Genomic DNA, 57,671 nt, shown 5'->3' on the forward strand with positions numbered 1-57,671 from the left:
TCAAGCGTCTCCACAGCTACAACGGCTATGAAACACCGGTAGCCATGGAGGTAAAGCTCAAGATAGCGGTATGAACTTTAACCGGTGTCCAAAATTACTTTACCAGTTCAATCCAGCTCCCTGGCGGTCAAAGGCGTACCAAGGCGCACCATCGCCTCTTCAAGGTTGGATTGCCAGCGCGGCGCCTGGCGAGGTGCGCTTTCAGGCATCGCTGCCTCGAAAAACATACGCTGGCGCATCAGGCCCACTACCCACGGGCGAATCATCTCCAACAGCGAAACCTGCTCGGGCGTGAACAGGTGCCGGCTTCCCAGTGACAGGCACAGGCTGCGCACTTCATCCAATCGCACGTTGTAGTGCAACTCATCCTGCTTCACATTATGGTTGAAGTAACGCTCGTGATACTCGGTGTCCTTGAAGCGCTCCGGCGCCACGTCCGCCAGGCGGAACAGCCCGGTTGCCGGTTGTTCGCGGTTGGCGATGTAGAAAGGGTCGAGTAGATACATGCCCTTGATGTAGTCGTGGAACAGCGGGTCGGGGCCTTCCCCTTCATACGGGCTTTCAGCGAACGCAAACGGGCAACCGTCGCTGAACAGCAGCACCGCCCAGTTATCAATCGGCACATATTCGCTTATCAAACGGCTTAGGGTTCGCCAGAAATCCGCCTTGTCCAGGTGTTCGATCACGTGGCCGGCAGCGCGATGCCAGGCCATGTCCTGGAGCGTTGGTGTCATGTATCTACCCCCCGGGGTTAACCACTCGACGTGATAGGAAACGGGCTGAAAAAACGCATAATTGCATCGACCTTTTGCAAAAGTCACTTATTTCCTGACCGGGACTTAGCCCGATACCAAGGTCCGAATATGAAGCTCGAACTTGTACAGCTGGCGGGGCGCGATGGCGACACCGCCTACAATCTGCGACGTACGCTGGACGCCATCATCCATTGCGCTCCAGGTGTCGATATCATTGTTTTTCCCGAAGCGCAGATCACCGGTTTCCTGAACCACCAGAACATTGCCGAACAGGCCTTGGCCCTGGACAGCCCCATTATCCTGGCCGTCCAGCAGGCCGCTCGTGAGCGCCAGGTGGCGGTGGTAGTGGGGCTGATCGAGAACGACGGTGGGCATTATTACAACACGACGTTGTTCATCACCCCTGAAGGGGTTCAGCTCAGTTATCGCAAGACCCACCTCTGGGTTTCCGAACCCCGGCTGGTGCTGCCCGGCGACCGTTATGGAACCGTGGAGTGGCGCGGCGTGCGTATCGGCCTGCTGATCTGCTACGACACCGAGTTCCCGGAAACCGCCCGGGCTGTAGCGGCACTGGGCGCCGAGTTGATCCTGGTCACCGATGGCAACATGGAACCCTATGGTCACGTGCATCGAACCTCGGTCACCGCCCGTGCGCAGGAAAACCAGGTGTTCGCCGTGGTCGTGAACCGGGTTGGGGACGGTGAGGACAATACCGTTTTCGCCGGTGGCAGTGCGGTAATCGACCCGTCCGGGCAGATGTTGTTGGAAAGTGGGCGCCAGGAGTGCCGACATGTCATCGAGTTGGACATGACCCAACTGGCCGATGCTCGTGCGCTCTACCACTACCAGGCGGACCAGCGCTTCCAGTTGCCCGGTGAACGCATCGAACACGCCGATGGCCGCCGTGAACTGCTGATTCCCTGAGCAAGGCTTCACGTGCCCACGACCACCGGGCTCGCGCCAGCGATAACAATATTCCAGCGACAGTCTGCGGACTGCACGGTCGCAAGCCGGCACTCCGCCAGGAGTCTTCCATGACGCTTCACCGTTTACTGAAGTTCGGCCTCATCGCGCTGCTCGGTACCAGCTTGAACCCCGCATACGCGGAGCCTGCCCGTGTGCACCTGTATAACTGGTCGGACTTCCTGGCACCGGAAACACCCAAGGAATTCGAAGCAGATACGGGTATCTCGCTGATCTGGGACGCCTTCGACAATGCCGAAGTGATGCAAAGCAAGCTGATGACCGGGCGCACCGGTTATGACGTGGTGATGGTACCCGACGACCTGTTGCCCAGTTTGGCCAAGGCCGGAGTGATACAGGAGCTGGATCGTGAACGGCTGAACAACTGGTCTCACCTAGCCCCGGAAATCCTGGAAAAGCAGCAAGGCAACGACCCGGAAAACCGCTATGCCGTACCTTACATGTGGGGCACTACTGGGATCGGCTATGACCAAGCCAAAGTCGAGCAACTGCTGGGCAAGAACGCGCCGGTGAATTCCTGGGACCTAATATTCAAAGAGGAAAACATCGCGAAGCTCAGTAAATGCGGCGTCGCGATGCTGGATGCACCCGTGGAGATCGTGCCTATTGCGCTGAACTACCTAGGGCTGCCACCCAATAGCAAGAACCCCGAAGACTATCGCAAGGCTGAAGCGTTGCTGCTCAAGATCCGCCCGTATATCCGCTACTTCGATTCCTCGAAGTTCACCACCGACCTGGCCAATGGTGACATCTGTGCCGTGGTCGGCTGGGGCGGCTCGGTCTACAGCGCCAAGGTTACGGCAGACCATGCCAACAATGGCGTCAAACTGGTCTACAGCATCCCGGAAGAAGGCGCGCCGGTCTGGTTTGAAAACATGGTGTTGCTCAAGGATGCACCTCACCCCCAGCAGGGCTATGACTTCATCAACTACATGCTGCGCCCGCAAGTGATTGCCAAAAGCTCCGATTATGTCGGTTATCCCAATGGCAACAAGGACGCCACGGCCCTCATCAATCCGCAGCTGCGCGACAATCCGGCGTTTTACCCCTCGAAGGAGGTAATGGCAACGCTGTACGCGCTCGAAACACTGCCGCTCAAACTGGAGCGTGTGCGTACCCGGATCTGGAGCAAGGTGAAGAGTGGCACTTGATTGTCGCGCCGCAGATCGTCCGCATTATAAAAATCCGCTTGACCGGAGTACGCATGACTATCTCAGCAGACTTGATCATTACCCACGCTGACATCCACACCATCGACCCGAACCTGCCGAGGGCCCAGGCCATCGCCGTGCATTAGGGGCGCATGGTCGCTGTGGGTGCTAATGTCGATATCGAACGCATGGCGGGCATCGAGACCCGCCGAATCAACGCGCAGGTCGGCTGATGGTGCCCGGCCTGCAAGACACCCACTTGCACTTTCAGCTCAGCAGCGCCGACCTCTACCACAATGCTGCGCTATACACAGCTACCACCCTGGATGAACTCGTGGGCCGTGCCCTCGACGTGATCTATCTCACTTGCTGACACGAGGTTTCCGTCAGCCTGCGCCCGACCTTCGGTCGTGGTGACACCACGGGCATTCGATGTTCAGTCCACAGCTTATGCTGGGCAAGTTGTTAATGGGTGAACGTCCGCTATGGTTCCAGGCTGTGTGAAAACACCTGCGATTGTCTAACCTTCTGATCGTCGAGATCGTGGCGGGGACGATCATGAAGCGGTTCATTGAGGGTGAGGCCCGGACGCAAGTCACGCTGCTGCCGGAGTGCCTGGATGATTACATCACCGAAGAAAACCCTGTTCGGGTGGTTGACGTTTTCGTCGATGAACTCGACCTCGGAGTACTCGGGTTCGAGGGCGTCGATCCGGCTGCAACGGGTCGTCCGGCCTACCATCCAGCAGTCCTGCTGAAAATCTACATCTATGGCTACCTCAACCGGATTCAGTCCAGCCGCCGGCTTGAGCGCGAGGCAGAGCGCAATGTCGAGCTGATGTGGTTAACGGGCCGGTTGGCTCCTGACTTCAAAACGATTGCCGACTTTCGCCGAGACAACGGCAAAGCCATTCGCAGCGTCTGCCGACAATTCGTAGTGCTTTGCCGCAACCTCAATCTCTTCTCCCAATCGATCATCGCCATCGACGGCAGCAAATTCAAAGCCGTAAACAACCGCGACCGCAACTTCACCCAGGGCAAGATCAAGGCGCGCATGCAGCAGATCGAGCAGAGCATTGACCGCTATCTTGCGGCGATGGATTCGGCGGATCGGGCAGCGCCCGAGGTCGCCGAGGCCAAGACTGAACGGCTGAGCGAAAAAATAGAAAAGCTGAAACAGCAAATGACGAAGCTCAAGGACATTGAAGCGCAGTTTCACGCCAGCCCGGATCAGCAAATATCCCTTACCGATCCTGATGCACGCTCAATGGCCACGAGTGGCCGAGGTACTGGCACGGTTGGCTACAACGTACAAACAGCAGTCGATGACAAACACCATCGATCATTGCTCATGAAGTCACTAATGTTGGCAATGACCGAACGCAGCTGAGCAATATGGCGAACCAGGCACGCGAAGAGATCGGCGCTGAGTCGCTGACAGTGGTCGCCGATCGGGGCTATTACAAAGGTCCGGAGATCCTTGCTTGCGAGCAGGCCGGGATCACCACTTTTGTTCCGAAGCCGCTGACATCAAGCAGCAAAGCGGAAGGCCGATTCGGCAAGCAGGACTTCAGCTACATCGCTGCATCGGATGAATACCGATGCCCTGCGGATCAACTACTGACCCGCAGGCATTCTTCGGTGGAAGACGGCATGTTGCTGCACTCCTACTGGTTCTCTGGCTGCCAAAGTTGCTCCATGCAGAAGCAGTGTACGACGGGTAAGGAACGCCGGTTGAAGCGCTGGGAGCATGAAACGGTAGTCGAAGCGGTGCAGCTCCGATTGGAGCATGACCCCGGAAAGATGAAGGTTCGCCGGCAGACGGTGGAGCATCCCTTCGGAACGCTCAAATACTGGATGGGAAGCACCCACTTCCTGACCAAAACCCTGCCGAGGGTAAGCACCGAGATGAGCCTTCACGTGCTTGCTTACAATCTCAAACGAATGATGAGCATATTTGGCATCGCTGGGCTGATTGAAGCGATCAGGACATGGGTCCAAGCGTTTTATGCGTCCGTATGGCTATCTGGGCCGCTGCCGCGGCCCAGATAGCACAGGCAGCGCCTGGCGCCCGACTGAGTTAGACCTGCACTTACATCTGCTGAATTTACAGGCTGACCCAGCTTCTTTCGCTACTCGACGTACTTACTTGCGTTTTCACACAGCCTGGGTCGAAAGCGGTCAGTCGCGTCCAGACCGGCTGAACATGCACATCGCGAAAACGCACCTCCGGGCGCCGTACTGTCCTACTCCGACTGCTCCGACTGCATCAGCATGGTCCTGAGGCGACTGAGCAAGAATGCCGGACGATACAGTACACCGCGCATAGTCGTCGGATCTGATAGAGGGCAAGCGCTCGCAGAATGAGTATCTCCAGGTAACTAAACAGGTTGAGCGCCCCCCACAACAAAATCGCTAGCAACTCGGCGATGTACGTCGAGTCAGTCAGTTGGCGGATGATTAGACGGTACCGGGCCTTGAGACTGTCCAACCAGACGTCATGGATTGAACATGGGATTGGGGCTTTCATTCAATTGGCAGATCGCAAGCGCCGCCACAAGGTTGTGCGGCTGATGCCGAGACGGCGGGCGGCTTCGTCGAGGTTGCCGTGGCAGCTTTCCAACGTTTCCTTTACATGGCGCAATTGCGCGATCTTGCCGATGGTGTGCAGGTCCGTTTCGCCTGACGACTTTTTCCGGGCGGGTGAAGGGGGAGGGCCTTCGCACAGTTCAGGTAGCACGCGTGCCAGGTACTGCTCGTTCACGCGGTGTTCCTCAAGCAGTTCGCGTGCGGAGAGCATCGCGCGCTCGATCACATTCTCCAGTTCCCGGACATTGCCCGGCCAGGCATAGCGTTCAAGGTACGGCAGCAGCGCGGCGGGGATGTCTGCAGCTCCCGGTGGTTGCCCCTGAACGAGCAGGCGCTGGCTGATGCCCCGGCAGATCAGGGCAATGTCCTCAGGGCGCTCTCGCAGCGGGGTGGTCTGCAGACGCAGGATGTTGAGCCGGTAATACAGGTCGGTACGGAAATCGCCGTCGTCCATGGCGCTGCGCAGGTCCTGGTGGGTGGCGGCAATGATGCGCACGTCGATGGCAATCGGTTCGGTGCTGCCCAGGCGCAGGACTTCGCGCTCTTGCAGCACGCGCAGCAGGCGTGTTTGCAGCGACACCGGCATGTCGCCGATCTCGTCGAGAAACAGCGTGCCGCGGTGCGCCGCTTCGAACAGGCCTGGCTTGCCACCTTTGCGCGAGCCGCTGAAGGCGCCTTCCTCGTAGCCGAACAATTCACTTTCCAGCAGCGACTCGGGAAACGCCGCGCAGTTGATGGCGACGAAGGGGCCTTGCCGGCGCGGGCTTTCGTTGTGGATGCCTTGGGCCAGCAGCTCCTTGCCAGTGCCGCTTTCGCCGGTGATCAAGATGGTCGAATGGCTGGCGGCGAAGCGCTTGGCCAGTTGCAGCATGTCGCGGTTGGCTTTGCTGTTGCCGTCGAGCTGTTCGAGCCGGTAGCGCGCGTTGAAGACGCCGGGGCGGCGGGTGGAGCGGATGCGTTGGTCTGCGCGCTGCACGGCGGTGATGTCCTGGCAGGTGAGCACCAGGCCGGTGCGCTCGCCATTTTCCAGGATGGGCAACAGGTTGCTGACCACGGCGTGCGAACCCAGCCGGATCACTCGGTTTTCCTCGCCGACGCCTTCCTGCAGCGCTTGCTGCAGGTCCAGTTCCGGGCACAGCTGTTGCAACGGCCGGCCCAGTGCGGCGCTGGCCGGCAACTCAAGTAGTTGGGCAAGGGCCGGGTTGAGCGATTGCACCACGCCCTGGTTGTCGACCGCCGCCACGCCGGCGGGAATATGTTGCAGCACGGCATTCAGATGCCGCCGCTTGGCGATCTCGACGCGCTGGCTGTCGAGAATGCCCAGGGCTTCTTCCAGCGCCTTGCGCGCGGTGTCCTCGCTCAGCGATAAAACGCCATGCAGCCCTGCCTGCTCTGCCAGTTCCACCACCGTCGACGAGCCGATGATGCTGCGACAGCCCAGCCGGACCGCCTGTTCGACGGCCTGGCGAGCCTCTTCCAGAGAGTTGTAGGCGGCCTGGTGGACCTGGACGGTGAAAAGCGCGGCCATGGCGTGCAAGTCGTGGTTGATGTGGTTGTAGCTGAGCACGGCCACCTGGGAGGAGCGCTCGCGGGCCTGCCCCAGCGCCCGCAGCAGGTCGCCGCTGCCAACTCGCATCGCCAGCACCGGGCGCGCGAGGTGTTTACGCAGGTAGGCGGCGGTGGCGCCGGCGCAGACGAACACATCCACCTTGCCAGCCTGTTCCAGTTCGCGGGCGGTCTGCAGTGCCTCGGCCACCGAGGTGTCGAGGACTTCGATGTGGGTGTCGGGGTAATCCGCCGTGAGCCCGCCCACCACGTGGGCGAGCCGGCTGAGTTGCTGGGGGCGCTGCAAGTGGCTGATCAGAACGACGACCTGGGAGGCGAGAGCGTCCATGGGCAGACCTGTTCATGGTTGAAATGTTTCGATACTGAATGAAAAGGTTGCAAATATGCAACGAGATACATGCCCTTTGCCCCTCAAGAAGTTGTCGAAACCCAGGCTACATGCGGCCTGCAGATAATTATTGAACAGTTGGCCCACGCCTTGCTCCTGGAGTTCTGCCACCCCAGAAACCAAAGGCAGGCCCACAGACCCATGAGCAGTTCATCAACGATTTCCCAGGCCAGCGATACGTTCGCGGCCATGACTGACGATCATCGCCTGGCCGAGTTCATCCGGGAGCAGGCCTCGGCAATGCGGGTGGTCATCCAGGCGCGCAAGCGCCTGAGCGGCGGCGCCATCCAGGAGAACTGGCTGCTGGACCTGCTGATCGAAGGCGGCCCGTGGGCTGGCGACCGGCGTTGGGTGCTGCGCAGCGATGCGCTTTCCGCGCTACCCGCCAGCCTCGACCGCGCGCAGGAGTTCGCTGTGTTGCAGGTGGCGCATCAGGCAGGCGTGAAAGTGCCGCGGCCGCTTTGGCTATGTCGCGATACGCAGGTCAACGGGCGGGTGTTCTTCCTGATGGAGTATGTGCCGGGTGTTGCTGCCGGTCGGCGGCTCAGTTCAGCGGCGGGAGCCTTGGGCCAGGCCCGGCTCGCGGAGCAGCTCGGCGCCAACCTGGCGCGCCTGCATCAGATCCGTCCGCCGAGCGCGGCGCTGGCCTTCCTGCCCCTGCCCAAACGCTCGCCGGCCCTGGCTTGCGTCGATGCCTACCGTCGTTACCTCGACACCCTGGACGATGCCTATCCGGTATTGGAGTGGGGCCTGCGCTGGTGCGAGTTGCATGCACCACGCGAAAGCCGTCTGTGCCTGCTGCATCGCGACTACCGTACGGGCAACTACCTGGCCAGCGAGCAGGGACTCGAGGCGGTGCTGGACTGGGAGTTCACTGGCTGGGGCGACCCGTGCGAGGACCTGGGCTGGTTCACCGCCCGCTGCTGGCGTTTCACGCGCCCTGACCTGGAGGCCGGCGGCATCGGCCTGCTGGGGGACTTCCTGCGTGGCTACCACCAGGTATCGCCACTGTGGATCGAGCCCCCACAACTGCACTACTGGCAGGTCATGGCGACGCTGCGCTGGGCGGTGATCGCATTGCAGCAGGGGCAGCGCCACCTGTCAGGCGAAGAGCCTTCCCTTGAGCTGGCACTGACCGCGCGCATGCTGCCGGAGCTTGAACTCGACATCCTGAACATGACCGGAGCCGATGCGCCATGACTCAAACGCACGCCCATGAACTACTCGAAATCGCCCGTCAGACCTTGCTGGAGCAGGTGTTGCCTGTGCTGCCAGGCGAGCTGCGCTACCCGGCCTTGATGATCGCCAATGCCATGGCCATAGCGGCCCGCGAAAGCCGCCTGGGTGCCCATGCCGAGGACCAGGAACAGGCGCGTCTGGCCGCCTTGGTCGACGAGGCGCCCGCGGCCTTGCCCGACCTGCGCCGTCAGCTCGCCTGCGCCATTCGCCAGGGCAGCCATGATGCCGTGCAACCCCGTTGCACGCTGGTCGAGACATTGCGCCAGGTCACCCTCGCCCGATTGGCGATCAGCAACCCCAAGGCCTTGCCCTGAACGGCATTGACCACCCATTCCTCCGATAGACAAGAACACACAAGGACAGCCATGAACTTCACCCTCCCGGACGAACTGCTCGCCCTGCAGGCCAAGACCCGAGACTTCATCGCCGAACAGGTCATCCCGTTCGAGAACGACCCTCGTCAAGACAGCCATGGCCCCAGCGATGCCCTGCGCCAGGATTTGGTGGCCCGCGCCCGCGCCGCCGGCTTGCTGACGCCACACGCCAGCCGCGAAATGGGCGGCCTGGAACTGAGCCACGTGGCCAAGGCGATCGTCTTCGAAGAGGCCGGCTACTCGCCGCTGGGCCCGGTGGCGCTGAACATACATGCCCCGGACGAAGGCAACATCCATCTGATGGACGTGGTCGCCACCGAGGCGCAGAAAGACCGCTGGTTGCGCCCGCTGGTCCAGGGCCATGCCCGTTCCTGCTTCGCCATGACGGAGCCCGCGCCCGGCTCCGGCTCGGACCCCTCAATGCTGCGCACCACCGCCACCCACGATGGCGACGACTACCTGATCAATGGCCGCAAGTGGCTGATTACCGGGTCCGAAGGCGCCGACTTCGGCATCATCATGGCGCGCATGGAGGATGGCACGGCGACCATGTTCCTGACCGACATGAAGCGCGACGGCATCATCCATGAACGTCAGCTGGACTCGCTGGACAGCTGTTTTACCGGCGGTCACGGGCAGCTGCGTTTCGACAACCTGCGTATCCCGGCGAGCGATGTCCTCGGCGAGATCGGCAAGGGCTTCCGTTATGCCCAGGTGCGCCTGGCGCCCGCACGCTTGACTCATTGCATGCGCTGGCTCGGTGCCGCGCGCCGCGCCCACGACATCGCCTGCGAATATGCGCGCACCCGTGACGCCTTCGGCAAGCCGCTGGGCGAGCACCAGGGCGTTGGCTTCATGCTCGCCGACAACATGATGGACCTGCACGTGGTGCGACTGGCGGTCTGGCACTGCGCCTGGGTGCTCGACCAGGGCCGGCGCGCCAATGTCGATTCGAGCATGGCCAAGGTGATCAGCGCCGAGGCGCTTTGGCGGGTGGTCGATCGTTGCGTCCAGGTAATGGGTGGCCGCGGGGTGACCGGGGACACCGTGGTGGAGCGGATCTTCCGCGACATTCGTCCGTTCCGCATCTATGACGGTCCGAGCGAAGTGCACCGCATGAGCCTGGCGAAGAAGCTGCTCGACCAGCGCCTGGAGGTCCACTGATGCAGCCGAACCTTGTCCGACTGTTCGCCCTTGACGGGCGTCGCGCCCTGGTGACCGGGGCCTCCAGCGGCCTGGGCCGTCACTTCGCTATGACCCTGGCCGCTGCAGGCGCCGAGGTGGTGGTGACCTCCAGGCGCCAGGCGCCGCTGCGGGCGTTGGTGGAGGCCATCGAGGTGGCTGGAGGGCGGGCGCGGGCCTTTGCCCTCGATGTGACCAGCCGTGAGGACATCTGCCGGGTGCTCGATGCCGCCGGCCCGCTGGATGTCCTTGTCAACAATGCGGGGGTGAGCGACAGCCAGCCTTTGCTGGCCTGCGATGATCAAACCTGGGACCACGTGCTCGACACCAACCTCAAGGGCGCCTGGGCCGTGGTCCAGGAAAGCGCCCGGCGCATGGTGGTCGCGGGGAAGGGGGGCAGCTTGATTAATGTCACATCGATCCTCGCCTGCCGTGTGGCCGGTGCCGTCGGCCCTTACCTCGCGGCCAAGGCCGGCTTGGCCCACCTGACCCGCGCCATGGCGCTGGAGTTGGCGCGCCATGGCATCCGGGTGAATGCCCTAGCGCCCGGCTACGTGATGACTGATTTGAACGAGGCCTTCCTGGCCAGCGAGGCCGGTGACAAGTTGCGTTCGCGTATCCCCAGCCGACGCTTCAGCGTGCCGTCGGACCTGGACGGCGCCTTGCTGCTGCTCGCCAGCGATGCTGGGCGGGCGATGAGCGGCGCTGAGATCGTGGTCGATGGCGGCCATCTGTGTAGCAGCCTGTAACGCGCCCTGGCGCAATAACAACAAGAACAGGAGGTAGGTATGTGCGTGCAAAACCTGAGCAAAGTGTCGATGAGGTGTCTGCCATGATGGTTCCAACCCTCGAACACGAGCTTGCTCCCAACGAAGCCAACCATGTCCCGCTGTCCCCGCTGTCGTTCCTCAAGCGTGCCGCCCAGGTGTACCCGCAGCGCGATGCGGTGGTTTATGGCGCAAGGCGCTACAGCTACCGTCAATTGCATGAGCGCAGCCGCGCCCTGGCCAGTGCTTTGGAGCGGGTCGGTGTTCAGCCGGGCGAGCGGGTGGCGATATTGGCGCCGAACATCCCGGAAATGCTCGAGGCCCACTACGGCGTGCCCGGTGCCGGGGCGGTGCTGGTGTGCATCAACATCCGCCTGGAGGTGCGCAGCATTGCCTTCATCCTGCGTCACTGCGCGGCCAAGGTATTGATCTGCGATCGCGAGTTCGGTGCCGTGGCCAGTCAGGCGCTGGCCACGCTCTATGCGCCGCCTTTGCTGGTGGGCATCGACGATGATCAGGCCGAGCGCGCCGACCTGGCCCACGACCTGGACTACGAAGCGTTCCTTGCCCAGGGCGACCCCGCGCGACCCTTGAGCGCGCCACAGAACGAATGGCAGTCGATCGCCATCAACTACACCTCCGGCACCACGGGGGACCCCAAGGGCGTGGTTTTGCATCACCGCGGCGCCTACCTCAACGCCTGCGCCGGCGCGCTGATCTTCCAGTTGGGGCCGCGCAGCGTCTACCTGTGGACCTTGCCGATGTTCCACTGCAACGGCTGGAGCCATACCTGGGCGATGACGTTGTCCGGTGGCACCCATGTGTGTCTGCGCAAGGTCCAGCCTGATACGATCAACGCCGCCATCGCCGAGCATGCCGTGACCCACCTGAGCGCCGCCCCGGTGGTGATGTCGATGCTGATCCACGCCGAGCATGCCAGTGTCGGTGATCACTGGCGGTGCTGCCCCGCCCAGTGCGGTCATCGCGGCGATGGAGGCGCGTGGCTTCAACATCACCCATGCCTATGGCATGACCGAAAGCTATGGCCCCAGCACATTGTGCCTGTGGCAGCCGGGGGTCGACGAGTTGCCGCTTGAGGCCCGGGCGCAGTTCATGAGCCGCCAGGGTGTCGCCCACCCGATGCTCGAGGAGGCCACGGTGCTGGATACCGATACCGGCCGCCCGGTTCCAGCCGATGGCCTTACGCTTGGCGAGCTGGTGGTGCGCGGCAACACCGTGATGAAAGGCTACCTGCACAACCCAGAGGCCACCCGGGCCGCATTGGCCAATGGCTGGCTGCACACGGGCGACCTGGCCGTGCTGCACCCGGACGGCTACGTGGAAATCAAGGACCGGGCCAAGGACATCATCATTTCCGGCGGCGAGAACATCAGTTCGCTGGAGATCGAAGAAGTTCTCTACCAGCACCCCGAGGTGGTCGAGGCCGCAGTGGTGGCGCGCCCGGATTCGCGCTGGGGCGAGACGCCCCATGCGTTCGTCTCTCTGCGCGCCGATGCGCGGACCACGGTCACGGAAGGCGACCTGATCCGCTGGTGCCGTGAACGCCTGGCGCATTTCAAGGCGCCGCGGCATGTGTCGCTCATGGAGCTGCCCAAGACCGCCACCGGCAAGATCCAGAAGTTCGTCCTGCGCGAGTGGGCCCGGCAACAGGAGGCGCAGACCGCCGACGCCGAGCATTGATCGAGCTGCAACAGCTGCACACTCCATAACAACAAGTACATTGGGCGAGGTGTTCCATGTCCAGCCTGTTATACGCGCGTGTTCGCGCCAGCGCCCGGTTCCAGCAACTGGTGACGCGCAGAAACCGTTTTACCCTGAGCCTGTTCGTAATGATCCTGGCCACATTCTATGGCTACATCGCATTGGTATCGTTCTGGCCCGAGCTGATCGCCACGCGCCTGGCCGAGGGGTCGAACATGACCTTCGGCGTCGCGGCCGGCGCTTTCCTGTTCGTGTTCTTCTGTGCGCTGTCGGCGTTCTATGTGTACCGGGCCAATGGCGAGTTCGACCGCCTGACGCAGGCGCTGGTTGCCGGACTGGAAGAGGAGCAGGGCGCATGAAGAAACCACTGCTTCTGGCTTTGTTGCTGCACTCCGGCCTGCTGTCGGCATCGCCTGCGCTCGACGCAGGCCAGCGTCAGCCGCTCAACCTGCATGCCATCGGTATGTTCATGGTGTTCGTGCTCTTCACCTTGTGCATCACTTGGTGGGCGGCGCGGCGCACTCGCTCGACGGCGGATTTCTACAGCGCCGGTGGCGGCATCCTGGGCTGGCAGAACGGCCTGGCGCTGGCCGGTGACTACATGTCCGCCTCGACGCTGCTGGGGATTACGGCGCTCATCTACACCTCCGGCATGGATGGCTACATCTACCTAATTGCCTTCTTCGCGGGCTGGCCGGTATTGCTGCTGTTGATGACCGAGCGGTTGCGCAACCTGGGTCGCTTCACCTTTGCCGACATCACCTCGTACCGCCTCGACCAGGGCAAGGTGCGCACCATGGCCGCCATCGGCTCGCTGACAGTGGTGTGTTTCTACCTGGTGGCGCAGATGGTCGGGGCCGGGCAGCTGATCAGGCTCCTGTTCGGCCTGGACTACCACATAGCCCTGGTGATCGTCGGCGCGCTGATGATGCTGTATGTCACCTTCGGCGGCATGGTAGCGACCACCTGGGTGCAGATCATCAAGGCGTTCCTGCTACTGGTAGGCGGTTCGCTGGTGCTGTTCCTGGCGCTGCGCGAGTTCGACTTCAGCTATGACACGCTGGTCACCCAGGCCATGGACACCCATGCCCTGGGCGAGCGCCTGCTGGCGCCCGGCAGCCTGCTGGCCGACCCATTGACCGCGCTGTCGCTGAGCCTGGGGCTTGTGTTCGGCACCGCCGGGCTGCCGCATATCCTGATGCGTTTTTTCACCGTCAGCGATGCCCGCGAGGCACGCAAGTCGGTGCTCTATGCCACCGGATTCATCGGCTATTTCTTCAATGTCATTTTCTTGCTGGGCCTGGCGTCGATCGTGATCGTCAGCCAGCAGCCGCAGTACTTCGAAGGCGGGCAGGTGGGTGGCAAGCTGCTGGGCGGGGGCAACATGGTGGTCATGCACCTGGCCCACGCGGTAGGCGGCAACCTGCTGCTGGGCTTTTTGTCTGCCGTGACCTTCGCCACCATCCTGGCCGTGGTGTCAGGCCTGGCGCTTGCGGGTGCCTCCGCCATCGCCCATGACCTGTATGCGCGGGTGATCATGAAGGGCGCGGCCAGCGAATCGCAGGAGTTGCGGGTGACCAAGCTGGCTACCCTCGGGCTTGGGTTGGTGGCGATAGCTCTGGGCATCGTGTTCGAAAACATCAACGTGGCCTTCATGGTCGCGTTGGCGTTTGGCATCGCTGCGTCGGCCAACTTCCCGGTGCTGTTCCTGTCGATGTTCTGGTCGGGGTTGACCACACGCGGCGCGTTGGCCGGCGGCTACGTGGGGTTGGTCAGCGCCATGGGCTTCGTGGTGTTTTCCAGGCTGGTGTGGGTGGATGTGTTGCACTTTGCCGAGCCGCTGTTCCCCTATACCCAGCCTGCGCTGTTCTCCATGCCGTTGGCGTTTGCAGCGGCGTATGGCGTTTCCCGGCTAGACCGGACTGCGCAAGCCAAGGCGGAAAGGGCGGCGTTCGCCGACCAGTTCATAAGGGGCCAGACCGGCCTTGACGCCAGCGGTGCAGTCGATCATTGAGTCACAAGTGGCCGCCGGCGGATGCTTGCCAGCGGCGCGGTGATACCTCGTTAGTACCCCCTGAAAATCTCCCCGATGCTGGTGATCGGCTGCCCCATATGCTGCGCCGCCGCTCGGTTGACGAGAGAAGGCCTGGGGGCAAGCAGGGCACTCAGGAAAACGGCCACCGTCAACACGGCCAGTAGAAAACCAAATCGGCGCATATGATCCTCCAGCAATTTTTATTGTTGTTGTCTTCAGGTTCGATCCGAAAGGCCAGTATCACCAGGCTATTGCCCGGGCGTTTTGTCGTGGGCGAATAACTGGGTTATGGCTGCGATGTCCTGGTCGCCATGGCCCAGCTTGAACACATAGCCCCTCAACCTGCGACGGCCGGGTTGTCGACTGCATGCGATGAGCCTGCGTGCGGCACCTGTATCGATAAAGGTCGCACGGCAGGCCCATGCACTTACTGGCTCAGCGCTGCCGCGACCGATTCGCCGAAGGCCTGCAGGCCTTGTTCGAGCTGGTCGGTCGGGGTGTTCACCGGTGGCATCAGCTTGATGATTTCGCCGTTCGGGCCGCAGCGGTCGACCAGCACACCCGCCCGCAGCACAAGCTGCTGGGCATCCTTGGCTAACGCGACGTTGCCGCGGCCGAAGTCGATGCCGGCGATCATGCCGCGACAGCGCGCGGATGCGACGCCTGGAATTTCCGCGAAACCTGCGACTGCGCGCTCCATGGCCGTGCAGTTGGTGGCCAGCAACTTCAGGAACGACTCGTCGCGCCAGTAGCCGAGCGCGATCCGGGCCGTCAGGAACGCCAGTTGGTTACCGCGGAAGGTGCCGATATGATCGCCCGGTTGCCACACATCCAGCCCGGCACGAATCAACACGATCGCCATCGGCAGGCCGAAGCCGCCGATCGATTTGGCGCAGGTGATCAGGTCTGGAACCACCCCGGAGCGCTCGAAGCCGAAGAAGTCGCCGGTGCGGCCGCATCCGGCCTGGATCTCGTCGCAGATGAGCAGCACGCCGTGTTCGGTGGTCCACTTGCGCAAGCGTTGCAGCCATTCGTTGGAAGCCGGGTAGACGCCGGCCTGGATCTGCACGGACTCGACGATCACCGCCGCCGGCAGCTCCGAGCCGCTGCCCTGGTCGTTGGCCAGGCGCTCGAGGAAGCCAGTGCTGTCGAATTCGCCGTAGGGGCTGTCTTCGTACGGCACGAACACTACATCGGTCGAAAGCCCAGGGCCGCGGCGGGTGCGGTTACCAGTGACGGCGAGGGCGCCGGCGGTCATGCCATGGTAAGCCCCGTAGAACGATACGACCTTGGTACGCCCCGTCGCCTTGCGCGCCAGCTTCAATGCCGCCTCGACGGCGTCGGCACCGGTCGGGCCGGTGAACTGCACCTTGTAGTCCCAGCCGCGTGGCTTGAACAGGTCGCGCTCTATCGCCTCGAGGAACTGGCGTTTGGTGGTCGTGTGCAGGTCGAGGGCGTGGGTCACGCCGTTGGACGAGAGATACGCGATCAAGGCATCGCGCATGCGCGGGTCGTTGTGGCCATAGTTCAGGGCGCCGGCGCCGGCGAAGAAGTCCAGGTACTCGCGGCCGTCTTCGCCGCGGATCTTGCTGCCTTGGGCGGTATCGAACACCAGTGGCAGGTCACGGCAGTACATCCGCACATTGGACTCGAGCCTTTCGAACGTCTCGATGTTGTTCATGCAAACCTCTTGAAAAAATGATCTGGGCTATGGGGGGCGTGGGCGGTCAGTGCTTGACCATTACGTGGCGAACCACGGTGTAGTCTTCCAGCCCGTACATGGACAGGTCCTTGCCGTAGCCGGACAGCTTCACACCGCCATGGGGCATTTCGCTCACCAGCATGAAGTGGGTGTTGACCCAGGTGCAGCCGTATTGCAGGCGAGCGGCCAGGCGATGGGCGCGACCCACATCGGCGGTCCATACCGACGAGGCCAGGCCGTAGTCCGATTCATTGGCCCATGCCAGTGCCTGGGCTTCGTCTTCGAATGGCGAAACCGTCACCACCGGGCCGAAGATTTCACGGCACACCACCTCGTCCTCCTGCGTAGCGCCGGCCAGGACCGTCGGCTCGAAGAAGAAGCCGCCGCCCGCAGCGCGCTTGCCGCCGGTGACCACCTCAATGTGAGGCAGTTCCTTGGCACGGTTCACGAAGCCCTCGACACGCTCCAGGTGCTCTTGGGTGATCAGCGGGCCCATCTCGGTCGCCGGGTCATCCTGAAGCCCGCACTTGATGCTGGACACGGCTTCGCCGAGCTTGCGTACGAACTCCAGGTACACCGCCTTCTGCACATATAGGCGGCATGCGGCGGTGCAGTCCTGGCCGGCGTTGTAGAAGCCGAAGGCGCGGATGCCTTCGACGGCGGCGTCGATGTCGGCATCGTCGAAGATCAACACCGGTGCCTTGCCACCGAGCTCCATGTGCATGCGTTTGACGCTGTCGGCGGTGCCTTCGATGATGCGGCTGCCGGTGCGCACGGAGCCGGTCAGCGACACCATGCGTACCTGGGCGTGGCTGGTCAGCGGCTCACCCACCGAGGGGCCGCGACCGTGCACGATGTTGACCACACCGGCGGGGAAGATGTCGGCGAGCAACTCGCCCAGCTTCAAGGTGCTCATCGGCGTGTGTTCCGACGGCTTCAGCACGACGGTGTTGCCGCCGGCCAAGGCTGGGCCCAGTTTCCAGGCCGCCATCAGCAGGGGGTAGTTCCACGGCGCGATGGAGGCGACCACGCCCACCGGGTCGCGGCGGATCATTGAGGTGTGGCCCGGGATGTACTCACCCGCCGCCGAGCCCTGCAGGCAGCGCACGGCACCGGCAAAGAAGCGGAACACGTCGGACACGGCTGGCAGTTCGTCCTGCAGCACGGCGGTGAACGGCTTGCCGCAGTTGTCCGCGTCCAGGCGGGCGAACACCGGCGCCTGGGCGTCGATGCGGTCAGCGAGCCTGAGCAGCAGTGCTGCGCGGTCCTTGGGCGGCGTTTGCGACCAGGCGTCGAAGGCTGCATCGGCGCTTTGCACCGCGGCATGGACTTGGGCGCGACTGGCTTCGGTGGTCTGTACCAGGACACTGCCAAGGGACGGGTTGTACACGTCGAGGTTTTCGCCTTCGCCGGCCACCAGGGCACCGTTGATCAGGAGTTTGGTTTGCATGTCGATTCTCGCCATTGAACGGCAAGGCCAGGGCCTTGCCTTGTGGTTGTCGTCAGGGCATTCGATAGGAAGCTGGCCGCTACGCCAGCGCGTCGGGCACCGGGTTGCGGAAGAAACTGGTCCGGCAGGCGAGGTAAACCGCGCCCAGGGCGAGCCAGATACAGCCCATGATCAGTGCTTCTTTATCCAGGCTGGCCAGCATCCAGCCGGCCGTGACCAGGCCGATGAGTGGGAAGAGCACGCCGCGCAGCAGGCCAGCGCTGTCCTTGACCTGTGCGTCGAAGGTGAGCCGCAACGCGCAGAGGTTGACGGCGGTGAAGGCGAGAAACGCGCCGAAGTTGACCAGCGACGTCGCGGTGGCGATCGTCAGGCCAAAGCCCGCGGTGCCGAAAATGCCGCAGAGCAGGATATTGAAGACCGGGGTCTTGTAGCGAGGGTGCAAGGCCCCGAACAGCTTGCGCGGCAGTTGGTTGTCCCGGCCGAGGGCGTACAGCAGCCGGCCCACGCTGGCCTGGAACGACATGCCCGCGGCGAAGTGGGCGATGATGATCCCCGCCAGGACCAGCGCGAAGAACAGGTCGCCGCCGATCATGCGGGCGATCTCGAAGGCGGCCCCGTCCACGAACTCGAAGGTGGGGGAGGGGTGCGCCAGGTACATGAAGTACGAGGAGCCGACGTAGACCGAGCCGCCGATCAAGGCGACCAGCAGGATGGCACGCGGCAGCGTGCGACCCGGGTCGCGGGTTTCCTCGCTGAGCGTGGACAGCGCGTCAAAGCCCAGGAACGAGTACGCGGCAATGGCGGCGCCGGCCATGCTGGTGGCGAAGGGCACATCCTGGCTGAAGAACGGCTTGGCCGAAAGCAGCCCACCAGGGCCATTGGCAGCCACGATGTAGTGCACGCACAGGCCGATGAACACCACGATGATCGCCAGTTGCGCGCCCATCAACAGCAGGTTGAAGCGGTTGGCGACCTGGATGCCCAGCACATTCAGCAGCGAGGTAGAGACGATGAAACCGGTAATCCACACCCACTGCGGCACATCTGGAAAGGCCATGTTGAGATAGCTGGCGCCAAGCAGCCAGATCAGCATCGGAATGAAGAAGTAATCGAGCAGTGCGGCCCAGCCCACCATGAAGCCGAGGTTGGCGCTGAGCATCTTGCGGGTATAGGTGTAGGCCGAACCGGCTACCGGGAACACCCTGACCAGCCGGCCATAGCTCAACGCCGTGAACACCACGCCCGTCGCTGCGATCAGGTAGGCCATCGCCGTGGTGTTGCCACTGGCCTGCGAGATCACGCCATAGGTGCCGAAGACGATCAACGGGGCAAGGAACGCCAGGCCGAACAACAGGACCGAAAACGGGCCCAGGGTGCGCTTCAGCGAAGCGCTGGGGGTTGATTCGCTCATGACTGGCAGCCCTCACGCTACGAAGTGGTAAGCAGTGGCGACGATTTCACGGTAGGTTTCCACGGTCATCTCCTTCGCATTGCTGCCATCGGAGAAGTTCTTCTTCGACTTTTCAGCGATGGCCAGGAAGTCTTCCTCGCGCACGCCTTTCACCTCGGCGAAGCGGGGGATGCCCAGGTCCTTGCTCATCTGGAACAGGTAGCCGACGGCGGCCTCGGCGGCCTCGACCGGCGAGAGGTTGGGGTCGATGCCCAGTGCGTAGGCGACCTGCGCATGGCGAATGATGTCGGCATCGCGGTTATGGCCGAACACGAAGGGCAGGAAGATCGCGTTGCCCACGCCGTGTGGCGTGTCGTACATGCCACCGATGGCTTCGGAAATGCAGTGCACGCTACCTACGTCCGCATTACCGAAGGCCATGCCGGCGATCAGGCTGGCCGCCAGCATCTGCTCGCGGGCGTGCAGGTTGCCGGGTTCCAGCACGGCGGGCTTCAGGTGTTGGCTGATCAGGCGGATGGCATGCAGCGCCAGGCCGTCGCTGATGGGGTTCGACACGCGGCAGGTGTAGGCTTCGATGGCGTGGGTCAGGGCATCCATGCCGGTTGCGGCGGCAATCGACGCGGGCAGCGTGTCGAGGATATGAGAGTCAAGCAAGGCCAGGACTGGCCCGAGTCGGTAATCATGCACGCTCATCTTGTAATGACGGGCGGTGTCGGTGATCACCGAGAAGCAGGTTACTTCGCTGCCGGTGCCAGCCGTGGTCGGAATGGCAACGATAGGCGGGATGGCATGGGTGAGCGTGAACGACCCTTCGTAGTCCTCGATCCGTCCCTCATGGCTGAGCAGCACGCTGATGGCCTTGGCTGCATCCATGGCACTGCCCCCGCCTACGGCTAACAAGCCATCGATACCTTTGTCGCGATATCGCTGCGCGATCTGATTGACGTCCTCGCTGCGCGGATTGGCCTTGATGTCCGACACTTCCTCGAAGGCGATGCCTGCCTTCTCCAGGCTGGCGTAGACGCTGTCCAGCAGGCCCGCCGCCTTGACCCCAGGATCGGTCACGATGAGCACGCGGGCCAGGCCAAGTGAGTGCAGGTGTTCACCGGTGCGCTCGCGCAGACCAGGTTCCATCACGATTTTGCTGGGGAGTAAAAACTTGAAGTCCATACGTACCTCTTGCTCAATTGTTGTCATTGTTGAAAGGGCAGTAGAGGAGCACCTGCGCCAGGCCGTGGATAACAGCTCAAGCGGGTGATGTGTGGCCTGGCATTTCGCGCAAGCCAGCATTTTGTTGTTCTTGGTTTTGCTTGAACCTGGGCGAAGGCCTCCTTCGGGGGTAAAAAGAGGGGCGGCCAAGCTGCACGCCCTTGGAAGGGTGATCGTGCTACAGCATGTGTCCTGCCAGCAGGGACAGCAGCGTGCCGGACAGGCAAGGTGGGAAGTCGTGCCCCATCCCTGGCAGCAGCACCAGGCTGGAACCACGGATAGCTGCTGCCGTGGCGTACCCGCCGCTGGTCGCGACCATGAGATCTTCATCGCCATGGATGACCAGGGTGCGGCAATGAACCCGTTGCAGTTCCTGGGTGCGGTCGCCGGAATTGATGATCGCGCCGATCTGCCTGGCCGTGCCGATGTTGCTGGCCTCGCCACCGCCTCGCTCCCAGGCCAACAGGGCATAGTCACGGAAGGCGGGCTCATTCCATTCCAGGGTCGAGCCGATCAGGCGCATGATGTCCAGGTAGTCGCGAACGCTTTCCTGCTCGCTGCGCGGCGGGCGGCGCAGCAACTGCCGAATGGATTTCAACGCCGGCTGGCCGACGCGCAGCGATCCGGTGGTCGAGAAGATCGAGGTGAGCGTCCTGATACGCTCGGGGTAACGGGCAGCGAGGATCTGGGCGATCATGCCGCCCATCGACATGCCCACCACGTGCGCCGTTGCCAGGTTCAGGCCGTTCATGAGCCCGATCACGTCATTGGCCATGTCACCCAGGTCATAGCCGGGGGTGCGCTTGCGCAAGAACTGCTGCATGGCCGTGGGAGGCACTACGTCGGTGAAGAACGACCGGCCCGAGTCGCGGTTGTCCAGCGTGATGACGCGAAACCCCCGCTCAACCAGGCCGGCGATGATCGGTTGCGGCCAGTAGGTCAATTGCAGCCCCAGGCCGACGATGAGAATGACCGCAGGCGCCGTTTCGAGCCCGTGGCTGCGATAGCAAATAGGGCGCTTGCCAGGCAGTTCGCAGAAGCGGTCGGGGCTCATCCGCGGCCACCCTGTTGTTGCAGCTCGACGTTCGCGCACCGGGGCGTGCTGGGTACGGAGGAGAACGCTAGGCACTTGTCAGCCACAGCGCTGCGGCGCAGGAGTTTGGTATCGCGGAAGTAATCCATCGACATCACCCAGGGCTCGCTTGGCCCTTGGCGCGGAATGCTGTCCAAGGCGCGTTGCACATAACCGGCACCGAAATCCAGCAGAGGGCGGGTCTCGATCCCGTCTGGCGCCCGGGGTTCGCAAACGTTGTAGCCGTGTTTGTCCATGAAACCCAGCAAGCGACAGAAGTGATCGCACAGCAGGCACACTTTCAAGGTCCAGGAGGAGTTGGTGTAGCCCACCGCGAACGCGAAGTTGGGTACACCGGATAGCATGGTTCCTTTGTAGGCAAGAGTGTCGCTCAGCACCACTGGCTTATCGTCCTTGTACAGACTGATCCCCCCGAACATCTGCACATTCAGCCCCGTGGCGGTAATTACGATGTCAGCTTCCAACGCCTTGCCGGATTTCAGCAACAGACCGGATTCGGTGAACCGCTCGATATGGTCGGTGACAATGTCGGCCTTACCCGCGCTGATCGCCTTGAACAGATCGCCTTCAGGTACCGTGCACAAGCGCTGGTCCCAAGGGTTGTAGGGCGGATTGAAATGGACGTCGACCGGGTAGCCTTTCGGCAGCTCCTTGCGCGTCAGCCACAGCAGCAGTTTGCGGGAAAGCTTGGGGAAGCGCTGGCAGAAGGCCCAGAAGGCCAGGGTGATCCTGGCGTTCTTGTAGCGTGTCAGAGAGTAAGCGGTTTGCTCGGGCAGGATCTTGCGCAGAAACGCCGCAACCGCATCATTGGCTGGTTGGTTGATGATGTAGGAGGGCGTACGCTGCAGCATGGTGATGCTGGCGACTTTGTCCGCCATCGCCGGAATCAGGGTCACTGCCGTCGCGCCGCTGCCAATGACTACGACACGTCTGCCCGTGTAATCCAGGTTCTCTGGCCAGTGTTGCGGATGAACGATCTGCCCCTTGAACTGTTCGGCTCCCTCGAAGCGGGGGCTGAATCCTTGGTCGTACCTATAGTAGCCGCCCGCGCTGAACAGCCAGCGACATTCGATTGTGCGGGCCTGCCCCAGGTGACCGTCCTCCACCCGCACCGCCCACAAGCCCTTGTCCGTTTGCCAGTTCGCCGAGATGACTTTCTGCTTGTACTGGATCAAGGACTCCAGCTCATGCTCGTCGATCGCTTCACGCAGGTACTCGAGAATGTCTGCGGCGTCCGCCAATGATTTCGCCTTGGTCCAGGGCTTGAAGTCGAAGCCGAAGGTGTACAGGTCGGAGTCAGAGCGGATGCCGGGATAGCGGAACAGGTCCCAGGTGCCGCCCATTCGCTCACGAGACTCGAGAATCGTGAAGGTCTTGTGAGGCTGATGGCGTCGCAGATAGGCGGCCGCGCCGATGCCAGACACACCGGCTCCCATGATCAATATATCGAGTGGCTCAACCGGAAGAGCAGTGTGCGAGGACATAGGGCTTCCCATTATTGTGTTATAGGGGGTGATCTTTTGACTTGATCATTTGACCATGATGAGGCGACAGATTACCCGGGGGCAAGGTGCAAAATGCACCGTGAAGCAATTTTTTTGGGATGATTTGAACCTGGTGGGATTGGGGTAGGGGGTATTGCGCGTCGGGCGACTCCAGGTTTTGGCGTCGTTATGACAGGGCGGTATGTGGGTTTGGGTGGCAAGAGGCGACAGTCCGTTTGTCTGTCAGACCTATGGATACCGGATTGCCGTGTCACACCGGACCACGGCAATCTGAATGACGTCTCAGTAGCTGGCCACCAGCAGCTTAACCGCCTGGCAAGCCGTTTCTGTCTCAGCCTCCAGGCGTTCGAGGTTGCCGTGGGCGGTCCAGGAGAGAAGCAAACCATCGAAAAGGTTGATGAGCAGCCGACTGACTGTGGTGCGTGCGGCCTGATCCAGCGCATCGCCGGTCGCCTTCTGGATGGCCTGTTGGGTGGCTTCGATGGAAACGGTATAGATCTTCGCTGCCATTTCCGGGTCATTGCGCAGGTTCCAGAAGAACAGCTCGAACTGGGTTATGGCCCGTTCGGGGTGTGCGATGAACCACTTGACCAACTGGCGCAGCATTTCCCCTACCGATTCGGCGGGGAGAGCGTTTGCCGGAGCCTGCAGCGATTGCTGCGGCATGTTGATCAAGGACTCGTAGACCGCACAGAACAAGTCTTCCTTGGTGTGAAAAACGTAATGCAGCGAGGCCAGCGGCGAATCTGCCGCTGCCGCAATGCGCCGCGTCGTGGCGTTGGCTATGCCGTGTTCTGCGATCACCTTGATGGTCGCTTCAATGAAATCCTGTCTGCGTTCTTCCGCGCCTATCCGAGCCATTCAGCGTTCTCCCCTTTTGGCCTTGCGCCAACCGCCGGGTCCGGCGTCGGCGGTGACGAATGCTATCGCAAAGTCCTGGCCCAATCCATGAGATGAGTCGATGCAACCCTTTCCGTCTGCGGTCTTGCCGTCGGTATGTGGCCATTGCCCAGAGGCAGATGCTGACTGCCGTACTTCACCGAGGCCGGGGCAGTAGCGAAGTGGTAAAAAAACCAGATCAAATGACTTGATCAAATGACTATATTCAATGATCATGGCAATGCCGAGCAGATCATTACGGGCTTCGGCAGCGGCATAAGAGGTTGCTGTGGTGGTTGCGCCGGTGGAACGAGGCGGTTGCCCGGGCTCGCTGGATAGAACAATGAAAAACCGGACAGGTAGAAGGCAGATGGATACACAAAAACTCTCGACGGTCAGCAGTGATGCGTCGGTGGAACAAGTGGTGGAAATCATTCGGCGTGACGGCGGTGTCATCATTGCTGATTTCGTCTCGCCAGAGACGCTCAAGTGCCTCACCGAAGAGCTGGACACCTACTTGAATGTCACGCCCTGCGGAGAAGACCCCTATTTCGCAGGCATGCAGACCCGTCGTATCGGTCGCATCATCGGGCGAAGCGATACGGCGGTGGAGGTGGCACTAAACCCGTTGTTCATCGGCGCGGCCAGGCAGATCCTGCAGACACCAACCCATGTCTGGGTGGGCAGCGACCGCATCGAGATGGCACCTGACATTCAACTCAGCATTACCCAGGCCATTCAGATCGGCCCCGGCCAAGGCCTTCAGCCCCTGCACCGCGACGATGCCACCTCGCTGTGGCGACATCCCCAGTTCGGGCGCGAGGCCCGTCTGCAGATCATGCTGGCCATCTCGGACTTCACCGAAGAGAACGGTGCCACGCGCGTTATTCCGGGCAGTCATCAATGGGATGACGAGCGCGGGCCGACCCAGGAAGAAACCATCGCCGCCGAGATGAAAGCAGGCTCTGCGCTGTTGTGGCTGGGGTCGGTCTATCACGGCGGTGGCGCCAATACCACAGCGTTTCCTCGTACTGGTCTGACCATGGCCTACGACTTGGCCATCCTGCGCCTCGAAGAAAATCACTTCCTTTCCATTCCCATTGAACGGGTTCGCCAGCTCCCCGCAGAAATGCAACGCCTGCTGGGCTGGAGTGTGAGCTCCACGCTGCTGGGCTGGGTGGAAATTGATGGCCAGATGCGTGACCCACAAGAGCTCTTGGGCATGCCTGCTTTTTCCGAACCGGGAAAAGGCTTCTGAGATCCTGAGTTTACACAGCCTGCTGCATATTGAATTTCTGCCCTTTTGGGCGCAACCAAGGAGATGACACCATGGCGTTCTCAATCGACTCGAAAGTTGGCGAGCTGCTGGATAACAGCACTACGAGCCAGATCCTTGAAAAGCACCTGCCCGGTATCGGTAAACACCCACAAATTGGCATGGCCCGTGGCTTTGCCTTAGTGACGGCGGCAAAATATTCCGGCGGGTTTATTTCTCAGGAAACGCTGAATAAAATCGACAGCGACCTGAGGTCTCTGGTCGATTAATCGCGGCCATGCTGACCTGCTCGTATAACTTAAGTTACCGGTGCAGGTCAAATAATTCAGCCCGTATTTCCCCGCTGATTGGGTTTGCAATAGTCGTGCGATTGGTTGCCGATTTCGACATGCAATGTGATGTCGATCCTCAGATTGAGAGAGGCTGTTCTCGTGGAACTGATAGAAGTGAGTATCCTGGGCTCATGTATATTGCTAATCATCTGTGGCTTGTATTATGGGGCGGCATTCATCGGGCGAAGAAATTATCTGCTCGGCGGAGAGTTTTTGATTGTCGGGATATCCGCAACGAATTTCGCGATCTTCCTCGTTACGGGCTGGCTGGCAAATTATAACGTTGCCATATTCCTCGATGCTTTTTCCCGGGGCGTTGGTATTCCTGTTATTGCAACGCTTGGCTTGATGGCGGTAACGCACGATTACAAGCCGTCCCCGGTGAATGACATTGTGTTTTTCCTGGCGGGCTTTACGGTTGCAGCCATTTACTTCATGTCGAGTTCATTCAAGCAGTTCCTGCCTTATTTTTATATGGTGATGTGGCTGGCTTACACAGCGTACCTGGCCTATTTCATTTGGCGACTGGTTTGTGCCAGAGAGCTTCTGCATGCGCTGGCTACCACCTTGGGCGGAGTGGCGGGGCTAACGATAGCATTCCGGTATGACTTCTTTCCGATTCCGGGTGACGATTCAAAGGTGGTATTCATGACCTTTGCTTTCTTGACTTGGTCGTACTCGATTGTGCAATCATTCTATGCCTATGGTGCACTTCAGCGTTCTAGAAGTGCCTCAGTTGAGGCGTTACTCAATGTTCGTTGAATTGAGCGGCGCAGGTGCGTCGTTGTGCCGCCAATCCCTTGATTCGAAGTAACTCCATGTCGGGCCATGGGCCCGCATCTTTACCGCCTCCAGGGGCGGTTTTTTTATGGGTAATTGATTAATTTCCATGGTTGGGTTTCCAATGGAAATATTTAAGGCTTGCTCAATGTAAACGGCAGCGTGCAATGGGTAAGTATAATTAGCAATGCATCATGGTTGGGCATGCGCTGGTAACACATGTTTCTTTACTTCCCATTAAGGTGCAGGCATCTGAGGAACATAGATCGTCACTATCGACTAAACACCTGATTTATTTAACTTAATCATTCCACGAGACTTCTGGCATGTGGATTGCTTTCTGATCATTTGACATGGTCACCTGACCATGTCAAATGATCAGCTTGCGATAGGTGCCCATTTCCGTGTGGATGGTGGGGTTGCCGGTCCAGGCCCTTTGTTCGAGGAGCCTTCAATGAAAGAAGTATTTACAGGGCAGAAAGACGACATGTCCGCCGGCTGTATTTTCAGGCAGCTGCTGGTTACCCTTGCGGTATCGACCGCGATGTGCTCGGTACAGGCCGCACCCCAGGGGGCCGGGGAGCTGGGTTCGAAGCTGACGCCATTGGGCGGTGAGGTGGCTGCTAGTTCAAGCGGGGATATTCCGGCCTGGACTGCTCCGGGGCCGCAAGGGGGGGGCTGGAGCTATGGCCAGGTGCGAGGGGACCACTGGAAGTTCAAGGATGACAAACCCCTCTACAGCATCGACTCGAATAGCGTGGCGCAGTATGCGAGCAAGCTGTCCCCCGGCCAGCTCGAACTGTTCAAGAAGATTCCGGGCTATCGCATGGAGGTCTACCCGACCCGCCGCACCTGTGGCGTACCGGACTTCGTGGCGGATAACACGCGGCAGAACATTGGCTTCGCCAAGCTCGACTCCACAGGGGTTGCCCTCGAGGACGCCCATGTGCCGGGCATCCCGTTCCCTCTGCCCAGTACAGGCGCAGAGGTGATGTGGAACATGAAGATGCGCTATCGCGGCCTTGGTGTCGAGATTCCTAAAAGCATTTCAGGCATTTCGCCGCGCAAGGGTGGGGAGTGGTTACGCCAGTCGTCAGACACCTTTTTCTTCACGCCCTGGGGAAAGAAAGGCAGTGCACTTTTTTCGTCCATTGGCCGCTTAGAAAACGCCACCTTCTCCAGTTACCGGGAGCCAGCGGCGCTGGCCGGCCAGGCTGGTGTGCAGACGACTGTAGCCGGCGAGCAGGCCACCACCTTCTACTATTTCCCCGGCCAGCGTCGGGTCAGGCGCATGCCATCGTATTCCTACGACGCTCCGCAGATCGGGCTGGACAACCAATACACCGTCGATGAGGCGAACGTGTTCTTCGGAGCCATGGACCGCTTCGATTGGAAACTGATCGGCAAGCAGGAGCTGCTGGTGCCGTACAACGCCTTTGGCGCCTATGACACCGCAGCCAAGGTGGAAAGCTTCGCCGGCGACGATTCCATCGCGCCACAGTCGCGCCGCTACGAATTGCATCGTGTCTGGGTCGTCGAGGCCAATGTTCGCCAGGGCATGCGCCACCAAGCACCCAAGCGCCTGTTCTACATCGACGAGGACAGCTGGAACCCGTTGCTGGCCGTTGACTATGACAAGCAAGGGCAGATCTGGAAGGTGCGTGAAGGGTTCTCGATCCCCGTCTACGAGACCGGCGCGTGCGATGTGCAGGCCCAGGTCCAGTACAACCTCGCCGATCATCGTTACCTGTTCGACATGACCTCGATCGGCGCGGGCAAGAACGATATTCGCTGGCTCACCGAAGACAGTGGCAACCCTCGCCTGAAACGCGACTTCTTCACCTCCGACAACCTGCGAGCCATCAGCGAGCGCTAAACCGACGCCAGATCGAGAGCCCACATGAAAAAAATAATTACGAAAGCGTCAGGCCTTGTCATCGTGTGCGCAACCCCACTGGCAATGGGGTTCACCTTTGAAACCGAAACCCTCAATGGCTCCTTCGACTCCACGATCACCGCAGGCATGGGCCTGCGTACCGAGTCGCGGGGCTGCAACCTGATCAACCAGGGGCCGACCGGGCACAACGTGCCCTCCGGCTGCCTGGCGCAGAGTTCCGGCGTGGCGGACCAGGGCGACCTGAACTACGACCGCGGCGACTTGTTCACCAACTACCTCAAGGGTACCCATGAGCTGTTGCTGAAGATGCCCGAAGACTTCACCTTCATGGCGCGCGGGACCTGGATCCGCGACTTCGCTGCCACCGATACCACCGGCACGCTGTCGTTCAACACCCCACAGAGCGTCGGCAGCAACGGGCTGAGTGACGACGCCCGCGACGACCTCGCCTTCAAGGCTCGCCTGCTGGACCTGTGGGTGAGCAAAGGCTTCGACATGGGCGGGCAGCGGGTCCGCGCGCGCCTGGGCAACCAGGTGATCAACTGGGGTGAAAGCCTGTTCGTGGCCGGTGGCATCAACAACACCAACGCCTACGACTACCAGGCCCTGGCACGTCCCGGCGTGCAGCTCAAGGAGGCCGTGCTGCCCGCGCCGATGCTCAGTGTCGCTTCGGGCCTTGGCTCGGGTGTCAACGTCGAGGCCTACTATCAGTTCCGCTGGAACAAGAGCGAGTTGCCGCCGGTGGGCAGCTACTGGTCCACCAACAACGCGCTGGGTGAGGGCAGGGGGGACTACGGGTTCTCCGAGAAGGACGCCCGCGACAGCGGCCAGTGGGGCCTTTCGCTGCGCTGGCAACCAGAGGACAGCGACATAAACTACGGCTTCTACGTGATGCGTTATCACGACAAGTTGCCGTCATTGCGCGTCGCCATTCTTGACCCGGACACCTTCGCCGCTGCCCCCACCTGGGAGTACCAGGAAGACCGGATGATGTATGGCATCAGTGCCAACATGCCTATCGGTGACTGGGCCGTCGGTACGGAGCTTTCGTACCGGCCCAAGGATTCAGTCATGCTCAACCCGGTGATCGACCTATGCTCCAGCAATGGCGGCAAATGCTGGAAGGACGAAAAGAAGTTCCAGTGGCATCTCACCGGCCTGTACAGCTTCACGCCTTCGAACTCCCCGACGCTGCTCGACTTCACCGGAGCCAGTACTGGCACCTTGCTGTCCGAGCTTGTGGTCATCAAATACCCAGGGCTGCATAACGAGGTCAATGGCGAGCCACTCGCTGCAGGGCTCAATACCTGGCAGCTGGACCCTGCGACAGCGCCCAAGCCTCGTGGCGACAAGACGTCCTCTGGCATCAACCTGGACTTCAGCCTGACCTATGACGGCACGTTGCTGCCGGGTTGGCAGGTCACGCCAGGTGTCTTCTACTCGCGCTCGCTGGGGGGCAGGACGCCGAACCTGAGTGCGACCTTCACCGAAGACGCGAGCAGCATGAACCTGTATCTGAACTTCGTGCGAAACCCGGCCAGTTGGCAGATCTCCCTCAACTACGCGAAGTTCATGGGCGGCGACACGCCCTACGACCAGCTTTATCGTGACCGCGACTATGTCGGCATCGCGATTTCCCGCACCTTGTGAGGTCCGCCGTGAACGGTTCTGTAAAGTTATCCGAAGCTCCGGCACCTGGCCTGCTGTCACGTGTCGAGGGTGTGTTCTTCGGGCATCGTCGTCTGGTGCTGGCGAGCCTGGCGGTGTTTACGCTGATCATGGGCTGGTTCGCCGTGCAACTGCGCATGGATGCAGGCTTCGAAAAGCAATTGCCGGTAGGCCACGAATACATCAAGACATTCGAGGCCTATCGCAACGACCTGCTGGGAGCGAACCGGCTGACCATCGTGGTCAAGGCCCGACAGGGCGATATCTGGAGCGCCCCGGGCCTGAAACGGCTGTATGACGTCACCCAGGCGGTGACCTTCCTACCGGGGGTTTCGCGCAGCAGCGTGCGTTCGTTGTGGACGCCCAATGCCTTCGTCAACGAAATCACCGAAGAAGGTTTTCGCGCTGACCCACTGGTACCAGGAACGGTTTCGCCCGAGCACCTGGATGACCAGGTCATCGCGACGATCGCCAGCTCCACCGCCCAGGGTGGTTTCATCGGCACGCTGGTTTCCCGGGATCAGAGCAGTGCGATGATCACGGTGGAACTCAACGAATACGACACCGATGGTGCGCACCTTGACTATGTGGCGTTCAACCACAGGCTGGAGAAAGAGATCCGCCAGCAATTCGAGGATGGCGATTTCGAAATCCAGATCATCGGTTTTGCCAAGCAGATCGGTGATATTGCTGACGGGGCTTCAGCCGTGCTGGAGTTCTGTCTGCTGGCGTTGCTGCTGACGGCGGGGGCGGTGTATTGGTATTGCCACTCGCTGCGCTTCACGCTGCTGGCCCTGGTCTGTTCGCTGGCCTCGCTGGTGTGGCAGTTCGGTAGCCTGCGCCTGTTGGGGTACGGGCTCGACCCGTTGGCGGTGCTGGTGCCCTTCCTGGTATTCGCCATCGGGGTGTCCCATGGCGTGCAACAAATCAACTTCATCGTCCGCGAGATCGCCACCGGCAAGAGCGCCGAAGCGGCGGCGCGTTCGAGCTTCACGGGGTTGCTGATTCCCGGGACGCTGGCGCTGGTGACCGCGCTGGTTTCCTTCGTGACGCTGTTGTTGATCCCGATCCCTATGGTGCGGGAACTGGCGATCACGGCCTCGCTTGGCGTGGCCTACAAGATCATCACCAACCTGGTGATGTTGCCGTTGATGGCCTCGCTGCTGAGTGTCGATGACAAGTACGCAGCCGCCCAGGAAGTGTCCCGGCAGCGCCGCACCCGCTGGCTGCGTGGCCTGGCCCGGCTCGCCGAGCCACGCAGGGCACAATGGGTGCTTGGCTTTGCCTTGGTGGTATTCCTGGTGGCGATCTGGCAAAGCCATGACCGTGTCGTGGGCACGCTGCAGGCGGGCGCGCCGGAGTTGCGCGAAGACGCCCGCTTCAATCGCGATGCGGTTTCCATCGCCGGCAACTACGACATTGGCCTGGACTGGCTCAGCGTGGTGTTCGAAGTCAACAAGGAGCCCTCTGGCGAAGACAGCCAGTTGGCCTGCGAGGATGTTGCCCTGGGCCAGTACCAGGATCGCTTCGTGTGGGCTATGCAGGGGGTGCCCGGTGTCCTGTCGGTAACGTCGTTCTCCAGCAACATGCGCCAGTTCAATGAGGGCTACAACGAAGGCAACCCGAAGATGGCAGCGGTGCCCATCGACCCGATGAACTACGCCGCCCTGGCTACCGAGGTTGCGCGCACGCCCGGGCTGATGCGCACCGACTGCAGCATGACCGCAGTGCACCTGTACCTGGCCGATCACAAAGCCACCACGATCAACCGGGTAGTGGATGCCGCCAAGGCATTCCGCAGCGAATACCCCCTGCCAGGCATCTCGGTGCGCCTCGCTTCGGGCAACGCCGGGGTGCTGGCAGCCATCAACGAAGAAGTGGAAAAAAGCGAAACACCCATGCTGCTTTATGTCTATGCCGCCATCGCATTGCTGGTGTTCGTGGTGTATCGCGACTTGCGGGCAGTCCTGGTGTGTTGCCTGCCGCTGACCATCGGCACCTTCATTGGCTACTGGTTCATGAAGGAGCTGCAGATCGGACTGACCATCGCCACCTTGCCGGTGATGGTGCTGGCGGTGGGCATCGGCGTCGATTACGCCTTCTACATCTACAACCGTCTGCAACTGCACCTGGCTCATGGGCAGTCGATTACCAAGGCCGTGGAATACGCGCTGCTCGAAGTGGGTGTCGCCACTATTTTCACTGCCATCACCCTGGCTGTGGGCGTGGCCACCTGGGCCTTCTCGGAACTCAAGTTCCAGGCCGACATGGGCAAGCTGCTGGCCTTCATGTTCATCGTCAACATGGTCATGGCCATGACCGTGCTGCCGGCCTTCGCCGTGTGGCTGGAGCGGGTATTCCCACGTAAGCGCCCCGTGCGCATGATTGGCGCGCTGGTGCACTGAGGAGAGAAGCATGAAGTTCAGGGTTTCATTCACCGCAGCCTTGCTCGCAGCAGCAGTGCCGCTGATGTCTCTTCAGGCCGCGCCGTTGCAGGCCGTACCGGCCGTACAGGCGAGCAATGCCACGCAGGCCACCATGCTGGCCGCCGGTTGGGCGGGGGCGCGCATGGTGGCCGTGGGCGACCACGGTGTCGTGCTGTTGTCCGACGATCAGGGCATGCAGTGGCGCCAGGCGAGGTCGGTACCGCTGTCCACGCCATTGACGGGCGTGTCTTTCGTGGATGCCAAACGCGGCTGGGCGGTTGGCCACTGGGGCGCGATCTTGGCCACCACCGATGGCGGGGAGTCCTGGCGGGCCCAGCGACTGGCCACCGAGGAAGACCGGCCACTGTTCGCGGTGCACTTCTTCAATGCCCGGCAGGGTGTTGCAGTAGGCCTCTGGTCGTTGGTGCTGACGACCGAAGATGGGGGCCAGACGTGGGCTGAGCAGCCGCTGCAGGCTCCGCCGGGGGCCAAGCGGGCCGACCTCAACCTGATGGGGTTGTTTGCCGACAGCCGCGGCAGGCTGTACGCCACGGCCGAGCATGGGCAGGTGCTGCATTCCGAAGACCAGGGGAAGAACTGGCGTTACCTGGATACCGGCTACGAAGGCACCCTGTGGTCTGGCGCAGTACTGGCCGATGGGCGTCTGCTGCTGGGTGGCCAGCGCGGCACCCTGTTGCAGGGTTCAGCGGACGGCAAGGGCTTTCGCCGAGTGCCAACGCAAAGCAAAGGCTCTGTCACGAGCGTAGCGGTAGCGGGCTCTCGTGTGTTGGCGGTCGGGCTGGATGGGCTGAGCGTGCAGAGCAGCGATGACGGGCACAGTTTTCAGGAAACGCAGACCGCTGATGGCCTTTCACTGACGGCGGCGTTGTTCAACGCCGAGGGCGTACCTGTCTTGTTTTCACGCCGAGGGGTTATGCCCTGCCAGGAGTGAAGGGCCGGCCACTCGTTCAGAGGCCAGGCATCGCAAAGCGATGCCTGGCGTGTTTCCTTGCCTGGGCGTCTGGGTGGTCGTGGCACCATCAGGCCCAGGCAAGTCAACGCTGGACGCTAGAGCTGAAGGTAATCCGCCAGGTCTGCGTAGTTATGTTGCCAAAGGCCAGGGCTGCCATTGGGGTATTGGGAGCGGAAACCGAGAATCTTCTGGACCCGTGGAGAAAGCGTGCGTACCAGCTCGAGCGGCACGATCAACGGGTAGGCTTCTTCAGGCGTGATGATCGAAGCCTGCATAGGGATGGTCAGCCCGCGACGGTAATGGTCGGCGGTCACGTTGGCACCGCCGCCATGAACGACTTTCCCGCCGAACAGCATGGCATCGCCGGCTTTCAACAGGGCGGGGATCGTCATCTCTGGGGTTCCTGTATCGTAAAAGTCATCCCAATCCTGGCTCCCGGGGATCAAGCGCGTGGCGCCGTTTTCCTCAGTGTAATCGCTCAGCGCCAGCATCAGGTTGGTGATGGCGCGTGGCGCATGCCTGTTCATGGCCACGAACGGTTGGTACTGCATCATGTCACGGTGCAGCATTTGCGCTTTGCTGCCTGGGCCGATCTCGATCAACTGGGCCGTGGTCAGCCACCAGTCACCGCACTCCGGGGCGTAAAGCACGTTCCCCAGTTCGTGAAAGAGGTCGTCATCGAGAATTTCCTCACGAAAGGTCTTGCTGTGAGTGACGAGGTTGGTAAGCCGTTTGGTCTGGTGGCCATGGAACTCGGCGATCAGCGCGTGCTCGTGCCTGGAGCCGGCATCGAGCGCGGCCAGGGGGGCGTCGAGTTCGCTGTTGATTCGTGCGACTTGTTCAGGGGTCATGAAGTTGCGGATGATTACGGCACCTGCCTGGTCGCTCAGCAGCGCAATTTCTTGCGCGGAAGTCGAGCGGGTTACAACTGGCAGGCTTGGCGTGGAGTTGCGAGAGGCTGACATTGAGAACACTCCAGATTGAAAGGAACGGTTGCGCAGGCGGGTTGACGTTTGATCAACGGGCATCAGGAAACAGGCCTGCTTGCTACTGCGCTAAACCCAGGAAAGGGACATGGAGCGCCACGGTGCCTCCTTGTTCTTTTTGTTCAGGCAGTGAGTTCATGCTAGGTTTGCACTGGCCCTGCGCCAAGGTACGAACTGCACCATTTTCCAGCCGATTTTTGAGTGATTTGCACCGCCCATGACCAGCACGCCATCGCCCTGGCCACGCCCCTCGGAAGCCGTTCGCGAGCTTATGCGCAAAGGCGCCGAACTCGCTCAGGCGCTGCCCCCTGAGTGGGTCGAGCGGCTGAACCAGTCACTGTTCTCTTCACCCGAAGATGCCAGGTTGCTGGAGGACCCGGTCATCCTCGCGTCGTGCCGGCGCGCCAACCGAGCAGAGTTGCTGCATTGGGCCAATGCCAACCTGCAGCGCCCTGGTGAGCCGGTGGAGCCCTACGTGTCTGCTGACATGGTGGACACGGCCAGGGAGCTCGCCCGCAGGGGGCTGTCCGAGCTGCTGATGAATGTTGCAAGGTCGACACAGAACGCAGCCTGGGACCTGTGGATGAAGATGGCCTTCAGCCTGACGCAGGATCCCGTGGTGCTCGAGGAATTCCTGAAGGTCTCGTCGCGTTCGATCTCGGAATTCATCGACAGCAACATGCGTGTGGTGACGCAGATCATCCTCGAAGAAAAGAACGCCCAGACCCATGATGATCCTGTCGATAAACGCAGCCTGGTCAGCCGGCTGCTCGATGGCAGGGATGTGGACGCGGAGCAGTTCGGCAGGCGACTGGGCTACAGCCTTGCGCAGAGACACCATGCCTGCCTCATCTGGAGCGAAACCCCGGACGCCGAGATTCGCCCCCTGGAAGATATGGCGCGTGCCCTGGCGCAGCTCACGGGCACGGTGGCGCCCCTGATCGTATTTGCGGGCCCTGCGACCCTGTGGGCCTGGAGCAATGCGGCAAAGCCGCTGGACCTATACCTGCTGCAAGGCGTCGCTCGACAATTTCCCAAGATTCGCGCGGCAATCGGTTCGGCGGGCGCGGGGATGAATGGCTTCCGGCGCTCGCACCTAGAAGCCTTGACCACCCAGCGGGTGATGGGCCGCTTGGCGGGTTCACCCGCCGTTGCCACGATCGATCAGGTGAGGATGGTGTCGTTGATGACCCAGGATGCCCGCGCGGCCAGGCAGTTCGTCTTGAGCACCCTGGGGCGCCTGGCGACCGAACCCACGGTGCTTCAGCATTCGTTGCACGCCTTCCTGGCCAATGGCTGCAGCATCACCCAGACCGCCGAGGTGCTGGGTACCCATCGCAATACCTTGCTTCGCCGGCTGGAGCGCGCCCAGGACCTGCTGCCTGTCCCGCTTGCCGATCATCGCATCCAGATCGCCGCCGCTCTTGAGCTGGTGATCTGGAGTACGCCGCTCGATGGCGACGAGCAATAGCGGTTATCCCCTTCCTTTGGCGCAATGGCGCTTCACGGCTGTTGCCCTACGCGGGCGCCCAACAGGGTGCCCGCGTTGCAATGCCCTGCAAAAACGCGTTCTCCAGCATCTTTGCACGCTCGCTTGGCGCATGCCCTCGCTGGCGGGCATCGACCATGCCGTGCAACAGCGATAAGAACATCTCGGTCAGCAGCGCCGCGGTGACATCCGCTCGAAATACACCCTGTCGCTGGCCGCTGAAGAACAACGCATCGAGCCTTTCCAGATAAAACCGCAGCTCGTGCTGCACGCTCATGTGCACAGGGTAACGGGAAGCCAGGAAGGCGATCAGTTCGCCTTGGGCCAGGTGTTCGCGAATCAGCTGACGCAACGCGGCCAGGGGCTCTGTGGAAGCCAGCGCGCCGCTGTTGTCGAGGATCTGCATGAGCGTGTTTTTGGCGTGCTGTTCGAGCTGGCTATCGAGGTTTTCTCTCGTCCCACAGTAACGGTGCAAGGTAGCCCGGCTGATGCCCGCCAACGCCGCCAGTTCACCCATGGACGCTCTGGGTCGCAAGGCGGCAGCGGCATAGAGGGCATTCACCAGCTTGGTGGAAAGCGATGAAGGAGGGAAGCCTGAAGTGGTCATGAGGAGTCTTGTTTGATTTTCGTGAGACATAATTGACTCATATGGGTTTGGAAAGTAGCATTCGCCCCGTTTTCAATCAAGGCTCGGGTGAGTGATGGGCAAGACAGGTTCGATAAGAGTGGGCGTACTGGCCGTGGCGATTGCCTTGGCCGGGTGCGAGCCCGCAGCAGAGCAGGACGGCGCAGCCAATGCGAGCTACCCGGTGGAAATCGTGACGTTGGCCTCCGAGCAGGTGACCCTGGCCGCTGAGTTGCCGGGCCGGGTCGAGCCGATGCGGGTCGCAGAGGTAAGGGCGCGGGTGCCGGGTATCGTGTTGCACAAGCGCTTCGAGGAAGGGGCTGACGTCAAGGCGGGGGATGTGCTGTTCCAGATCGACCCGGCGCCGTTCAAGGCCGCCCTGGCCCGCGCCGAGGCGGACCTCGCCCGTGCCCAGGCCGTGCACCAGGAAGCCCAGGCGCGTGTGAAGCGCTATGAGCCGCTGGTCAAGATCGAGGCGGTCAGCCAGCAGGATTTCGACAGCGCCACTGCCGAGTTGCGCAGTGCCCGTGCGGCGATTCGTTCCGCGCAGGCCGATGTGCAGGCCGCACGCCTTAACCTGGGTTACGCCACCGTCACTGCGCCGATCTCCGGACGCATTGGCCGTGCGCTGGCCACCGAAGGCGCTTTGGTGGGGCAGGGGGAGGCGACGCTGATGGCGCGGATACAGCAACTCGACCCGATCTACATTGACTTCACGCAGTCAGCTGCTGACGCGCTGCGCCTGCGACAGGCGGTCAAGGACGGCGCACTCTCGGCCGACAGCCAGCGTCTGACCGCGCAAGTGGAAGGCACCGATTTCCAGCGTTCAGGCGAGCTGATGTTCACCGATGTGAGTGTGGACCGCGGTACCGGCCAGGTCGTCCTGCGTGGGCGTTTCGATAATGCCGACGGCACCCTCTTGCCGGGCATGTATGTGCGCGTGCGCGCACCTCAAGGTACCGACAACCACGCCATCCTGGTTCCTCAGCGTGCGGTCCAGCGAGGCAGCGATGGCCAGGCACGGGTCATGGTAGCCGCCAATGGCATCGCCGAGGCACGCGTCGTGCGAACCGGTGTGATGCAAGGCTCGCGTTGGCAAATCAACGAAGGGCTCGAGCCAGGTGATCAGGTGATCGTCGGTAGCCCGGCAGGGTTGGCACCCGGTATGCCGGTGGCGCCGGCACAGCAACAAACGGCTGCCGCCCAGTGACGCGAGGAACGTGAGATGTCCAGGTTTTTCATCCATCGCCCGAACTTTGCCTGGGTCGTGGCGTTGTTCATTTCACTGGCAGGATTGCTGGTGATTCCATCCTTGCCCGTGGCCCAGTACCCCAACGTGGCGCCACCGCAGATTTCCATCACTGCCTCCTACCCCGGCGCTTCGGCCAAGGTCATGGTGGAGTCGGTGACCAGCATCATCGAACAGTCGCTCAACGGCGCCAAGGGCCTGCTGTACTACGAGTCGACCAACAACTCCAACGGCGTGGCCGAAGTGATGGTGACCTTCGAGCCTGGCACCGATCCGGACATGGCGCAGGTCGATGTGCAGAACCGCTTGAAACAGGCCGAGGCGCGTATGCCTCAGGCGGTGCTGACCCAAGGGCTGAAAGTCGAGCAGGCCAGCTCCGGTTTCCTGCTGATCTACGCCCTGACCAGCACGGTCGGCAACCGTGGCGATACCACGGCCCTGGCCGACTATGCCGCGCGCAACATCAACAACGAACTGCTGCGCGTGCCCGGCGTGGGCAAGCTGCAGTTCTTCGCGTCCGAAGCGGCCATGCGGGTCTGGGTGGATCCGCAGAAGCTGGTGGGTTATGGCCTGTCCATCGACGATATCAACGCGGCGATTCGCGGCCAGAACGTCCAGGTGCCGGCCGGCAGCTTCGGCAGCACGCCGGGCGCCAGCGAGCAGGAGCTGACCGCGACCCTGGCCGTGCAGGGCACCCTCGACACGCCGGAGGCGTTCGCCGGCATCGTCCTGCGCGCCAACCCGGATGGCTCCAGCGTGCGTCTGGGTGATGTCGCGCGCATGGCCATCGGTAGCGAGAACTACAACCTGTCGGCACGTCTGAACGGCCACCTGGCGGTGGCCGGCGCGGTGCAGCTGGCGCCGGGCGCCAACGCCATCCAGACAGCGACGCAGGTCAAGGAGCGCCTGGCCGAGCTGTCGCAGTTCTTCCCCGAAGGGGTCGAGTATTCGGTGCCGTACGACACCTCGCGCTTCGTCGACGTGGCCATCGAGAAGGTCATCCACACCTTGATCGAAGCCATGGTGCTGGTGTTCCTGGTGATGTTCCTGTTCCTGCAGAACGTGCGCTACACCCTGGTGCCCTCGATCGTGGTGCCGGTGTGCCTGCTCGGGACGCTGATGATCATGAAACTGCTCGGCTTTTCGGTGAACATGATGACCATGTTCGGCATGGTGCTGGCCATCGGCATCCTGGTGGACGACGCCATCGTGGTGGTGGAGAATGTCGAGCGCTTGATGGCCGAGGAAGGCCTGTCGCCGGTGGAGGCGACCGTCAAGGCCATGGGGCAGGTTTCCGGAGCCATTATTGGTATCACCCTGGTGCTGGCGGCGGTATTCCTGCCTTTGGCGTTCATGTCCGGTTCGGTGGGGGTGATCTATCAGCAGTTCTCTGTGTCTCTGGCTGTCTCGATCCTGTTCTCCGGCTTCCTGGCCCTGACCTTCACGCCTGCGCTGTGCGCCACGCTGCTCAAGCCAGTGCCTCATGGCTATCATGAGAAGGGCGGTTTCTTCGGGGCATTCAACCGTGGCTTCGCCCGTATCACGGAGCGCTATTCGCTGCTCAGCAGTGAGCTGGTGGCGCGTGCCGGGCGCTGGATGCTGGCGTATGTCGGCATCCTGGTGGTGCTGGGCTATTCCTACCTGCGCCTGCCGGAGGCCTTCGTGCCGGCTGAAGATCTGGGCTACAGCGTCGTCGACGTACAGCTGCCGCCAGGTGCCAGCCGGGTACGTACCGACTACACCGCCGAGGCGTTGGAGAAATTCCTGATGTCTCGTGAGGCGGTGGCCAACTCGTTCATCGTCAGCGGCTTCAGTTTCTCGGGCCAGGGCGACAACGCCGCACTGGCGTTCCCCACCTTCAAGGACTGGTCGCAGCGTGACATGACGCAATCGGCGGAGGCGGAAACGGCAGCGATCAATGCACAATTCGCCACCAACGGTGACGGCACCATCACTGCGGTCATGCCACCGCCCATCGACGGCCTGGGCAACTCCGGTGGTTTCGCCCTGCGCCTGATGGACCGTGGCGGCCTTGGCCGTGAAGCACTGCTCGCCGCCCGTGACCAACTGCTGGCCCGTGCCAACGGCAATCCGGTGATTCTCTACGCGATGATGGAAGGCCTGGCCGAGGCGCCGCAGTTGCGCGTGCACATCGACCGGGAAAAAGCCCGAACGCTGGGGGTGAGCTTCGAGGCCATCAACAGCACCTTGGCCACTGCTTTTGGTTCGGCGGTGATCAACGACTTCACCAATGCCGGGCGCCAGCAGCGCGTGGTGGTGCAGGCTGAGCAAGGCGAACGCATGACCCCCGAAAGCGTACTGCGCCTCTATGCCCCGAATGCCAACGGCGAGCAGGTGCCGTTCAGCGCCTTCGTCACCATCCAGTGGGAAGAGGGGCCGGTGCAACTGGTGCGCTACAATGGCTACCCGTCCATCCGCATCGCCGGCGACGCTTCGCCGGGGCACAGTACTGGCCAGGCGATGGCCGAGATGGAGCGTCTGGTCAGCGAGCTGCCGCCGGGTATCGGCTACGCCTGGACGGGCCTTTCCTACCAGGAGAAGGTGTCCAGCGGCCAGGCGGCCAGCCTGTTCGCCCTGGCCATCCTGGTGGTGTTCCTGCTGCTGGTGGCGCTGTACGAAAGCTGGGCGATTCCGCTGACGGTCATGTTGATCGTGCCGATTGGTGCCTTGGGTGCGGTCTGGGCGGTGACGCTCACCGGCATGCCCAACGACGTGTATTTCAAGGTCGGCCTGATCACCATCATTGGCCTGGCGGCGAAGAACGCCATCCTGATCGTCGAGTTCGCCAAGGAACTGTGGGAGAAGGGCTACAGCCTGGGCGACGCCGCCATCGAGGCCGCGCGCCTGCGTTTCCGTCCGATCGTGATGACCTCCATGGCGTTCATCCTCGGCGTGGTGCCATTGGCCGTCGCCTCCGGCGCGGGGGCGGCAAGCCAGCGCGCCATCGGCACCGGCGTAATCGGCGGCATGCTCAGTGCCACCTTGTTGGGCGTGGTGTTCGTGCCGATCTGTTTCGTCTGGGTGTTGACGCTGCTCAAGCGCAAGCCCGTACCTGAGCAACCGGTCGAGGTTGCCAAGTGATGATCAAATTCAATCGTGTGCTTCCCTTGGTCCTGTCCTTGACCTTGACCGGTTGCTCCCTGGCGCCCACCTACCAGCGCCCAGAAGCACCGGTGGCGGCCGGATGGGGCGATGCTGCCGGTCATGCCGGCCCTTCGGTGGAGCAGATGCAGTGGCAGGCGTTCATTGTCGACCCGGTGCTGCGTCAGCTGATCGCCAGTGCGCTGGACAACAACCGCTCCTTGCGCCAGACCCTGCTCGACATCGAGCAGGCCCGCGCCCAGTACCGGATCCAGCGGGCCGACCGGGTGCCTGGGCTGAACGCCAGCGCCGCGGGCAATCGCCAGCACCTGCCTTCGGCACTTTCGAACGATGGCCGCGAAGGGGTCACCAGCACTTATCAGGTGGGCTTGTCATTGCCGGAATATGAGGTGGACCTGTTCGGACGGGTCAAAAACCTGAGCGATGCGGCCCTAGAGCAGTACCTGGCCACCGAGGAAGTCGGGCGTGCCGCACGCATCGCCCTGATCGCCGAGGTGAGCCAGGCCTACCTGGCCTTGGACGGTGCCGAGCGGCGCCAGGCGCTGACCCGCCAGACCCTGACCAGCCGCGAGGACTCTCTGGCGTTGGTCGGTCAGCGTCGCGCTGCCGGCACGGCAACGGCGCTGGACCATCAGGAGGCGTTGGGGCTGGTCGAGCAGTCTCGTGCCGAGCTCGAAGTCACCGTGCGCCAGCAGCGCCAGGCCTACAACGCGCTGTTGCTGTTGCTGGGCAGCGCCGAGGCGGCCAAGGCGATGCCCGTTGAGCGCCCGGATGAGCTGATGGTGCTCAATGACATTGCGCCGGGCGCGCCGTCGGCATTGATCGAGCGCCGTCCCGATATCCTCGCCGCCGAACACCGGCTGCGTGCGCGCAATGCCGATATCGGCGCGGCACGGGCCGCCTTTTTCCCGCGTATCAGCCTGACCGGCAGCTTTGGCACCGCCAGTACGCAGATGTCCGGGCTGTTCGACGGTGGCTCGCGTAGCTGGGGCTTCATGCCGCAGTTGTCACTGCCGTTGTTCGACGCCGGGCGCAACCGGGCCGGGCTCAGCCTGGCCGAGGCACGCAAGGACTCGGCCGTGGCCGCCTACGAAGGCGTGATCCAGGTCGCCTTCCGCGAAGTGTCTGATGCGCTGGCTGCCGCCGACACCCTGCGCCGCGAACAAACCGCGCGCCGGGCCCTGGTCGACACCAGCCGTGCGACGCTGGCGCTGGCCAAGGCGCGGTACGAGGGTGGGGTGGACAGCCATTTGCGTTACCTGGACGCGCAGCGCAACAGCTACGTGAACGAAGCAGCCTTCATCGAAGCCAGTACCCAGCGCCAGCTTGCGTTGGTCGACCTATTCCGCGCACTCGGTGGCGGCTGGCCGGGCAAGGGCTGAAACAGCCTCCTTTGGTTGGCATGTCCAGCCACTTGGCCCCAGAGATTGATGTCCTGGGGCCTTTTTTGGGGCTGGCGAAGGCAGGTCAGCGAGCAGGTGCCGCAGCGCCGTCGAGGAATAGCAGCTCCAGCGTCTGCACGGATGTGGCGCTGGCTGCTCTCCCGCGTCGTTCGGCATCGACGATGCCATACACCATGCTAAGGAACATTTCGGTGAAGATCGCCGCGCTGATATCGATACGGAAAGCGCCCGCTTGCTGGCCACGCAGGAAGAAGGCATCCAGGGCGTCGGCATAGGCCCGCCACGGGCGGTTCGCCTCGCTGTCGTCGAATGAGTCCGGGCGGTACTGAAAGAGCAGAAAGATCATCATTTCGCGATGCTTGAGGTGCTCGACGATGAGGCGATGCAGGGCTGCGCTGGGGTCGCTGCCGTGCAGGTCAGCGTTGCCGATGACCTGGGAGAGGACCTGGTTGCCATAGCGCTCCAGCATGTTCACCAGGTTGTCACGGGTTCCACAGAAACGGTGCAGGGTCGCCTTGCTCACGCCCGCCGCCTCGGCCAGCTCCTTCAATGTGGCTCGGGGGTGGACGACGATCGCGTCGGCCAGCGCTTTGAGCAGGCGCTCATCGGTAGGGAGGTGCATCAGAAGATTCCACACTGCATATCGTGCAAGCATTGTGAAGGAAAACGACTCATAGGACACCCATTTGAGTAAATAATGGCTCAACCAGGGCTTGCAGGTAGTAGACGTACGGGTGCTTGCTTGCACGTGTACCGGCACCGCCTCCTTCGGTGTGCCAGAACGAGGGAGGCGGCGAAGTTCAGGGGCAGAATGAAGCACTCCTGGGTGGCGCCGGGATTAGGGAAGGCGACTGAGGACTTGGCGATTTTGGATGAGGAAATCAGGACGATAAAAGCGTCAATCATTGGTGCCACTGCTCAATGAGCGACTTGATGTCGACATGATCGAGGTCGATGGCCAGTAGTGGGTCGACCTTGTCGAACAGGGTCTGCGCAATGGCGCTGACCATTTCTTCCTTGTTGGCAAAGTAGTAGGTCACCGCGCCTGTGGTGCAGCCGATGACCCGAGCTTCAAAGCTGTCGTAGCCGTCAAGCAGTGTGGAGATATCGTCATACCACCTCGCCCTTAATGCTGGATCCCGGAAGGTGAGTTCGCCGGACGCTTACACTGGTAAATGCCCGCAGCCATGCGCGTAGAGCTACCGCAGACGTCACACGTGACATCAGTAATGGCCTCAATCTCGGCCCGCCCGGTAATTTTCACTCTTGGCTCCTAGAAAAAGGCTTCGATCCCTGTGGACGCCAGGCTGGAAATCGGCAGGCGATCCGAGCTCAACCGCGGTCGCGCATGCCGATGCGTTTAACCGAATGTGCGCGCTCCTGATCATGCGAGTGATAATAGGTGTTCTGGGTTGTACTGAGATTGCTGTGACGCAAGTCTTCCTGCAGGTCCTTAGGATTGCGCAGCGGCGCGTCAACGGTGGCGGAGGTGTGACGCAGCCAGTGCGCGGACGCACAGCGCAGACTTTTCATCTCGTGGTTCGCGCGGCCTTCGCTGCGCATCTTCTCTACGGCTTTATCAAACACGGTTTGGAGGAGGGCGCGGATCTGTCGATCAGACAAAACCGGCGCGGCCGTTGAGGGTCGTGATCAGGGGCGTAGTTTCTCCTGGATGAGGTAACTCGGGAAGTCCCAGGAATCGCCGATAACGTCTCAAATAGCGCTCTACGTAGATATCCCGCACGGCAATCTTCGCCGCCTTGTTGCCTTTACCCACGGCGAAGTACCACCAATTACCTTCATCATCTAAGCGGAAGTCACCCATGGTGGATTTCCAGTTTTTGCGACCGGCGAGATCGGAAACCCCTAGGTACATGGCGAACAGCGTGGCAACAATAAATAATGTTCGTTCATGCCGCTCCGGTTCGGCGTTCGCCATTGCTTCAACGGTATCCAGGACAAAGTCCCACCGCAGCGGCGTAAGTTGCCGCGAAGAAGTAACTTCCAGCACTTGCGTGGAGAGTCGGTTGTCTTTTTTAAAGAGCCGAAAGGGATTCGTTTGAGCGAAGCCATCTTCCACAAGAAACTCATAGAAGCGACTGCAGACCGTATACACCTGGTTCAATGTGCCATTCGCAGCATGATACTCCTGGGTGCTCGGAGTTTCTTCAGCGATCACCTTGCGGGACTTGGTATTAAACGGATGCCATTTGGGGTTGGGGATGTAGGCCTCCCGGGCATAGAGGGCGTGCTGGTTACTGACGAACCGGCTGCGGGTCACCGGACCCATCCAGTCATCTGGCGGGTTTCGACAGAAACTCAGATAGTCTTGGGCATCCTGGCGCTTGAGCTGGTTCAGTGGTTTACCCTGGATCAGCAGCGCCCACAGCAGTCTCAAAAAATAGGGTACTTTGGCTCTAGATAATTAAGCTGAGTTGCACAGATGTCGCTTTAATTCGCAGGGCATTGCCTTGGTTGTCAATTTATTCAATCAGATCAATGGGTTAAGCATGACTACTGGTGAGTCGCCTCATTTAGCGATAGCCTCAACAATGCGCATAGATAGGGTTATGAATCGAACCAAAGCCTTTGAATTTCCGGGAAACGGGGTTTGTGGGGTTTTGACCTGAGGCTGTCGCGAAATGAGGCGACTAGCCCTAAGCGTTGTTTCACAAGGGCTCTAGCCGATGCCCTGCCAATTTAAGCGACTTTTCTTGGGATAGTCGCTAGATTAAACATTATTTTTGTGGATTGTCGCCTTATTAAGCATCAACAACAACGAATACCATTTTGTCGAGGATATCTCCCATACGAAGGTAGTTCGGCTGTCATGAAATTAGTCCAAAGTTAGATCAGTAGATTTATTGGCCCTATCTCCGCCCCCGATGGGCGGTCTACCCAGTTGTGGTCGCTAACCCCGTAGGCCGTGGCATGCGCCTACCTAGACAGGCAAAGACGGCGTAGCCGGACACTCGCGCTGCGGCCAAAACAGAATTCTCCGGTCTCCGCACATAACAAACCGCAATCTCCATCCCTCCTTGCTGGGCAATCTGGCTCGGTGGAAGCCTTTTTGCGCAGAGTGTTGTGTTGGTGGCTGCATCTGTTGTACCCACCAATAAGTGATCCGTTTCGTCCAGATTTCTCTAGGCTCTGTACGAAAAGAGATGTCGCAAACACCGCATGGAGCAAGCCAGTGAGACCATGGCGGCATAACTTTTCGCGAGCTTGTCGAAGCGAGTCACGATCCGACGGTTCTCTTTCAGCCAGCCGAACATGCGCTCGATGATGTTGCGCTGTCGGTATTTGGGCCGGTCAAACAGTCTTGGTAAGCCAGGCTTGGGCTTGCGCTTCATCGAGCGCAGCGGGATGACGGGTTGCATTCGATATTGGTCGCAGTAGCGGCGTAGCGCTTCTGCGTCGTAGCCCTTGTCGGCAAGCAGCCATTTGCAGCGCTTGCGCGGGCGGCCACGTTGGCTCGATGGAATGCTGACCTCGTCCAACAGTGGTTGTGCGTAGCTGATGTCACTGGCTTGACCGCCAGAGAGGAGAAAACGCAGCGGTGTTCCGTTGGCGTCGCATAGCATGTGGATTTTGGTTGTCAGGCCACCGCGACTGCGGCCTAGAGCATGATCGGCAGGCTCGTCAGGCCCCCTTTTTTCCCGGCGCCTGATGAGGCTCGGGTTGCGCGTACTGCGGTTGAGTCGATCATCCAGGTTTGCAGATCGATCAAGCCCTGCTCATTCAATCGCAGGTGCAGACGTTTGAGCATCTGCTCTAAAGTCCCTTGGTTTCGCCAGCCCCGAAACCGTTGATACACCGTTGACCATGGGCCGAAGCGCTCTGGCATATCTCGCCATGCAGCACCTGAGCAGAGCACCCACAGCACGCCATCGAGCATCAGCCGGTCGCTCAGTCGGGGCCGGCCTCGGCCATGGGTTTCGATGAAGAGATCGGAGACCACATCCCAGGCCTCGTCCGTGAGTTCGTAGCGCCTTGCCATCACAGAATTCCTTTCCGTTAATGGCGCGTAACTCTACAAAATCTCAGCGCTAAAGGAGCGACGATTAGGTTTCTCGGGATTTCGTACAGAGCCTAGGGCTCCCCCTGGTGGCTTCGCCTTCTGCGATGCAGGGCCCTAGGGCTACTTTTCGTTTGAAACTAAGGACGAACGACCCTCTGACAAGATGAATTTAGTAAATGCATTTTGGATTGAGCATGTACCGAGATGAAGCCTTGATGAAATTCCGTCGTTCCCGTTTCAATTGGAGGCTTCTGCCTCGATTTACTCAGTGATTTGTGCGTCAACCTTGTACTTTTTAATGCTTGAGCTTTGAATTTCGGTATGGCGTTTTGGGTTGCGTTTTATACGTCTATTGTTTTGTGGGTTTTGATCAAGATTCACCTTCGCCTATCAAAAAAGTTGCATTCACAGGGTTGACACAAAGCCAAAATGGAAGTTAAAAATGAAAAAGCATTCAACTTCGCGCTCAGGTAGATGGGTATCACCTGATGGTTTAAAGCATGTCCATCGGGGCTCTACAGGTGTACTTGTCAATTTCATAATCCTTGGTTCAAAGCTATGACCGATACTTCAGAAGATTTGTGGGGGGCGTTAAATAGCTTTACGCCGCTAGAGGAGATAGGGCGGCATAAGGTCGGAAGTGAGCGCTTTACGGTAATTAGCCTCTTCATTGATGGAAAAATATCAGCCGCTGAAGGCATAAATTTACTAGGCATAGGGAAGCAGTATTTTTATAAGTTGGTAGCAAGGTCTCGAGGGGCACGAAATTACAATAAATTAGTGCCAGGTAAGCGGGGTCGTAAAAGCGGGAGCGATAAACTTGATGCTCGCGTGGAAGCAATTATTGATAAAGCTTTTGATGATTACTATTATGGTATTTCTGCTAGCTATGCGAAGGTGTGGTCGGTATGTCAGTCAGAAGCTGATGCTCAAAAAGTTGTGCGTCCCTCTTACTATACGGTCAGGCGAAGGATTAAATCTAAGCCTCCAAGATTATTGTACGAAAGGAAATACGGAAAAGACGCAGCGGAACAAAGATACGGAGCGAGGCCTGGACATAAGAAAACCGACCGCCCACTCCAATGGGTTCAATTCGATCACACCGTCATGGACATATTGTTGGTCGACGAAAATGACCGCCAAGTCATTATTGGCAGGCCTTGGATCAGTTTGGCAATTTGTATCCATACAAGGGTGGTTCTTGGGTTCTATTTGTCTTTATTGCCACCGAGCGCTGTAAGCGTGGCAATGTTAATCGAAAATTGCGTGCTGCCAAAGAATAAGATCTTATTAGCTTTAGGGATGGAGGAAAACCTTTGGCCAGTTCACGGCTTGATGGAAACTATCCATACTGATAATGCTAAGGAATTCATATCTGATGTGCTGGTACTAAACTGCAAGCACTATGGAATTGACGTAAGGCATCGCAATGTAGGAAAAAAACATCAAGGAGGACATATCGAGAGTTTGATTGGGAAGTTCATGACAACCAAAGTGCATTTTTTGCCAGGAACAACGGGTTCAAACGTAATCGACCGGAAGTCATATAGCAGTGAAAAACGCGCATCAATGACGTTTAGTGCGCTACGCAAGTTCATGATTTATCAAGTGTGCGCATGTCATGAGACCAAGCATTCTGGCATCGGGAAAAGCCCTATTGAAGCTTGGAATGATTATTATCGAGATGGGGTGGAACCAAAAAGCATTCCAGAAAAAGACCATGATGGTTTTCGCTTTAGCTTTTATCCAGAGTTTGCCGCAAAACAAGTAGTTCCGCAAGGGATAGAGTTATTCCGACGGTTTTATTATGCTCCTGCACTAAAAAATCATATTAGAGAGAAGGTGCTGGTTAAGTATGACCCTTACAACCTTGATGTAATAAGGGTTAAAGTGAATACAGAATGGTTCGTGGTTCCTTGTGTACGAAACTCTTCTGGCAGACATTCGCATTATGAATATTATCGGCATCAGAGGCGCATTAAGTCCATACCAAATGGCACTATGACTAGGCGTGGCAGTGAGGCAGTATATAGTGCAAATCAACTCGTGGTAAATGAAGTAAAAGCTACGACTAAGGCTAGGCGTCTGAAGAAGGAAAAAGGTCTAGAGCAGCATAATGCTTACTCCATCATTTTAGAAGGCGCGAGCAAAAAAAATAATGAAAGCGCTGAAAATTATTCGAACGTTGCCCATGTAAGTGCTAGCCAGGTTGGAGGGCGTAGAGGGCTGATTGACCATTCGATGCCTGGGATAGTCTCGAACCTGCGCTCAAACAATAGTGTAGATTACGAAGATGAGCCGACTTTGTATTGATCGTTCATTAATGAACGATTAAGTATTTTGATTTTTGCCTTAATCCAATTGTTTTTGCGAGACTATTATGTCCGATTTTTCCCACGTGCATCCCGATAGCCATAGCTATTTTTCGTTAACGGATCATGAGCGAACATTGGTGTGCTGTCAGGATATTTGGGTGCCTCATCCCTCAGTTGAAAACCTAATTGCACGTATGCATGTGATGATGCAGATGACAAATAAAATCAATGCCCCCAGTATGCTAGTAATAGGGCCTGGTGGCTCAGGTAAAACTAGCATGATTGAGGAATTGAAGAAGCGACATCGTGTTTGGGCGGAGAAAATGGTATTTGTAACAATGCATCAAAGCCCTAATGGCTATTCATTGAAGGAGTTGATACTGCAAGAAATTGGAGTAGGTGTGTCGCGTCGTGCGCGTCTGAATGAAAATATCTCGCCGGAATTGCAATACTTGATTAAAAGTCAAAATATTCGGGCCATCGTTATCGATGAGATTCATGATGCATTGACATTAACAGACTTCCAGCAGCGAATTAACTTGTCATTGTTGAAGAATTTAGCTGGCTCTAACTATGGTCTCTGTGTCTTTGCATTCGGTATCCCAGATGCCGCGCGGGTATTGAGGCGTGACGCTCAGTTGGCCCGCCGGTATGCTGTGAGGTCCCTAAAACAATGGGGGAATGATAGTGAGTTCAGAAGCTTTGTAGCATCGTACATTTTTCGCCTCCCTTTACGGAAGCCGACAAACTTCAAAGACCAGAAGTTGTTTCTAAAGATAATGGAGACGGGCCAGGGGCTGACCGATAACATTGTGAAAATTTTACAGGCGGCAGCCATGGCCGCAATCACTGATGGCTCTGAACATATTGCTCACAAGCATCTTGACAATATTGAGTATATTATGGATGACCTATGTATTGCGCTGCGCGACGTCGACCAGCTTGAGCGTGAGGGCGGTTTCGCATGAATAGTAGCTCCCGTATTTCCAAGGCAATTAAAGTTCTCCAAGGACAATGCAAGATTGAATATTCGTTCCCTGAATTGACGAATACCATAGCAGAGCTAATACGAAATACAAACATCACTGCTAAGGGTGTAGTCGTTCACCTAGAGGGCGAACCTGGTTGTGGCTTGTCCGCCAGTCTTGAACATGTGGTAAATAAATTTGGTGTAGAGGCAACTAAGGTCAATTATAATTTTAGCTTCGGCAAGCTATCTTTATTGGATAATTTCGCTATTTCTTTGGCAATAAGATCCCCCTACGAGCACCTGAAAAAAGCTCCCTTATATATGGATCAGTACATAAATGAGGTAGGGTTAAAGCTAGTAGTAATTGATGACTTGGAGCGCTTCGAAATCACACATGATAACTCATTGGCTGAATGCTTGGTCGCTATATCGGAAGTCGGAAATGGTCTAGTTGTTCTATATACAACGCACTATCGGCCGCTGGCAAGAAAGATAGAAAAAATTATGAAAGGAAGGGTGAATTTATTTAGAGTTAGAATGTCGCTCGAGTCATCTGATCTTTCCAATGTCGCATTTAAGTTTTTAATCGCTGCGAATGGTGAAACTAGACAAAGTATTAAGTTTTCTGAATGTGCACTTGAACACATCGAGCAGCAAGCATGCCGGCTCGATGAGTTTGTAAAGACCTTAGAGGTGGCTTACGCATATGCGACTTTAAGAAATGATAGCCTACTCAAATTTTCAGGTGCTGAAGAAGAGCTTTCAATTCAAGGAAGTCAGTATGTTGAAGTCCGGGCTATGCTCGAATGCTAAAATGATAGCCGGTGAATCTCTTTCATCTTGGAGTTATCGGCTATGTCAAATCCCAGAAGTGCAGCAGTATATACTGCACAATGCTGGGGGTTATGGACGTGGTCCACGATTATTTTTGTCACTTTTCGAATTTGAAAAGCGTGAAGCTCACTGCGACTTAGATTTTATAAGCCCGGACCATAAATGGAAGGTTCTGCCATTGATTATGGGGTCAGATTTAGAAAGATTCGTCAAGCCTGTTAATGTCGCGCCGATGATACCTTGGGGATTTCGGCGATCTTATTGCGAAGATTGCATGCGTGAAAATCTTCGATCTAATTGTTCTTTGATGCTCAAGATTGCCTGGCGATACGTATCAAAACCATTTTGTGAATTGCATGATGTGTTGCTTAAGGATGTCCCGCGACAGATAGGTGCCGCGTTGGATGCGCCTCGGGCCATATTTAAATGGAATCATAGTATTGAGAGTAAGAATCTCGGACATGCAGAATATGTTAACAACTGGGCCGATTTGCTTAAAACCGCATGTCGTGTTCAGAAGAAACTCGTAAAATTACGTAATCTTCAGCAGGATCGTTGCATTTATCTCTTTGATAACACAATAATGAGCCTTATGCGGGCTCTTCTTACACCAGGCATGGATTTGTATCGTCATTCCGGTAGTAACAGACTGCTAGATATTGTGTCCAGTGAAGGTGAGACGCTATACCTTAGCTGCTACTTGCAGCCGTTTAGGGCTTCTGCAGCTTGTCGCGCGCGCGCGCTTTTTTTTATTGGAATATTGCTAGGGTGGGTTAGTCAAAAGGAGGCCTTTAAGTCACTTCGTGGCGATCCTTGGGAATCAGATACGCCGGAAAAAATATGGGGGAGCGTGTATAAATTTGATAAAGAGCTTTATTATTGGCTTAGAAATAGCTTGATCAGATTCCAGACAAGCGCCCTAAGTATTTGCACTCCACAGTTCGCATAAGTATTTCATGTACACTTATATAGTTCCGATTTACGTTACCCTGGGTTTTTACGTCAAGGTGTCGGGTCAGTTCAAGAGGCAACATCCGTTTTTATGTTATGTAGTTGACGCGCGCAGCTGCAAAATAGTAGGCCATGCTTTTTCGGTCGGTAAGCCCACGATCAATCTCTATGGTAGAGCAATGCTGGGCGTGCGCGCGGAACAGTTGACTCATTCCTCTGACTCCGCTCACACCTCTCATTCGTGTGAATTGTTGCGAATTCGCGGTCCTAGTTTTGTTGGTTCTCTAGCTGACGTTTTTTGTGATGTTGATAAGCCAGTGATGATATCAAAGATACGTAGATCGCGGAATTTGACATTGATTTCTGAGACGATGTTGGCATCTTTGTTGATGCACCATATTTACGAAGCCTTTTCCGATATTTTCATGGCACAAGCAGCAACGATGTCTATTGAGGTCGCTACTCTAAATGCTTTATTAAACCAAGCACTTAGTCGCTGCAATCGATCATTAGATGATTTCCCGCACTGGATCACATTGAGGTAGCGGGTAAGTTTTGCCAAACTACTATTCCAAGCTAATGGAATAGTAGTGTGGTGGGAGAATTGATGTCCTAATTTCCGCCAGCAAAAGCTGTGCAAAAAGAAGGTGCGCTCTCATACTTAGTCTCCATCCTATAAGCTCAATTCTAAGTTGGTCCGTACTCAAACGAACTACCACTATATTTTAAGTCTGAACGGGAGAGCCGGCGCTGCTCGAGGCTAGATTAGGAGTGGCGCAGAGATAGATTCCAAGGCTGATCGTGGTTTCAAATGTGGATTTGCTTTGCGAGACACTGTGCCGCCTAAGGTGGCATTGAAGGCCAAGGTCGAGAGCTCTAGGTGCATGTGGGATTCGTGTTTTTTTGTTACGATCACCGCCACCGAAATGATTTTCTTCACTTGGCAAAAAAAACTTCATTTTTGAGGTTTTCCTACACTTTTTCTTCATTCGCGTGAACCAACGCGACGTATTCCAAGCCACGTTCCAGTGGCTTCGACACTGTCCCTGCGGTTCAACGCTTTTACAGTAGGCTGTCCATGAACGATCAAAAAAGCCCCCCTAGTGTCCATTCGAAAGCAGTCGTTTTCCACTCCTGCTACGACACTGTGCTCAGAAAGGTGGACGCACGATACGATATACGCGGTTACGTTTTGGCTCAGATGGTCAAGCTTTGCCTCCAGAGCCGCGGTACGCTCCCGCTCGCGTACCGCAGCTTTTATGCGCAGTACGCTCAAGCCGAGGCGATTGCGTTCTTGGAAGCGTGTGTTACCCACTTGTTATTCGGCCCGGCTGGTCGCCTTTCACCACAGGAGTATCACTACCAGAGAGATGCATACCAAAACCCGGGCTAGCCCGTAGCCCGATCAGCAGCATTCTGATGCTCACGTGTAAACGCCGTACTCAAGACGGTAGAGGAAGGCCCATACCTCCATATAGCTTTCATGACTCCAAAGCAAGGTGCATGGGGTGTGGTTGCCAAGACCAAGCGCAGGGCTGATCATCCAACGCTGTGCCAGTTCTCCTTTGCCGAGCACCTCCATTGCTTTTCGAAAAATTTGCGCCTTCCTTGTTAAAAAAGCCCCATGAGCAGAGGTCCAGCAGCTGATTGAGGGCTGGTCGCTAATTCCGTGGATCGTGATACTGTTCATGACAAGTGTTCCAAAGGCAAATGTCGAGAGACTTTGATGACACTATGACCTCAGGCGGGGGTTGCACGCCACCGATCTTGTAGGTAAGCGCAGCGACTGCGGACTGCTATGTCAACATACCCTGAGTTTATCGAGTTGCGGGGGAGTGTCGCCTGAGGCCAGTCGGTCATGCCGCTAAACCCGCCCCTGAAAGCCCCGTCTAAATGGCGTCCATAGAGCGCAGCCGCCACGCCTGCCCACGCCTGCAGTGTGGGGAACGGGCTGAACATCGCTGGCTTCAACACGGGGACCGCACCAGATTCGTGGGTTGGTGGTATGACTTCAAGCTCCATCGGCGGCGCACAGTCCTGCATCGCCTCTTCCGAGCTATCATTGCACTTATCGCGGCGAAGATAGCGGTCGCTGCGGCATACAGCCTGGTGTGGGTAGGGCCAGCATGGCGCGTCCGGTGAAGCGTGCTAACAGTCTGCGCCTCATCGACGACACGCGGCTCGGCGTGTCCCTGGATGAAACCTGCGAGCAGGCCAGCGTCGAGGCGCTGTGGCAGGTGTTCGCCGTGCCCGGCCAGGCCCTGCCGGAGTTCGCCGCGCTGGCACTGGATGTCGAGGATTGCCTGCCGGCCGCGCTGCTGCGGGAAAGCCCTTTCCTTCAGCATGAGGTGTTCAACCGCTATCACTCGGAAACCGAGCTGATGCGCTACCTGCGCCGCCTGGCCGACAAGGACCTGGCCCTGGACCGCACCATGATCCCGCTGGGCTCCTGCACCATGAAGCTCAACGCCGCCAGCGAGATGATCCCGGTCACCTGGCCGGAATTCGGCGCCCTGCACCCGTTCGCCCCGGCGGAACAGGCGAGGGGTTACCGGCAACTGACTGACGAGCTGGAAGCCATGCTCTGTGCCGCCACCGGTTACGACGCCGTGTCGCTGCAGCCCAACGCCGGCTCCCAGGGCGAGTACGCCGGCCTGCTGGCGATCCGTGCCTATCACGCCAGCCGAGGCGAGGGCGGGCGCGATGTATGCCTGATCCCGTCGTCGGCCCACGGCACCAACCCGGCCACGGGGCAGATGGCCGGGCTGCGGGTGGTGGTCGTCGCCTGCGATGCCCGCGGCAACGTCGATGTCGCCGACCTGCAGGCCAAGGCCGAACAGCATCGTGAACGCCTGGCCGCGTTGATGATCACCTATCCCTCGACCCACGGTGTGTTCGAAGACGGTATCACGCGGATCTGCGAGATCGTCCATGAACATGGCGGTCAGGTGTACATCGACGGCGCCAACATGAATGCCATGGTCGGCCTATGTGCGCCAGGTAAGTTCGGTGGCGATGTTTCCCACCTGAACCTGCACAAGACGTTCTGCATTCCCCATGGTGGTGGCGGCCCGGGCGTCGGGCCGATCGGGGTCAAGGCGCACCTGGCGCCTTTCCTGCCGGGTGCTGGCAAGACCGGGGCAGTGAGTGCGGCGCCGTTTGGTAGCGCGAGCATTCTGCCGATCACCTGGATGTACATCCGCATGATGGGCGGAGCGGGCCTCAAACGCGCCTCGCAGGTGGCGATCCTCAGCGCCAACTACGTGGCCCGGCGCCTGGAGGAGCATTACCCGGTGCTCTACACGGGCGAGAACGGCCTGGTGGCCCATGAGTGCATCCTCGATCTGCGTCCGCTCAAGGAGAGCAGCGGAATCGGTGTCGAGGACGTGGCCAAGCGCCTGATCGACTATGGCTTCCATGCGCCGACCATGTCATTCCCGGTGGCCGGGACTTTGATGGTAGAGCCGACCGAGAGTGAGTCAAAGGAAGAGCTGGACCGCTTCTGCGAGGCCATGATCGCAATCCGCGAGGAAATCTGTGCGGTGGAGACCGGTGGGCTCGACAAGCAGGACAACCCGTTGCGCAACGCCCCGCATACAGCGGCTGAGCTGACTGGTGAATGGACGCATACCTATAGTCGCGAGCTGGCGGTGTACCCATTGTCGAGCCTGCGCGAGAGCAAGTACTGGCCGCCGGTGGGGCGCGTGGACAACGTCTACGGCGACCGCAATCTGGCGTGTGCCTGTCCGCCGGTGTCGAACTATCAGGATGCCTGAGTGATCTTTCGCCCCCTGTCGCTGACTTGCCAGCGATAGGGGGGCGAAAACCTGGCTATAAAACCCGAACAACAAGGAATTTCCCATGTTCCACAAAAGCCTCACCCTGTCTGATTTCGACCCTGCACTGTTTGACGCCATCCGTCGCGAGACGCAGCGCCAGAAAGACCATATCGAGCTGATCGCCTCGGAAAACTACACCAGCCCCCAAGTGATGCAGGCCCAGGGGACCGAACTGACCAACAAGTACGCCGAAGGCTACCCGGGCAAGCGTTACTATGGAGGCTGCGAGCACGTCGATGTGATCGAGCAACTGGCCATCGACCGTGCCAAGCAATTGTTCGGCGCCGGCTACGCCAACGTTCAGCCACACTCCGGCTCTCAGGCCAATGCCGCCGTGTACCTGGCCTTGCTGCAACCTGGCGACACTATCCTCGGCATGAGCCTGGCCCACGGCGGTCACCTGACCCACGGCGCCAAGGTCTCGTCCTCCGGCAAGCTTTACAACGCCGTGCAATACGGCATCGACGCCAATGGCCTGATCGACTACGACGAAGTCGAGCGCCTGGCTGTCGAGCACCAGCCAAAGATGATCGTCGCCGGCTTCTCCGCTTATTCGCGAACACTGGACTTCCCACGTTTTCGCCAGATCGCCGACAAGGTCGGCGGCTGGCTATTCGTCGACATGGCCCATGTCGCCGGCTTGGTCGCCGCAGGCCTGTATCCAAACCCGCTGCCATACGCCGACGTGGTCACCACCACCACCCACAAGACCCTGCGCGGCCCCCGTGGCGGCCTGATCCTGACCAAGGGCGAGCCAGAGCTGGAGAAGAAGCTCAACTCGGCGGTATTCCCCGGCGGCCAGGGCGGCCCGCTGATGCATGTGATCGCGGCCAAGCAGTGTGCTTCAAGGAAGCCCTCGACCCCAGCTTCAAGGACTATCAGGCCCAGGTGATCATGAACGCCCAGGCCATGGCACAGATCTTCATCCAGCGTGGCTATGACGTGGACTCCGGTGGCACCAACAACCACTTGTTCCTGGTCAGCCTGATCCGTCAGGGCATCACCGGCAAGGACGCCGATGCTGCCCTCAGCCGTGCCCATATCACCGTGAACAAAAATGCGGTACCCAACGACCCGCAGTCACCGTTCGTGACCTCGGGCCTGCGTATTGGCACCCCGGCGGTCACCACCCGCGGCTTCCGGGAGGCGGAATGCCGTGCACTGGCGACGTGGGTGTGCGACATCCTCGACCACCTCGGCAATGCCCAGATCGAGGCCCACGTGGCGAAGCAAGTCGCGGGGCTGTGCGCGATGTTCCCGGTCTACCCAGCCTGATCCATCGAGACGGCCAGCAGCACGCTGGCCGTCGTCTCTACCGAATGCCTGGAGTCACCCCATGTCCACTGAAACACTACAAAAGACACCGTTGCACGCTCTGCACCTGGAATTGGGTGCGCGCATGGTGCCGTTTGCCGGCTACGCGATGCCGGTCCAGTATCCGCTGGGCGTACTCAAGGAACACCTGCACACCCGCGAGCAGGCCGGCCTGTTCGACGTCTCCCATATGGGCCAGATCTGCCTGCGCGGCGTGGATGCCGGCAAGGCGCTGGAGCGCCTGGTGCCGGTGGATATCGTCGACCTGCCGGTGGGTATGCAGCGTTACGCGCTGTTCACCAGCGCCGACGGGGGCATCCTCGACGACCTGATGGTCGCGCGGCTGGCGGATGACGAGCTGTTCCTGGTGGTCAACGCCGCCTGCAAGGAACAGGACTTGCGTCATCTGCAGCAGCACCTGGAAGGCCTTTGCGAAGTGGAATCGCTGTTCGACAGCCGAGCCTTGCTCGCCCTGCAGGGGCCGGCGGCGGCGCGGGTGCTGGCGCGCCTGGCGCCGGAAGTGACCGGCATGACCTTCATGCAGTTCGCGCCGCTACGCCTGCTGGGTGTCGATTGCTATGTCAGCCGCTCGGGGTATACCGGCGAGGACGGCTATGAAATCTCGGTGCCGGTCGAGGCGGCGCTGATGCTGGCCCGCTCGCTGCTGGCCGAGCCCGAGGTGGCGGCCATCGGCCTCGGTGCGCGCGACTCGCTGCGCCTGGAGGCGGGGCTGTGCCTGTATGGCCACGATATGGAAACCCGCACCACGCCGATCGAGGCCAGCCTAGCTTGGGCGATTTCCAAGGTACGACGTGCCGATGGCGAACGTGCCGGCGGCTTCCCCGGTGCCGAGCAGATCTTCGCCCAGCAGCGCGATGGCGTGGCCAGCAAGCGCGTCGGCCTGCTGCCGAAGGAGCGGGTGCCGGTGCGCGAGGGCACGCTGACCGTCAATGCCCGCGAGGAGGTGATCGGCCGCGTTACCAGCGGCGGTTTTGGCCCGAGCCTGGGCGGGCCACTGGCCATGGGTTACGTGCAGAGCGAGCAGGCGGCGCTGGACAGCGAAGTCTTCGCCCAGGTGCGCGGCAAGCTGGTGCCGATGCAGGTAGTGCGGACGCCGTTCGTTGCGCAGCGTTACTACCGTGGCTGAGGTCATGGCTGTGCAGACAGGGGTGAAGCTGCGTGGCGCCGACAAGGTGGCGC

Annotated in this window: 42 protein-coding genes and 4 pseudogenes (1 of these 46 running past the window's edge); 29 read left to right on the plus strand and 17 right to left on the minus strand. The window is 59.7% G+C overall.

Annotated elements, in window-relative coordinates; translation table 11 throughout:
• Positions 1 to 107 precede the first annotated feature (107 nt).
• Positions 108 to 734: a helix-turn-helix transcriptional regulator gene (locus B3361_RS09740; protein WP_182336680.1), complete on the minus strand. Its 627-nt coding sequence runs from the start codon at positions 732 to 734 to the stop codon at positions 108 to 110.
• A 129-nt stretch (positions 735 to 863) separates the two neighbouring features.
• On the opposite strand from B3361_RS09740, the gene B3361_RS09745 reads away from it, so the two are divergent.
• The 3 genes and pseudogenes from B3361_RS09745 to B3361_RS09755 all read left to right on the plus strand — a co-directional run bounded on the left by B3361_RS09745 (position 864) and on the right by B3361_RS09755 (position 4,941).
• Positions 864 to 1,679, plus strand: coding sequence for a carbon-nitrogen hydrolase family protein (locus tag B3361_RS09745; protein WP_182336683.1), 816 nt, complete (start codon positions 864 to 866; stop codon positions 1,677 to 1,679).
• Between the two features lie 110 nt (positions 1,680 to 1,789).
• Positions 1,790 to 2,890: a polyamine ABC transporter substrate-binding protein gene (locus B3361_RS09750; protein ID WP_182336685.1), complete on the plus strand. Its 1,101-nt coding sequence runs from the start codon at positions 1,790 to 1,792 to the stop codon at positions 2,888 to 2,890.
• Between the two features lie 558 nt (positions 2,891 to 3,448).
• Positions 3,449 to 4,941: pseudogene (locus tag B3361_RS09755) on the plus strand (IS1182 family transposase).
• A gap of 478 nt (positions 4,942 to 5,419) precedes the next feature.
• Here B3361_RS09755 and prpR read toward each other — a convergent pair.
• Positions 5,420 to 7,372, minus strand: coding sequence for a propionate catabolism operon regulatory protein PrpR (gene prpR / locus B3361_RS09760; protein WP_054905283.1), 1,953 nt, complete (start codon positions 7,370 to 7,372; stop codon positions 5,420 to 5,422).
• A 201-nt stretch (positions 7,373 to 7,573) separates the two neighbouring features.
• Here prpR and B3361_RS09765 point away from each other — a divergent pair, with 201 nt between their 5' ends.
• The 7 genes and pseudogenes from B3361_RS09765 (at position 7,574) to B3361_RS09795 (ending at position 14,730) form a co-directional block, all read left to right on the plus strand.
• Entirely contained in the window at positions 7,574 to 8,632 is a 1,059-nt protein-coding gene (locus B3361_RS09765) for a phosphotransferase family protein (protein WP_054905282.1), read from the plus strand.
• On the plus strand, positions 8,629 to 8,985 hold the full coding sequence (locus tag B3361_RS09770) for a DUF6285 domain-containing protein (RefSeq protein ID WP_054905281.1): 357 nt from the start codon (positions 8,629 to 8,631) through the stop codon (positions 8,983 to 8,985). Before B3361_RS09765 ends, B3361_RS09770 begins: the two co-directional genes overlap by 4 nt.
• Before the next feature lie 51 nt (positions 8,986 to 9,036).
• Entirely contained in the window at positions 9,037 to 10,209 is a 1,173-nt protein-coding gene (locus B3361_RS09775) for an acyl-CoA dehydrogenase family protein (protein WP_054905280.1), read from the plus strand.
• On the plus strand, positions 10,209 to 10,976 hold the full coding sequence (locus B3361_RS09780; protein WP_054905279.1) for an SDR family NAD(P)-dependent oxidoreductase: 768 nt from the start codon (positions 10,209 to 10,211) through the stop codon (positions 10,974 to 10,976). The genes B3361_RS09775 and B3361_RS09780 overlap by 1 nt, the downstream gene beginning before the upstream one ends.
• 86 nt (positions 10,977 to 11,062) lie before the next feature.
• Positions 11,063 to 12,695, plus strand: a pseudogene (locus B3361_RS09785) (acyl-CoA synthetase).
• 56 nt (positions 12,696 to 12,751) lie between these two features.
• Complete coding sequence (locus tag B3361_RS09790; protein WP_054905278.1) at positions 12,752 to 13,075, plus strand: DUF485 domain-containing protein; 324 nt, start codon at positions 12,752 to 12,754, stop codon at positions 13,073 to 13,075.
• Entirely contained in the window at positions 13,072 to 14,730 is a 1,659-nt protein-coding gene (locus B3361_RS09795; protein WP_054905277.1) for a cation acetate symporter, read from the plus strand. Before B3361_RS09790 ends, B3361_RS09795 begins: the two co-directional genes overlap by 4 nt.
• A gap of 448 nt (positions 14,731 to 15,178) precedes the next feature.
• Here B3361_RS09795 and B3361_RS09800 read toward each other — a convergent pair whose 3' ends face one another.
• From B3361_RS09800 to B3361_RS09830, 7 genes are all read right to left on the minus strand, one after another.
• Entirely contained in the window at positions 15,179 to 16,432 is a 1,254-nt protein-coding gene (locus B3361_RS09800) for an aspartate aminotransferase family protein (protein ID WP_054905275.1), read from the minus strand.
• A gap of 46 nt (positions 16,433 to 16,478) precedes the next feature.
• Positions 16,479 to 17,903, minus strand: coding sequence for a gamma-aminobutyraldehyde dehydrogenase (locus tag B3361_RS09805; protein WP_054905274.1), 1,425 nt, complete (start codon positions 17,901 to 17,903; stop codon positions 16,479 to 16,481).
• Positions 17,904 to 17,982: 79 nt separating this feature from the next.
• Positions 17,983 to 19,314 (minus strand): APC family permease, encoded by a 1,332-nt coding sequence (locus B3361_RS09810; protein ID WP_054905273.1) that lies wholly within the window; start codon positions 19,312 to 19,314, stop codon positions 17,983 to 17,985.
• A 12-nt stretch (positions 19,315 to 19,326) separates the two neighbouring features.
• The gene (locus B3361_RS09815; RefSeq protein ID WP_054905272.1) at positions 19,327 to 20,484 is read right to left on the minus strand and encodes an iron-containing alcohol dehydrogenase; all 1,158 of its coding nucleotides are present in this window, start codon (positions 20,482 to 20,484) and stop codon (positions 19,327 to 19,329) included.
• 217 nt (positions 20,485 to 20,701) lie between these two features.
• Positions 20,702 to 21,577 (minus strand): alpha/beta fold hydrolase, encoded by an 876-nt coding sequence (locus B3361_RS09820; RefSeq protein WP_054905271.1) that lies wholly within the window; start codon positions 21,575 to 21,577, stop codon positions 20,702 to 20,704.
• Entirely contained in the window at positions 21,574 to 23,100 is a 1,527-nt protein-coding gene (locus B3361_RS09825; RefSeq protein WP_054905270.1) for a flavin-containing monooxygenase, read from the minus strand. Before B3361_RS09825 ends, B3361_RS09820 begins: the two co-directional genes overlap by 4 nt.
• 303 nt (positions 23,101 to 23,403) lie before the next feature.
• The gene (locus tag B3361_RS09830; protein WP_054905269.1) at positions 23,404 to 23,982 is read right to left on the minus strand and encodes a TetR/AcrR family transcriptional regulator; all 579 of its coding nucleotides are present in this window, start codon (positions 23,980 to 23,982) and stop codon (positions 23,404 to 23,406) included.
• Positions 23,983 to 24,370: 388 nt separating this feature from the next.
• Here B3361_RS09830 and B3361_RS09835 point away from each other — a divergent pair, with 388 nt between their 5' ends.
• From B3361_RS09835 to B3361_RS09865, 7 genes are all read left to right on the plus strand, one after another.
• Complete coding sequence (locus B3361_RS09835) at positions 24,371 to 25,258, plus strand: phytanoyl-CoA dioxygenase family protein (protein ID WP_054905268.1); 888 nt, start codon at positions 24,371 to 24,373, stop codon at positions 25,256 to 25,258.
• A gap of 71 nt (positions 25,259 to 25,329) precedes the next feature.
• Positions 25,330 to 25,545 (plus strand): hypothetical protein, encoded by a 216-nt coding sequence (locus B3361_RS09840; protein WP_054905267.1) that lies wholly within the window; start codon positions 25,330 to 25,332, stop codon positions 25,543 to 25,545.
• Positions 25,546 to 25,722: 177 nt separating this feature from the next.
• Positions 25,723 to 26,370, plus strand: a complete 648-nt coding sequence (locus B3361_RS09845; RefSeq protein ID WP_143492640.1) for a hypothetical protein — start codon at positions 25,723 to 25,725, stop codon at positions 26,368 to 26,370.
• A 505-nt stretch (positions 26,371 to 26,875) separates the two neighbouring features.
• The gene (locus B3361_RS09850; RefSeq protein ID WP_414703809.1) at positions 26,876 to 28,264 is read left to right on the plus strand and encodes a DUF1329 domain-containing protein; all 1,389 of its coding nucleotides are present in this window, start codon (positions 26,876 to 26,878) and stop codon (positions 28,262 to 28,264) included.
• A gap of 24 nt (positions 28,265 to 28,288) precedes the next feature.
• Positions 28,289 to 29,935 carry a DUF1302 domain-containing protein gene (locus tag B3361_RS09855; protein ID WP_312158610.1) on the plus strand — a complete coding sequence of 549 codons (1,647 nt, stop codon included), beginning with the start codon at positions 28,289 to 28,291 and terminating at the stop codon, positions 29,933 to 29,935.
• Between the two features lie 8 nt (positions 29,936 to 29,943).
• Positions 29,944 to 32,358 (plus strand): efflux RND transporter permease subunit, encoded by a 2,415-nt coding sequence (locus B3361_RS09860; RefSeq protein ID WP_054905263.1) that lies wholly within the window; start codon positions 29,944 to 29,946, stop codon positions 32,356 to 32,358.
• Between the two features lie 10 nt (positions 32,359 to 32,368).
• The gene (locus B3361_RS09865; RefSeq protein ID WP_054905262.1) at positions 32,369 to 33,331 is read left to right on the plus strand and encodes a WD40/YVTN/BNR-like repeat-containing protein; all 963 of its coding nucleotides are present in this window, start codon (positions 32,369 to 32,371) and stop codon (positions 33,329 to 33,331) included.
• A gap of 116 nt (positions 33,332 to 33,447) precedes the next feature.
• Here the strand turns inward: B3361_RS09865 and B3361_RS09870 are convergent, their stop codons facing one another.
• Complete coding sequence (locus B3361_RS09870; protein ID WP_054905261.1) at positions 33,448 to 34,317, minus strand: phytanoyl-CoA dioxygenase family protein; 870 nt, start codon at positions 34,315 to 34,317, stop codon at positions 33,448 to 33,450.
• A gap of 292 nt (positions 34,318 to 34,609) precedes the next feature.
• Between B3361_RS09870 and B3361_RS09875 the strand changes: the two genes are divergently transcribed.
• Complete coding sequence (locus B3361_RS09875; RefSeq protein ID WP_054905260.1) at positions 34,610 to 35,809, plus strand: PucR family transcriptional regulator; 1,200 nt, start codon at positions 34,610 to 34,612, stop codon at positions 35,807 to 35,809.
• Between the two features lie 46 nt (positions 35,810 to 35,855).
• Here B3361_RS09875 and B3361_RS09880 read toward each other — a convergent pair whose 3' ends face one another.
• A complete protein-coding gene (locus B3361_RS09880) occupies positions 35,856 to 36,464 on the minus strand; it encodes a TetR/AcrR family transcriptional regulator (protein ID WP_232892201.1) in 609 nt (202 codons plus the stop codon).
• 64 nt (positions 36,465 to 36,528) lie between these two features.
• Here B3361_RS09880 and B3361_RS09885 point away from each other — a divergent pair, with 64 nt between their 5' ends.
• The 3 genes from B3361_RS09885 to B3361_RS09895 are packed head-to-tail and all read left to right on the plus strand — an operon-like array spanning position 36,529 to position 42,206.
• A complete protein-coding gene (locus B3361_RS09885) occupies positions 36,529 to 37,662 on the plus strand; it encodes a MexC family multidrug efflux RND transporter periplasmic adaptor subunit (protein ID WP_054905258.1) in 1,134 nt (377 codons plus the stop codon).
• 15 nt (positions 37,663 to 37,677) lie between these two features.
• Positions 37,678 to 40,803, plus strand: coding sequence for an efflux RND transporter permease subunit (locus B3361_RS09890; RefSeq protein ID WP_054905257.1), 3,126 nt, complete (start codon positions 37,678 to 37,680; stop codon positions 40,801 to 40,803).
• Positions 40,803 to 42,206 (plus strand): efflux transporter outer membrane subunit, encoded by a 1,404-nt coding sequence (locus tag B3361_RS09895; protein WP_054905256.1) that lies wholly within the window; start codon positions 40,803 to 40,805, stop codon positions 42,204 to 42,206. The genes B3361_RS09890 and B3361_RS09895 overlap by 1 nt, the downstream gene beginning before the upstream one ends.
• Positions 42,207 to 42,291: 85 nt before the next feature.
• Here the strand turns inward: B3361_RS09895 and B3361_RS09900 are convergent, their stop codons facing one another.
• The 5 genes from B3361_RS09900 to B3361_RS09920 all read right to left on the minus strand — a co-directional run bounded on the left by B3361_RS09900 (position 42,292) and on the right by B3361_RS09920 (position 46,227).
• Positions 42,292 to 42,849 (minus strand): TetR/AcrR family transcriptional regulator, encoded by a 558-nt coding sequence (locus B3361_RS09900; RefSeq protein ID WP_054905255.1) that lies wholly within the window; start codon positions 42,847 to 42,849, stop codon positions 42,292 to 42,294.
• A 280-nt stretch (positions 42,850 to 43,129) separates the two neighbouring features.
• Positions 43,130 to 43,267: a hypothetical protein gene (locus tag B3361_RS09905; RefSeq protein WP_225624677.1), complete on the minus strand. Its 138-nt coding sequence runs from the start codon at positions 43,265 to 43,267 to the stop codon at positions 43,130 to 43,132.
• A gap of 292 nt (positions 43,268 to 43,559) precedes the next feature.
• Positions 43,560 to 43,850 (minus strand): hypothetical protein, encoded by a 291-nt coding sequence (locus B3361_RS09910; protein WP_178126176.1) that lies wholly within the window; start codon positions 43,848 to 43,850, stop codon positions 43,560 to 43,562.
• On the minus strand, positions 43,843 to 44,625 hold the full coding sequence (locus B3361_RS09915; RefSeq protein ID WP_054905253.1) for a hypothetical protein: 783 nt from the start codon (positions 44,623 to 44,625) through the stop codon (positions 43,843 to 43,845). Before B3361_RS09915 ends, B3361_RS09910 begins: the two co-directional genes overlap by 8 nt.
• 745 nt (positions 44,626 to 45,370) lie before the next feature.
• Positions 45,371 to 46,227 (minus strand): IS5 family transposase gene (locus tag B3361_RS09920; RefSeq protein WP_104148369.1). Its coding sequence is split into 2 segments (ribosomal slippage): positions 45,371 to 45,883 and positions 45,886 to 46,227, totalling 855 coding nucleotides; the frame shifts between segments, so codons are not numbered across the junction.
• Positions 46,228 to 46,806: 579 nt separating this feature from the next.
• Here B3361_RS09920 and B3361_RS09925 point away from each other — a divergent pair.
• The 4 genes from B3361_RS09925 to B3361_RS09940 all read left to right on the plus strand — a co-directional run bounded on the left by B3361_RS09925 (position 46,807) and on the right by B3361_RS09940 (position 51,316).
• Positions 46,807 to 48,561, plus strand: coding sequence for a transposase family protein (locus B3361_RS09925; RefSeq protein WP_286920194.1), 1,755 nt, complete (start codon positions 46,807 to 46,809; stop codon positions 48,559 to 48,561).
• Between the two features lie 67 nt (positions 48,562 to 48,628).
• Positions 48,629 to 49,531, plus strand: a complete 903-nt coding sequence (locus B3361_RS09930) for a TniB family NTP-binding protein (RefSeq protein ID WP_232251875.1) — start codon at positions 48,629 to 48,631, stop codon at positions 49,529 to 49,531.
• A complete protein-coding gene (locus B3361_RS09935) occupies positions 49,528 to 50,346 on the plus strand; it encodes a hypothetical protein (protein WP_143524265.1) in 819 nt (272 codons plus the stop codon). Before B3361_RS09930 ends, B3361_RS09935 begins: the two co-directional genes overlap by 4 nt.
• Positions 50,315 to 51,316 (plus strand): hypothetical protein, encoded by a 1,002-nt coding sequence (locus B3361_RS09940; protein WP_143524266.1) that lies wholly within the window; start codon positions 50,315 to 50,317, stop codon positions 51,314 to 51,316. The genes B3361_RS09935 and B3361_RS09940 overlap by 32 nt, the downstream gene beginning before the upstream one ends.
• A 1,425-nt stretch (positions 51,317 to 52,741) precedes the next feature.
• Here B3361_RS09940 and B3361_RS09950 read toward each other — a convergent pair.
• Positions 52,742 to 53,008, minus strand: a complete 267-nt coding sequence (locus B3361_RS09950) for an antitoxin Xre/MbcA/ParS toxin-binding domain-containing protein (protein WP_009684887.1) — start codon at positions 53,006 to 53,008, stop codon at positions 52,742 to 52,744.
• A 463-nt stretch (positions 53,009 to 53,471) separates the two neighbouring features.
• Here B3361_RS09950 and gcvP point away from each other — a divergent pair.
• From gcvP to lipA, 4 genes and pseudogenes are all read left to right on the plus strand, one after another.
• A pseudogene (gene gcvP, locus B3361_RS09955) lies at positions 53,472 to 55,094 on the plus strand (aminomethyl-transferring glycine dehydrogenase); the annotation flags it as partial.
• 85 nt (positions 55,095 to 55,179) lie between these two features.
• A pseudogene (gene glyA / locus B3361_RS09960) lies at positions 55,180 to 56,432 on the plus strand (serine hydroxymethyltransferase).
• A 61-nt stretch (positions 56,433 to 56,493) separates the two neighbouring features.
• A complete protein-coding gene (gcvT, locus tag B3361_RS09965; protein ID WP_009684891.1) occupies positions 56,494 to 57,618 on the plus strand; it encodes a glycine cleavage system aminomethyltransferase GcvT in 1,125 nt (374 codons plus the stop codon).
• Positions 57,619 to 57,622: 4 nt separating this feature from the next.
• On the plus strand, positions 57,623 to 57,671 hold the 5' end (the start) of the coding sequence (lipA, locus tag B3361_RS09970; protein WP_099815951.1) for a lipoyl synthase. It continues 899 nt past the right edge of the window; the window shows 49 of its 948 coding nt (coding positions 1-49); its start codon is at positions 57,623 to 57,625; the stop codon falls past the right edge of the window.

Origin of the sequence: Pseudomonas sp. UBA6699 (genome assembly GCF_002454615.1) — a bacterium.
In the GTDB taxonomy this organism is placed as follows: Bacteria; Pseudomonadota; Gammaproteobacteria; order Pseudomonadales; family Pseudomonadaceae; genus Aquipseudomonas; species Aquipseudomonas juntendi.

Excerpts from the sequence above, each read along its gene's own strand:
- B3361_RS09840 (WP_054905267.1), top strand. The coding sequence starts at position 25,330 with ATGGCGTTCTCAATCGACTCGAAAGTTGGCGAGCTGCTGGATAACAGC.
- prpR (WP_054905283.1), bottom strand. The coding sequence starts at position 7,372 with ATGGACGCTCTCGCCTCCCAGGTCGTCGTTCTGATCAGCCACTTGCAG.
- B3361_RS09815 (WP_054905272.1), bottom strand. The coding sequence starts at position 20,484 with ATGGACTTCAAGTTTTTACTCCCCAGCAAAATCGTGATGGAACCTGGT.
- B3361_RS09930 (WP_232251875.1), top strand. The coding sequence starts at position 48,629 with ATGTCCGATTTTTCCCACGTGCATCCCGATAGCCATAGCTATTTTTCG.
- B3361_RS09890 (WP_054905257.1), top strand. The coding sequence starts at position 37,678 with ATGTCCAGGTTTTTCATCCATCGCCCGAACTTTGCCTGGGTCGTGGCG.
- B3361_RS09870 (WP_054905261.1), bottom strand. The coding sequence starts at position 34,317 with ATGTCAGCCTCTCGCAACTCCACGCCAAGCCTGCCAGTTGTAACCCGC.
- B3361_RS09880 (WP_232892201.1), bottom strand. The coding sequence starts at position 36,464 with ATGTCTCACGAAAATCAAACAAGACTCCTCATGACCACTTCAGGCTTC.
- B3361_RS09740 (WP_182336680.1), bottom strand. The coding sequence starts at position 734 with ATGACACCAACGCTCCAGGACATGGCCTGGCATCGCGCTGCCGGCCAC.
- B3361_RS09770 (WP_054905281.1), top strand. The coding sequence starts at position 8,629 with ATGACTCAAACGCACGCCCATGAACTACTCGAAATCGCCCGTCAGACC.
- B3361_RS09820 (WP_054905271.1), bottom strand. The coding sequence starts at position 21,577 with ATGAGCCCCGACCGCTTCTGCGAACTGCCTGGCAAGCGCCCTATTTGC.
- B3361_RS09925 (WP_286920194.1), top strand. The coding sequence starts at position 46,807 with ATGACCGATACTTCAGAAGATTTGTGGGGGGCGTTAAATAGCTTTACG.
- B3361_RS09900 (WP_054905255.1), bottom strand. The coding sequence starts at position 42,849 with ATGCACCTCCCTACCGATGAGCGCCTGCTCAAAGCGCTGGCCGACGCG.
- B3361_RS09865 (WP_054905262.1), top strand. The coding sequence starts at position 32,369 with ATGAAGTTCAGGGTTTCATTCACCGCAGCCTTGCTCGCAGCAGCAGTG.
- B3361_RS09885 (WP_054905258.1), top strand. The coding sequence starts at position 36,529 with ATGGGCAAGACAGGTTCGATAAGAGTGGGCGTACTGGCCGTGGCGATT.
- B3361_RS09875 (WP_054905260.1), top strand. The coding sequence starts at position 34,610 with ATGCGCAAAGGCGCCGAACTCGCTCAGGCGCTGCCCCCTGAGTGGGTC.
- B3361_RS09765 (WP_054905282.1), top strand. The coding sequence starts at position 7,574 with ATGAGCAGTTCATCAACGATTTCCCAGGCCAGCGATACGTTCGCGGCC.
- B3361_RS09830 (WP_054905269.1), bottom strand. The coding sequence starts at position 23,982 with ATGGCTCGGATAGGCGCGGAAGAACGCAGACAGGATTTCATTGAAGCG.
- B3361_RS09800 (WP_054905275.1), bottom strand. The coding sequence starts at position 16,432 with ATGAACAACATCGAGACGTTCGAAAGGCTCGAGTCCAATGTGCGGATG.
- B3361_RS09795 (WP_054905277.1), top strand. The coding sequence starts at position 13,072 with ATGAAGAAACCACTGCTTCTGGCTTTGTTGCTGCACTCCGGCCTGCTG.
- B3361_RS09780 (WP_054905279.1), top strand. The coding sequence starts at position 10,209 with ATGCAGCCGAACCTTGTCCGACTGTTCGCCCTTGACGGGCGTCGCGCC.
- B3361_RS09750 (WP_182336685.1), top strand. The coding sequence starts at position 1,790 with ATGACGCTTCACCGTTTACTGAAGTTCGGCCTCATCGCGCTGCTCGGT.
- B3361_RS09745 (WP_182336683.1), top strand. The coding sequence starts at position 864 with ATGAAGCTCGAACTTGTACAGCTGGCGGGGCGCGATGGCGACACCGCC.
- B3361_RS09775 (WP_054905280.1), top strand. The coding sequence starts at position 9,037 with ATGAACTTCACCCTCCCGGACGAACTGCTCGCCCTGCAGGCCAAGACC.
- gcvT (WP_009684891.1), top strand. The coding sequence starts at position 56,494 with ATGTCCACTGAAACACTACAAAAGACACCGTTGCACGCTCTGCACCTG.
- B3361_RS09790 (WP_054905278.1), top strand. The coding sequence starts at position 12,752 with ATGTCCAGCCTGTTATACGCGCGTGTTCGCGCCAGCGCCCGGTTCCAG.
- B3361_RS09895 (WP_054905256.1), top strand. The coding sequence starts at position 40,803 with ATGATCAAATTCAATCGTGTGCTTCCCTTGGTCCTGTCCTTGACCTTG.
- B3361_RS09950 (WP_009684887.1), bottom strand. The coding sequence starts at position 53,008 with ATGAACAGTATCACGATCCACGGAATTAGCGACCAGCCCTCAATCAGC.
- B3361_RS09935 (WP_143524265.1), top strand. The coding sequence starts at position 49,528 with ATGAATAGTAGCTCCCGTATTTCCAAGGCAATTAAAGTTCTCCAAGGA.
- B3361_RS09850 (WP_414703809.1), top strand. The coding sequence starts at position 26,876 with ATGTCCGCCGGCTGTATTTTCAGGCAGCTGCTGGTTACCCTTGCGGTA.
- B3361_RS09940 (WP_143524266.1), top strand. The coding sequence starts at position 50,315 with ATGTTGAAGTCCGGGCTATGCTCGAATGCTAAAATGATAGCCGGTGAA.
- B3361_RS09810 (WP_054905273.1), bottom strand. The coding sequence starts at position 19,314 with ATGAGCGAATCAACCCCCAGCGCTTCGCTGAAGCGCACCCTGGGCCCG.
- B3361_RS09825 (WP_054905270.1), bottom strand. The coding sequence starts at position 23,100 with ATGTCCTCGCACACTGCTCTTCCGGTTGAGCCACTCGATATATTGATC.
- B3361_RS09855 (WP_312158610.1), top strand. The coding sequence starts at position 28,289 with ATGAAAAAAATAATTACGAAAGCGTCAGGCCTTGTCATCGTGTGCGCA.
- B3361_RS09805 (WP_054905274.1), bottom strand. The coding sequence starts at position 17,903 with ATGCAAACCAAACTCCTGATCAACGGTGCCCTGGTGGCCGGCGAAGGC.
- B3361_RS09835 (WP_054905268.1), top strand. The coding sequence starts at position 24,371 with ATGGATACACAAAAACTCTCGACGGTCAGCAGTGATGCGTCGGTGGAA.